The sequence below is a fragment of the Reyranella sp. genome (genome assembly GCF_044224635.1).
Lineage (GTDB): Bacteria > Pseudomonadota > Alphaproteobacteria > Reyranellales > Reyranellaceae > Reyranella.
The window spans coordinates 57672-114547 of the sequence record NZ_JBGAKA010000007.1 but is presented as its reverse complement, the minus strand read 5'-3'; the positions used below and the strand labels follow the sequence as shown (position 1 = coordinate 114547).

Genomic DNA, 56876 nt, shown 5'->3' with positions numbered 1-56876 from the left:
CCAACCTGCAGCCGGCACAAGGCTCCGCGGCGCTGCAGGCGCTGAGCGGCCAACCCTATGCAGATTTCGGCACGGTGAATATCCGGGCGAGCCAGCTCTTCATGAACGCGGTGGGGCGACAGATGGCGGTGAACCGCGGCACCGACACAGCCGGTTCGCCGAGCGTGGCGCTTGCCGAAGCCTGCGGCGAGACCTGCGATGCCAGCACGGTTGCGCTTCCCCGACTCTCCGCCTGGCTGAGCGGTATTGGCAGCACCGGCAGCGTGCTGGGCGATGCCAATGCCGCTGGCCTCACCTACACGCTGGGCGGCGCGGCATTCGGCATCGACTACCGCCTCGACCCGCGCTTCTTCGTCGGCATTTCCGGCGGCTATGCCGGCGGCACGCAGTGGGTCAACGGCTTCGCCGGCAACGGCTACACTGATTCGTTGAGCGTCGCGCTCTACGGATCCTTCACGCAGGGCGGATTCTACGCCGATGCGCTGGCGGGCTACGCCAACGCCAGCAACCGCATGCAGCGTTACCTGGCGATCCCCGGCCTGCCGGCCGGGATCGCCAGTGGCAACACCAATGCCAGCCAGTTCCTCGGTCAGGTCGAGACCGGCTACCGCTTCGCGCTCGACCGGCCGTCGAAGACCTCGATCAGCCCGTTCGCTCGCCTGCAGATCGGCTCAAGCACACAAGCCGCCTTCAGCGAGAGCGGCAGCAGCCCGTTCAATCTCTCGGTCGCTCAGCAGACCACCACGTCAGTGCGCACGACTCTCGGCGCCGACTTCGCCGCGAGCTTCGATCTTGGCGGCAGCCGGCCACTCGACATCGGCCTGCGGCTGGGCTGGATGCACGAGTTCGCCGACACGGCGCGGCCGATGACGGCGGCCTTCGCCGCCAACCCCGGTCCACAATTCACCGTGTGGGGCGCCACACCGACGCGCGACAGCGCGCTGATCGGCTTCTCCGCCGCCACCAATATCGCCGATCGCACCTCGCTGTTCGTCAGCTACGACGGCGAGCTGGGCGGAGGCACCGACAACCACCAGATCCGAGCCGGCTTCAGGATAACCTGGTGATGTACACGACGGAGCGTGCAATCAAGTGCACACGCTCGTGGCTGCAAACCGAAGCCAAGTCGGCCAACGGCAAACGACTTCCGGCGCGATCAGTCTACCGTGAAAGTCATGATTGCTCGTCCAAGCCTTCCTGGACCGCGGGCATCTTGCCCCCTCACAATCATGAGCGGGCAAGATGCCCGCGGTCCAGATGAGCATGAGTGCAATCGATTGCACGGTCTGGCGGCGGCACTCTGCAACCAGCACGGTGCGCGCCAGGCGACTTCAGGGCCCGTCTCGCTCGCGTGCCATCCATGACCGTCCGTCGGTCGCACCGCTCTCGTCTTGCCTTCCGGATCACCGGCGGGTTTTCGCGCGCGTGGCTGTCGCCTTGCCTGCTGCGGTGCTTTTCGGTCCCTGCTCCGTGCACGACGATCCCTGAACCGTGTTCGAGGGTCCCTGATCCGGTGATTCAAATTCCCTGTTCCGATTCCCTGCTCGGGACCGCTGGACAGTCGCAAAAGCCTTGTTCTGCGGGCTTTCTCACGCTTCTCGTCGGTTCTGATATTGGGAAATCGCTGTGCATTCTTGAACGCGGACGGGTGCGCGTCGGCACGACCCCGACCGCAAGACCGCTGCGCCGACCGCAACGGACCCTGCCGAGCGGTCGCTTGCGGTCGGCCAAGCCCTTGATTCAAAAGGCTCCGGCCGCACCGAACGCACCGAACGCAAAAAAGCAGGGTCGTTCTATCGGCTCCGACGGCTGCGGGGCCAGGCCGTGAAGGTGCTACATTCCCTGCCGGTAGTTCGGCGCCTCGCGCATGATCTCGACGTCGTGGACGTGACTCTCGCGCAGGCCCGAGCCGGTGATGCGCAGGAGCTGGCAGTTGGTCTGCATCTCCTTGATGGTAGCGTTGCCGGTGTAACCCATCGCCGCGCGCAGGCCGCCGACCAGCTGGTGGATGATGTTGCCCACGGGCCCCTTGTACGGGACGCGGCCCTCGATGCCCTCGGGCACCAGCTTCAGCGTGTTGGCGACTTCCTGCTGGAAGTAGCGGTCGGCCGAGCCGCGCGCCATGGCGCCGATCGAGCCCATGCCGCGGTAAGACTTGTAGGAGCGGCCCTGGTAGAGCAGCACCTCGCCGGGCGCCTCGTCGGTGCCGGCGAGCAGCGAGCCGATCATGGCGCAGTCGGCGCCGGCGGCGATCGCCTTGGCGAGATCGCCCGAGTACTTGATGCCGCCGTCGCCGATCGCCGGGATGCCGGCGGCGTGGCACGCCTCGGCGGCCTCGGAGATGGCGGTGAATTGCGGCACGCCGACGCCCGCCACCATGCGGGTGGTGCAGATCGAGCCGGGACCGATGCCGATCTTGACGGCGTCGGCGCCGGCGTCGATCAGCGCCTGCGCGCCCTCGCGAGTCGCCACGTTGCCGGCCATCACCTGGGCGTAGTTGCTGAGCTTCTTGACCCGCTTCACCGCCTCGATGACGCCCCTGGAGTGGCCGTGCGCGGTGTCGACGACGATGACGTCGACATCGGCCTCGATCAGCAGCTGGGCACGCCGCATGTCGGCCTCGCCGACGCCGGTCGCGGCAGCAGCGCGCAGGCGGCCCTTCTCGTCCTTGCTGGCGCCGGGGAATTTGTTGGCCTTCTCGATGTCCTTCACCGTGATCAGGCCGATGCAGCGGTATTCGGCGTCGACCACCAGCAGCTTCTCGATTCTGTACTGGTGCAGGAGCTTCTTGGCCTCGTCGGTGCTGACGCCCTCGCGCACCGTGATCAGCCGCTCCTTGGTCATCAACGTGCTCACCGGCATGCTGGTGTCGGTGGCGAACCGGACGTCGCGGTTGGTGAGGATGCCGACCAGCTTGCCGTTGCCCTCGACCACCGGGATGCCGGAGATCTGGTTGGTCGACATCAGCGCCAGCGCATCAGCCAGCGTCTGCCCGGGCTGGATGGTCAGCGGGTTGACCACCATGCCGGATTCGAACTTCTTGACCTTGCGGACCTCGTTGGCCTGCGCCTCGGGATCGAGGTTCTTGTGGATGACGCCGATGCCGCCGGCCTGCGCCATGGCAATCGCCATTGCCGCCTCGGTGACGGTATCCATCGCCGCCGACATCAGGGGGATGCGGAGATCGATGGTACGGGTCAGCCGGGTTCGGGTGTCGGTCTGCCCTGGGAGCACGGACGAGGCGGCCGGCTTCAGGAGGACGTCATCGAAGGTGAGCGCTTCCTGAAACTGCATATGCCAACCTCCAGACTGGAGATAAATAAAAAGCGGCCCCACCTCTCGGAGAGGGCCGCCGGGTTGGCGAGCCTTTATACACACTGGCGCGGCCGAGCCAAGCGTCGCAATCACACGACAGGAAATGTCCCTCGACGCGCTCGGAGCAACAATATTGCTGTCATGGCGAGCGCAGGGAAGGACCTTTCCTGTCTCTTCCTCATTCTTCTCTTCTCCTGGCGAGGGCCTAGCGAGGGAGAGGAAGATGAAAATGGGTCAGGCCGGCCCGCCCCTAAACCCCGTCGCCACGACATACATCTCCGCCGAGTCGGCACGGCTGGCCTGCGGCTTGACATGCCGCACCTTGGCGAAGTCGCGCTTGAGCTGGTCGAGCAAGGTGCGCTCCGTCCCGCCCTGCAGGACCTTGGCGACGAAGGTGCCGCCGGGCTTCAGGACCTGGCGGGCGAAGTCGTGCGCGGTCTCGGCGAGCGCCATGATGCGCAGGTGATCGACCTGGGTGTCGCCGGTCGCCGCGGCCGCCATGTCGCTCAACACGGCATCGGCCGGCCCGCCGAGCAGCTCGGTCAGCACCGCCGGCGCGTCGTCGTCATAGAAATCCTTGGCCAGCACGGTGGCACCGGCGATCGGCTCGACCGGCGTGAGGTCGATGCCGACCACCACGCCACCACCCTTGCCCGGCTTCGCCCGCTCGACCGCGACCTGGGTCCAGCCGCCCGGCGCGGCGCCGAGATCGACGATGCGGCCGCCGGGCTTGAGAAAGCGGAACCGGTCGTCGAGCTGCAGGAGCTTGAAGGCGGCGCGCGCGCGGTAGCCGCGCTTCTTCGCCTCGGCGACGTAGGGGTCGTTGAGCTGGCGCTGCAGCCAGCGCTGCGAGGAGACGGTGCGGCCGCGCGCGGTCTTGACCCGCACCGTGGCTTGCCGCCCGGTCGGTACGCTCGATCCCGACCGGTTGCCTCCCTTGCCCTTCGCCATGGTGCTTCAGTGCCCCGGGTGACGGAACGGGTCGGCCTCGCGATCGGCTCGGCGCATCAGCTCCATCAGCACGCCCTCGCGCAGGCCGCGGTCGGCGACGCGCACCATCGGCGCCGGCCACTGGCGGCATACCGCTTCGAGAATGGCGCCGCCAGCCAGGGCGAGGTCGGCCCGGTCGTTGCCGATGCACGGCACCTCGGTGAGCTCGGCGACCGACTTGACGGAGAGCTGGTCGCAGATACGCAGGATCGAATCGTGGCCGATGCACGAGCCGTCGACCAGCACGCGGTTGTAGCGCTTGAGGCCGAGATGATGGGCGCTAACCGTCGTCACCGTGCCCGAGGCACCGATCATCTGGACCTCGCCGCGGGCGATCGCGCCGCCGATCTGGTGCTTGCGGCAGAACGGCCGCAGGTCGGCACGGATGCGCTCCATCATGTCGTCGTAGCAGGCGCGCGTCGGCGGCTGCTCGCGCGGCAGGCCTTTTACGCACGACTCCGTGAGCGTCACGACGCCCCACGGCACCGAGGTCATGTCGAGGATCTCGGTGGCGACGCCGCCCAGCCGGTCGTCGCGGCGGGAGACGCGGACCCAGCTCACCTCGGTCGAGCCGCCGCCGATGTCGATCAGCAGGCCGAACGGGATCTCGGCGTCGAGCAGGTTCTCGCAGCTCGCCAGCGCCAGCCGCGCCTCCTCGGCGGGGTCGATGACCTCGAAGCAGAGGCCGGTGCGCTCCTTCACGACGGCGAGGAAATCCTCGCCGTTGCAGGCGCGGCGGCAGGCTTCGGTGGCGATGTGACGGGCCATGGTGACACGATTGCGCTCGATCTTGCCGGCGCAGACGGACAGCGCATGCAGCGTGCGCTCGATCGCATCGCCGCACAGCGCGCCGCTCAGCGCCACCCCTTCGCCCAGCCGGACCGGCCGGGAATAGGCATCGATGACCTGATAGCCGTCGACCGACGCCCGCGCCACCAGAAGCCGGCAGTTGTTGGTGCCGAGATCGATGGCGGCAAAAGTGTGCGCGAACCGACCGCTGTGCCAGCCTCCCTTGATGGGTTCCCCGGCCATTCGCTTACTCTTTTCCTTCGCCGAATGGTAACCGAGGTTACGATCCGCGGCGAGCCCTTCGCTGGACGACAATCCCACTTGCGACCTGTGCATGGATCAGCGGCAGCCAGTGCAAGAACCGGCGACAGCCGGGCCGCGAACCGGCAATGGCGAATTGGCGGGAACGCGGTCCACGGACGCCAGCCCAGGGGACAGCGCCGCCGGGGCAGGTTGGCTGGGGGACCAGGATTCGAACCTAGACTAACCGGGTCAGAGCCGGTTGTTCTACCGTTAAACTATCCCCCAAGCGGGCAGGCGGCAGCATTTAGCGGTGCCGCCGCGGCTTGGCAAGCGACCTCTCGCCATACCGCCCGTCGAGCCGAGCGGGACGCAGGGATGCAAGGACGCAGCCGGCGGACGTCGACAACGATGTCGACGAGCCGCTCAACTCGGGAAATGAGATGCTCATTCCCTGACGTTTCGTCACCCCTGCAGCCATTCCAAATGATCCCACACCAGGAATGCGCAGACTACGAGGCACGCCACGCCCAGCCCCACGGTGAGGACATTGCGCCGGCGGCGCACGATCAGCAGCACCCCCATGAAGCCCGTGAAGACGATGGCCGCGATCACCCTCTCACCTGTGCGCCAGTCGAGCGGACCCAGGATGAAAGCACGGTGCTGAGGCAACCGAGCAACCTATATCGCGTCGGCAGCGACCAGGCGGTCGGCCGTCGCGAGGCCGACCAGGATCGTCGACGCATCGCTGGTGACGGCGTCGACCAGCGCCCTCGCCTCGGCCAGGTCGTCGGCCGCCGTCCAGCTGGTGTTCAGCTCCCTCTGACCGTCGACGTAGTGGATCGACACGGCGACCTTCGACATCAGCGTCGTGATGTCCTTGCCTGTCGCCGTGTCCTGGGCGCCGCTCATGATGTCGACCAGCACCGAGCCGACGAACTTGCCGGACTGCAGGGCGGCCTTGATCTGCCCGGTCCAGTAGGCAAGCCCGCCCGTATCTGAGGCGCGGTTGAACAGGTTGTCGTAGACGCTGGTGAGAAAGGACGAGATCTGCGCGTCGGTCGCGCCGGACGGACTGGCAAGGAAGGGATAGAGCGCCTTAGCCTCGCTGCTGATGCCGAACGAGCTCGCGATGTTGGTGAACAGGGCAGCCGGACCCTGCGTCGCCTTGTTGGCGTTGAACTGGTTGACCCAGAAATCGAAGCCGCCATCGTCGGCGCCGCGTCCGAAGAAGGCGAGGTAGGTCGCCGCGATCTGCTCGCCCGCCGTCAGCCCGACGAGGTCGAGCGTCGTCGACGTGGGCCCGGCGTTGACAGGGACGACGTAGATCTTGACATGGGCGGTCGTGGACGTGCCGTCCGGCAGGAGGATGCCGTATTGGACGTCGTCGATGCCCTTGAAGTTGCCGGACGCGTAGTTGAACGTCCCGTCCGCTCCGGAGGCGACGAAGCGGCCGGAGGAGAAGCTGTCGATGTTGACCAACGATCCCGGCGGCGTTTCGTCGTTCGACAGCAGGCCGATCGGTTGGGTAGCCGGGACTTGACCGCCGGCCAGGACCACGTAGGCATCGTCGGTCGTGATCACGCCCCTGGTATTGATCAGCCGGAAGAACACTTCCTCGGTGCCCGTCCCGGACCACACCTGCACGATGTGCCCGTCGCCCAGGGTCGCCACATCCTGCGAGCCGATGAGCGACTGAGCGATCTGGTTGCCAGCGGTCGTCGCGTTGATCCTGAACTCGCTACCGAGCGCGTTACCGACCGCGTCGTAGCGCCGGCCGTACACGCCCCAGCCGCTGCCGTCCTGCCCCAGCGATGACCACGTCACCAGGTAGCCACCGTCGTTCAAGGCCGCGACGGAGGGATAAGTCTGGTCGCCGCTCGTCGTGTTGTTGGCCCTGAACGTTGACCCGACAAGGACATTTCCGCTGTAGACCTGCCCAAAAACTCCCGTATCGCTGCCGTCCTCGCCGTTTGACGACCACACGACAACGTAGTTGCCATCTTTCAGCGTCGCGACGGACGAATAGTCCTGATCGCCGGCAGTATTGGGGTTGGCGAAATCTACACCCGATGCAATCCCATTCGGTTCATACTCACTGACACCAATGTCCAACGCAGTAGTCGCGTTGGGCGTCGTAAACGTAACGGCGAAGCCGCCATCTGTCAGCGCTGCGATAGATGGGTAGAGTTGGTCACCGGGCCGGGAGTCAAAAACCGGAAATTCGCCGCCTACAGCAACACCCGTGGAGCCGTAACGCTGGCCGAAAATGTCGTAGCCTGCACCGGGCGATGCCCACATGATGACGAAGCCGCCATTGGTCAGTCCGACGGCAGAGGCGAAGATCTGATCGCCGGTCTGGTGCGAGGCATTGACCAGGAACTCAGGAGCGGTCGCCACACCCGAGGCGTTGTAGCGACGTGCATAGATATCGAAGGCCCCATTCTGGTCGCTCTGCCAGGTGACGAGGAAGCCGCCGTCGGCGAGTGCCGTCACCGAGGAGAGCGCCTGCGAGCCGGTGAAGGTGCTGTTTACCGTGAATTCCGCGCCCTGCCGGACGCCCGACGAATCGTAGCGCTGGCCGTAGATCTCGTTGCCGGCGACGCCGCTGGTGGTTGCCGATGTCCAGGTCACGACGAAGCCGCCGCCGGCCAGGGCAGCGACGGCCGGATAGGTCTGCGTGCCGTTGATCGTCGAATTGACCCTGACGTCCAAACCAATGGGAAACGCCGCGACGGTCATGCATGGCCTCCTGGAATCGAGCCTTGAAGAACGCGGCCGATCCGGCGGAGCAACAGCGACGAAGGACTATATGACCGGCGACTGCAGACAGGCAATCTCGACACCGACGAACTCATCGCGACTGCAGATCAGCGATCGCACGGCCGATGAGCTCACGGACGCCCCCTTCAGGGAGGGTCGATGGACCTCGACTGGAAACCACGCCCCAGATCGATCACGCCGCGCCGAGCTCCCATGGCGCACGGCAAGCAACCGTCGCGTCATCGTTACGTTGTCGCTGCACAACCGCACGAAGGAGACAAAGATCATGCTGCGCACGACGATGACCCTCGCTGTCCTTGCCGCGCTGGCGACGGCGACAGCGGCGTGTGGCGACCGGCCAGTCGACCGTGCGCTGACGGGTGGCGCGATCGGCGCCGGCGGCGGTGCGCTGGTCGGCGCGGCGGCCGGCAACCCGGTGGCGGGCGCGGTGGTGGGCGGCCTCGGCGGCGCCGCCATCGGTGCCGCGACGGCGCCCTCCAACCGCTGGTAGGACGCATTCGAGGTAGGGAGGCGAGCCGACGAGGCTCAAGATTGCTTCGTCGACCGGACGGGGACGGCGCGGACAACCGCGCCGTTCACCTCGATATCGACGGTCGGTGGGCGATGGTCGGGTCCCCACTTTCGGCCTTCGACGACATCCACCGGGCCCATGGGAAAATTGAGTCGCTTGACCACCGCGCCCGGCACATCCTTGCCGTCGACGTCGATGACGTACGGCCGGCCCTTGGCAAACTTCGCGAAATATTTCGCCATCTCGAACGCTCCGCTCCCTGCAGACGGGGACGGACTAGCCGAGCTACGCTGCCCTGCCAAACGAAAAACCGCCCGGACGGGCGGTCCCCCAACCCGCCCCGGGTGTGCTGAAGCGGGGGATGATGTTCCCGGGGCGGGGCCGGCGTTTGGGGGCGCGCCGGTGAGTATTCAAATGCGGTGGACCGGATAAGGTTCCGTGGGGATTGCGCGGGCCGGGATGCCCGCTACGCTCGACGCGATTTGTTGGTCGATTTCCTCCGGCCGATCTCCTCCAACCTCGGGGACGAGAGCGCGTCATGACCAAGTGGCACTACAGCAAGGGTCTGCACGATCTCGGCAACGGCTGCTTCGCCTGGCTGCAGCCCGACGGCGGCTGGGGCTGGAGCAATGCCGGGCTGGTCACCGACGGGCTCGAGAGCCTCTTGATCGATACCCTGTTCGATCTTTCCTTGACGGCCGAAATGCTGGCCGGCATGCGCGCCGCCAGCCGCCAAGGCGGCCGGCCGGCTGGTCAACACCCATTCCAACGGCGACCACCCGTTCGGCAACCAGTTGCTGGCCGGCGCCGAGATCATCGGCTCGCGCGCCTGTGCCGAGGAGATGAAGGAGCGGCCGGCCGAGGAACTCGCGGCCCTGCAGCGCAACTGGCAGCAGTTCGGGCCGGGCGGCGCCTTTCTGCACGAGGTGATGGGCAGCTCAAGGCCAAGGCGGCAGCACATGGGGCACGCGCACGGGCACACGCGCACGGGCATTCGTATGGCCACGCGCATTGAAGCTGCGGCAGCAGGGGGCCGCTCCGCCCTCAGGAACCTCAGCGCCGGGAGCGCGCCACTTTCGGGGCGCTCTTCCTCGTCGATCACACATCCGATGAGCGCCATGGGAGTGGCGCCGCCGCAGCGATGATCCCTCTGCCCCCGCAAACACTGGCACAGCGCTGCGGAAGAGCATGAGGGGTATGCTCGCCTGGACCGTAAGGCAGCCGGCCGATGGCGTTGTCGTCGCGCCGGACGAACGCCTGCCGTGGCCGCAGACGCTGCTGCTCGGCGTCCAGCACGTGCTGGCGATGTTCGGCGGCACGGTGCTGGGGCCCCTTCTGATGGGTTTCGATCCCAACGTCGCCATCCTGATGAGCGGCGTCGGCACCTTGATCTTCTTTGTCGCTGTCGGCGGCAAGGTGCCGAGCTATCTCAGTTCCTCCTTCTCCTTCATCGCTGCCGTCGCGGCCGCGACTGGCTATGTCGGCCACGGGCCCAATGCCTCGATCGACGTGGCGCTGGGCGGCATCATCGTGTGCGGCGCGGTCTATGCGCTGATCGGCTTCATCGTCATGGCAACCGGCACCGGCTGGGTCGAGCGCCTGATGCCACCGGTGGTGACCGGATCGATCGTGGCGACGATCGGGCTCAACCTCGCGCCGGTGCCGGTCAAGACCATGGCCTCGACGAGCTTCGACGCCTGGGTACAGGCCATGACGTTCCTGTCGATCGGCCTCATCGCCGTGTTCACGTCGGGAATGCTGCAGCGGCTCCTGATCCTGGTGGGCCTCATCGTCGCCAGCCTCGTCTATGCCGTGCTGACCAACGGTCTGGGCTGGGGGCCACCGATCGATGCCAACCTGATCGGCAACGCGGCCTGGTTCGGCGTGCCCCACCTCACGGCGCCCAGGTTCGAGGGGCGGGCGATCTTTCTCATCCTGCCGGTGGCGGCGATCCTGGTCGCCGAGAATCTCGGCCACCTGAAGGCGGTCGGCGCGATGACCGGACGCCGCATGGACGCCTTTATCGGCCGGGCCTTCGTCGGCGACGGCCTCGCCACCGTAGCGTCGGCCGCGGTCGGCGGCACCGGCGTCACCACCTACGCCGAGAATATCGGCGTCATGGCAGCCACACGGGTCTACTCGACCGTGCTGTTCGTGGTGGCGGCGCTATTCGCCATCCTGCTCGGCTTCTCGCCCAAGTTCGGCGCTCTGATCCACACCATCCCGCTGCCGGTGATGGGCGGTGTCAGCATCGTCATCTTCGGCCTGATCGCCATCGCCGGCGTGCGCATCTGGGTCGATAACCGCATCGATTTCACCGACAGCCGCAACATGATGGTCGCCGGCATCACCCTGATGCTCGGCGCCGGCGACTTCACGCTGTCGTTCGGCAGCAGCTTCTCGATGGCCGGCATCGGCACGGCCACCTTCGGCGCCCTGCTGCTATACGGGCTGCTGAACCTGCGGAGGCGATAGGCAGTCTCGCCCGACCCTATGCCGTCATCCTGAGGAGCCGCGTAGCGTGGCGTCTCGAAGGACGGGCAACAGAGGCTGTCGTTGGCGCCATCCTTCGGAGACGGCCGCTGCGCGGCTTCCTCAGGATGAGGTTGGTGTTTGTCACTCGATCGGCTTGAAGCCGGTCGACTTGATGAGCGGGCCCCAGTATTCGGTCTCTGCTTTGATCATCTTGGCGAGTTCGGCCGGCGTGGTCGGCGTCGGCACCATGCCGGACTTGGCGAAGATCTCGGCGACGTCCTTGGCGACCAGGGCCTTGCCGATCGCCTGCGCGGCGTGCTCGACGAGCGTCGGCGGAGTCGCGGGCGGCATGAACATGCCGAACCATTCGGTCACGACGATGTCCTTGACGCCCTGCTCGGCGAAGGTCGGCACCTTGGGATAGAACGGCGACGCGCTGGTCCCGCTGGTCGCCAGCACGCGCGCGCGATTGTCCTGGCTGAACGCCAGGAAGGCGCCGTCGGGTAGCAGCAGCGAGGCGATCTGGCCGGCCGCCATGTCGGCCAGCGCCGGCGCGCCGCCGCGGTACGGCACCGCCTGGATCGGCGCGTTGAGCGCCTTGGCCAGCAGGATGGTGAGAAAGTGCGGCAGCGAGCCCTCGCCCGGATTGCCGCAATTGGCCTTGCCCGGATTGGCCCGCGCCCAGTCGGCGAACTGCGCCAGGTTGGTGATGCTCTCCGGCACCATCGGCCCGACTGCGAAGCCGTGCACGAACGTGCTCGCCACGGTGACCGGCGTGATGTCGGCCGGGTTGTACGACAGCTGGCGATAGACGTGCGGGTAGACCGTCATCGTCGAAGCCGGCGTCACCAGCATGGTGCGGCCGTCGGGCGGCGAGCCCTTGAGCACGTCGATGGCGATGCGCCCCGCCGCACCGGGCCGGTTGTCGACGATCACGGCGCGCGCATAACCCGGCACCAGCTTGTCCGACAACTGACGCGCAACCACATCGGCCGTGCCGCCGGGCGGGAACCCGACCAGGATCTTCACGTTGTCTAAGGCGTCCTGCGCCTCGACGGCAGCGGTCGGCGCAAGCGTGGCTGCGCCAGCTCCGGCAAGGCGCAAGGCATGGCGCCGGGTAAATCTCATTATGTGTTTCCTTCCCAAAGTGTCCCTGCGCGGTCTCTCGCCGCTCGCCGCGATACTGCGCAACGCACGCCGTCATGGCAAATCCCGGTAGCCCAATCCAATGGCCCGTTCCGGGAAGGTGTCTCCTGGATTCCGACAACGAGACTTCCCCACCGCCGAGGCGTATACTGTCGGCGTGGTGGTTCGCAGCTCCTCGTGACCGGCGACCGCTTGGGGCGTCGTGGCACGTCGGGCCTGCGACCTTGGAACAACGGTTCGCAAGGAGGCAAGCATGGCCACGCATGACCACATCCGCAATCCCGTCGAATGGAGCTGGGACCAGCTGAAGCAGGCTGGTCACGCCATGGGCTCGGCGGCGCAATCGATGGAGGGCACCTGGGAGGCGCGCGATACCGCGCCGCCCGTCGTGCGCCGGATCGGCCTCGCCGACCTGCGCGACTCGCTGGTCCAGGGGGCGCGCGATTTCGAGGCGTGCCGGACCGACGTCATTTTCCTCTGCCTCATCTATCCGGTCGCCGGCCTGATCATGGCGCGGATCGCCTTCGACTACGGCCTGCTGCCGCTGATCTTCCCGCTGGTCTCCGGCTTCGCGCTGATCGCGCCGTTGTTCGGCGTCGGTCTCTACGAGATCAGCCGCCGCCGCGAGCGCGGCATCGAGACAGGCTGGACCGACGTATTCGGCGTGCTGCGCTCGCCGGCGCTGGGCTCGATCGCCGTGCTGGGCTCCCTGCTGCTCGCCCTGTTCGCGCTCTGGCTGTTTGCGGCGAACCTGCTCTACACGGTGACGCTCGGCCCCGACGCGCCGGTCTCAGCCCTGGCATTCGCCCGCGACGCCGTCACCACGCCGCAAGGCTGGACGATGATCGCCGTCGGCGTCGGCCTCGGCTTCCTGTTCGCGCTGGGGGTGCTGGTGATCAGCGTGGTGTCGTTCCCGCTGCTGCTCGACCGCGATATCGGCGTCGCCACCGCGATCCAGACGTCGGTCCGCGCCGTCGTGCAGAACCCGCTGCCGATGGCGGTATGGGGGCTGATCATCGCCGCCGGCCTGGTGATCGGCACAATCCCGCTGCTCGTCGGGCTCGCCATCGTGCTGCCGATCCTGGGCCACGCCACGTGGCACCTCTATCGCAAGGTGGTGACGCGCTGACCCTTCATCCGCCTCCCCAGCTGGGGAGGTGTCCGCGTCATCGCGGACGGAGGGGTCATGGGCAACACACGCGCACATTGAAATGAACAGACGCTTCGACTGAGGCTCTTGACCCCTCCGCCCCCTTCGGGGCACCTCCCCGCGCTTCGCGCAGGGAGGGGAGAAAATGTGTAGTGCGACAGAGCTCTGCTGGGGAGGAGGATGATCGTCAGCCCTCGTCCTCGAACTCGACCAGCTCGGCGCCCTCGGCGACCTGCTCGCCGACAGCGTAGCGCAGGGCCTTGACCTTGCCGTCCATCGGCGCGGCGAGCGTGTGCTCCATCTTCATCGCCTCGAGTACGAGGAGGGGCTGGCCCTTGCTCACGCTGTCGCCGACCTTGACGCGCAGGTCGATGATCTTGCCGGGCAGGGGCGCGCGCACGGCGGCCTCGCCCGAGGCAGCGGCCTCGTACTGCGTCACGTCGAGCGGATCGACGAGGCGCAGCCGCCGGCTGGCGCCGTCGGCAAACACCGTATAGTCGACGCCGTCGCTGGTCTGGCGGCGCACCACGGAGGCGGTGAACGTGTCGTCGCCCAGGCGGATGGCGAGACGGTCTTCCTCCAGCCGCCGCACCTCGGCGTCGAGCGCCCCATGCGGCAGCTCGAGCCGCACGCCGCCGGCCCGCTGGCGCCGGGCGATCACCGCAGCCTCGCGCTCGCCGTCCTTCCAGCGCACCTCGTCGTGGCCTTCGTCGAGCAGCCGAAAGGCGTTCTGCCGGGTCCACGGCGACCACGGATCGCCGGACGCCCGCGCGGCGACAGCTGTGGCCTCCTGCCATTCGACCAGGCGCGCCAGGGTCGCGACGGCAAGCGCGCGGTCGTCGGCGGGCTGGAGCTTCGCGAACAGCGAGTCGCGATGGCGCTCGATAAAACCCGTGTCGACCTCGCCGCCGACGAAAGCCGGATGCGCGCACAGCGCCTTGAGGAGCGCCGCGTTGGTGGTCACCCCGACCACCTCGGTCTCGCCCATCAGGGCCGCCATGCGGCGCAACGCCGAGGCACGGTCGCGATCGTGCACGATCACCTTGGCGATCATCGGATCGTAGAACGGCGTGACCGTATCGCCCTGGCGCACGCCGGTGTCGACGCGCACGTGCGGCCCCTCCTCCGGCAGCCGGAGATGGACCAGGGTGCCGGTCGACGGCAGGAAGTTGCGCGCCGGATCCTCGGCGTAGAGGCGGACCTCGACGGCATGGCCGTCGATCCGGAGCTGGCCCTGGGTGAGCGGCATTGCGCCGCCCGCCGCAACGATCAGCTGCCATTCGACCAGGTCCTGGCCGGTGATGGCCTCGGTGACCGGATGCTCGACCTGCAGCCGGGTGTTCATCTCCATGAAGTAGAAGGTGCCGTCCTGGTTGGCGATGAACTCGACGGTGCCGGCGCCCTGGTAGCCGATCGCCTTGGCTGCCGCGACGGCCGCCTCGCCCATCGCCTTGCGGCGCGCCGGGTCCATGGCCGGCGCCGGCGCCTCCTCGATCACCTTCTGATGGCGCCGCTGGATCGAGCAGTCGCGCTCGAACAGGTAGACGCAGTTGCCGTGGCTGTCGGCGAAGACCTGGATCTCGATATGGCGCGGTCGCGTCAGGTATTTCTCGACCAGCACGTGGTCGTCGGCGAACGACGCCTTGGCCTCGCGCTTGGCGCCCGCCAGCGCATCGGCGAACTTCGCCGGGTTCTCGACCACGCGCATGCCCTTGCCGCCGCCGCCGGCCGACGCCTTGATCAGCACCGGATAGCCGATCCGATCCGCCTCGCGCGCCAGAAGGTCGGCCGACTGGTCGTCGCCGTGATAGCCCGGCACCAGCGGCACCCGGGCCTTCTCCATGATCTTCTTGGCCTCGCTCTTGGAGCCCATGGCATGGATCGCTGCGGGCGGCGGGCCGATGAACACGATGCCCGCCTTGCCGCAGGCCTCGGCGAAGCCGGGATTCTCCGACAGGAAGCCGTATCCCGGATGGATCGCCTCGGCGCCGGTGCGGCGGGCAGCCTCGATCAGGCGGTCGCCCACCAGGTAGCTGTCGCGCGCCGGCGACGGGCCGATATGGACCGCCTCGTCCGCCATCGCGACGTGGCGCGCGCTGCGGTCGGCATCGGAATAGACGGCCACCGTCTTGATGCCCAGGCGCCGCGCCGTCTTGATGACCCGGCAGGCGATCTCGCCGCGATTGGCGATCAGAATCTTGGAGAACATCAGACCGCCCACCTCGGCTTGCGCTTGTCCAGGAACGCCTTCATGCCTTCGATCGCCTCGTCCGTCGTGCATTGAACTGCGACGTGCTCGCCCAGGAAACCGGCCGCCTCCGCATCGTGCGGCACGGCATCGACGGCGGTGATCAGGCTTTTCACCAGGGTCTGCACTGAGGGCGCGCTGAGCTTGAGCTCGCCGGCCAGCGTGGCAATGGCATGGTCGAGCTCGTCTGCCGCGACGACCTGGTCGACGAGGCCCAGCCGCAGCGCCGTCGCCGAGTCGAACAGGCCGCCATGCATCAGCAGCTGGCGCGCCACCCGCGGGCCGACCGCCTGGATCAGCACCGGGATCGCGATCCCCGCCAGCAGGCCGTTGCGCGCCGACGTCAGCCCGAAACGAGCAGAGGACGCGGCGATGGCGAAGTCGCAGGCCAGCATCAGGCCGACGCCGCCGCCCACCGCCACGCCGTGCACACGCGCGATCGACGGCTTGGGGAAATCGTAGACCGCCTGCACGGCGCCCATCATCAAATCGGCGCCGACCCGGCGGGTGATCGCGTCGAGCCCGGGCCAGGTCAGCACCCAGTTGAAGTCGCCGCCGGCCGAGAAGGATCTGCCTTCCGCGGCCAGCACCATGACGCGCACGCCGTCATCGGCAGCGAAGGCTTCGACTGCCTCGATGATCGACCGCGCGGTATCGCCGTCGAAGGCGTTCATCTCCTTCGGCCGGTTCAGGGTCAGGGTCGCAATACCCGCCGCGACCGCCGTCTTCACGAGAGCTGTCATCGTCCGATCACATCCGGAAGACGCCGAACTTGGTCGCGCCGATCGGCTGGTTCATCGCCGCCGATAGGCCCAACGCCAACGCCATGCGCGTGTCGACCGGATCGAGGATGCCGTCATCCCAGATGCGCGCCGTGGCGTAGTACGGATGCCCCTCGCGATCATAGGCCTCGCGGATCGGCTGCTTGAACGCCTCCTCGTCCTCCTTCGACCAGGTGCCGCCGCGCCCCTCGATGTTGTCGCGGCGCACCGTGGCGAGCACGCTCGCCGCCTGCTCGCCGCCCATCACCGAGATGCGCGCACTCGGCCACATCCACAGGAAGCGCGGGCCATAGGCGCGGCCGCACATGCCGTAGTTGCCGGCGCCGTAGCTGCCGCCGACGATCACGGTGAATTTGGGCACGTTCACCGTCGACACCGCGGTCACCATCTTGGCACCGTCGCGGGCGATGCCGCCGGCCTCGTACTTGCGCCCGACCATGAAGCCCGTGATATTCTGCAGGAACAGCAGAGGAATGCCGCGCTGGCCGCACAGCTCGATGAAGTGCGCAGCCTTGAGCGCCGATTCGTTGAACAGGATGCCGTTGTTGGCAACCACGCCGACCGGATAGCCCCAGATGCGGGCGAAGCCGGTGACGATCGTCGTGCCGTAGAGATGCTTGAACTCGTCGAGCTCGCTGCCGTCGACCAGGCGAGCGATCACCTCGCGCATGTCGAAGGGGATGCGATTGTCGGAGGGCACCACGCCGTAGAGCTCCTCGGCGGCGTATTTCGGCTCGCGCGGCTTGAGCAGCGACGCCGAGGGCTGCTTTTTCCAGTTCAAGTTGGCGACGATGCGTCGTGCCATGCCGAGCGCGTGGCTGTCGTTCTGGGCGTAGTGATCGGCGACGCCGGAGGTACGGGCATGGACGTCGGCGCCGCCCAGATCCTCGGCGCTGACGATCTCGCCGATCGCGGCTTTCACCAGCGGCGGCCCGGCGAGGAAGATGGTGCCCTGCTTGCGCACGATGATGGTCTCGTCGCTCATCGCCGGCACATAGGCGCCGCCTGCCGTGCATGACCCCATCACGACGGCGATCTGTGGGATGCCCTGCGCCGACATATTGGCCTGGTTGTAGAAGATGCGGCCGAAATGGGTCTTGTCGGGGAACACTTCCGGCCATTGCGGCAGGTTGGCACCACCGGAATCGACGAGGTAGATGCAGGGCAGCCGGTTCTCCATCGCCACGTCCTGGGCTCGGAGATGCTTCTTGACCGTCATCGGATAGTAGGTGCCGCCCTTCACCGTGGCGTCGTTGCACACGATCACGCATTCGACGCCGCTCACCCGGCCGACCCCGGTGATCACGCCCGAGCCGGGGGCCTCGTTGTCGTACATGTCGAGGGCCGCCAGCGGCGACAGCTCGAGGAACGGCGATCCCGGATCGAGCAGCGCCCGTACCCGCTCCCGCGGCAGCAGCTTGCCACGCGCAACATGCCGCTTGCGCGATTCTTCACCGCCCCCCAGCCGAACTTCAGAAGTGCGGCGGCGCAAATCCTCGACCAGGCCACGCATGGTCTCGGCGTTGCGCTTGAAGGTGTCGGAACGGGTATCGACAGCTGAGGAAAGGATGGTCATGCCGGGCCAAACTGCCCGGCCGCGCGGGGACGTGCAAGGTACTCTTCTCCCCCTCCCCACGAAGTGGGGAGGTGTCGGCGTCTTACGGCGACAGAGGGGTCATGGGCACCACCGCTGACGCTCTTGACCCCTCCGTCCGCGATTACGCGGACACCTCCCCAGCTTCGCTAAGCGAAGCTGGGGAGGAGGGAATTCACGGCAGCCGCGAGAGTGTCCGCCAGCCGACGTTCTGGCTGATGAAGCCGCGCTGGTTGGCGAGGGCCGCGGCGAAGTCCGCATCGCGGTCGGCCTGCTCCTTCAGCACGATGTCGGACTTGGCACGGAACGCCTTCATCAACTCGGGCGACCATTGCCGAATGACGACCCCCGATTCGCGCAGCTTGTCGATCGCCAGCGCCTGCATGTGCGGCGAGCGGCTGAGCATCCAGGCGATGTTGGCGCGGCAGGCAGTCTCGATCTGCACGCGCAAGGTGGCCGGCATCGCCTCCCACTTGTCCTTGCGCATCAGGAAATCGAGCAGCGCCGACGGCTGCTGCCAGCCGGGCATGTAATAGGGCAAGCCGAGCTTGTCGAAGCCGAGCGCGGCATCGATCGCCGGCGTCGACATCTCGCCGCCGTCCACCGTTCCCTGCTGCAGCTTGTAGAAGAACTCGCCGGGCGGCAGGGGCACCACGGTCGCGCCGAGCCGGGTCATCACCTCGCCGGAGAAGCGCCCATAGCGCAGCCGCAGACCCTTGAGATCGGCCACGGCGTTGACATCGCCGCGGAACCAGCCGCCGCCCTTGGCGCCCTGGATGCCGCAGGGAATGCCGGCGACGCCGAGCTTGTCGTAGGCGTCGCGATGGATGCGGCTGCCATCCCCCTCGAGCATCCACGACGTCATGTCCTCCGGCCCGGGACCGAACGGAACGGTCCCGAACACGCCGAACACGGGCGCCTTGCTGGCGGCATAGCCCGACCAGGTAAACGCCGCCTCGAGGTCGCCATTGATGATGGCATCGAGCATGTCGGCGGTCGGGGCAATTCGCCCGGGCTCGACGATCTTGATCGCGAGCCCCCCGCCCGACATCTGCTTCACGGTCCGGGCGAAAACCCGTACGGCCTCGCCGGACCCCGGCAGGGCCGGATTGAAGGCGGTCTGCATGGGCAGCAGTCGCTTGGCAATCGGGGCGGCATCGACGTTCTTCTCAAGGGGCTTGTCCTTGTCCCCCGCCACGGCAACCTGCATCGTCAGCAGAATCGCTGCGGCAACGCCGACAACGGCACAGAATTTACGGCGCACGACCGACCATCCGTCGCCCGGCTCCCCCAAGCCCCAAAGCCGCTTGTGCGGCCCTATTCAGTCCGGGTGAGTTTTGCACGGCCCCGGCGCGGGAACAAGGGAAAGGCGGACGCTACAATGTTGCCAATCCCCGGCCGATCAGGATGCGCTGAACGTCGCTGGTTCCCTCGTAGATCTGGCAAACCCGAGCATCACGCCAGATCTTCTCCACCAGGTAGTCCGACACGTAGCCGTAGCCGCCGTGGACCTGAATTGCAGCCGAGCACACCTCCTCGGCCATCTCCGACGCATATAGCTTGGCCATTGCGGCCTCCGTGAGGCAGGGACGGCCGGCATCGCGCAAAGTTGCCGCATGCAGCACCATCTGGCGGGCCACGGCGATCCGGGTGGCCATGTCGGCCAGCCGGAATTGCACGGCCTGATGGTTGACGATCTTGGTCCCGAACGCCTCGCGGTCGTTGGCATAGGTCCGCGCAGCCTCGAAGGCGGCCCGTGCCATACCTACAGCCTGGGCGGCGATTCCGATCCGGCCGGCCTCCAGATTCGCTAGCGCGATGCGATAGCCCTCCCCCTCACTGCCCAGCAGGGCATCGGCCCCGACTTCACACCCCTCGAAGGCGATCTGGCAGGTGTCGGACGATTTCTGACCGAGCTTCTTCTCGACCGAGGCGACGCGATATCCCGGCGTCCGGGTCGGCACGATGAAGCAGGAGATGCCGCGCTTCGGGACGGCAGGATCGCTGACGGCGAACACCAGGGCGACGTCGGCCGTCCGGCCTGACGTGATGAATTGCTTGACGCCGTTCAACACCCAGCCATTGCCGCGGCGTTCCGCCCGGGTCTTGAGGTTGGAGGCATCCGACCCGGCATGCGGCTCGGTGAGGCAGAAGGCGCCCAGCATCTCACCCCTGGCCAGGGGCTTCAGCCACCGCTCCTTTTGCTCGGGCGAGCCGTAGGCCAGCAACGCGGCGCAGTCCGGCGAATTGTTGACGCTCATCACCGTCGACAGGCCGCCGTCGGCAGCGGCGATCTCCTCGAGCGCCAGCACGTACGACACCATGTCGGCGCCGGCGCCGCCCCACTCGACGGGCACGCACATGCCGAGAAAACCCAGCTGGCCCATCTCGGTCAGCAGCGCACGCGGGATCTCGCCGGCCGCCTCCCAGTCACGGACATGCGGCGCCACCTTGTCCTGCGCGAAGGCGCGCGCGGTGTCGCGGATCAGGGTCTGTTCTTCACTGAGCAGCATGGGCGGGAGGTCTGGTTGAAGTCATCGTTTCGAGATCATGTTCTTCCGGACCGTGGATCATCCTCCTCCCCAGCGCTGCTGGGGAGGTGTCGCCGTCTTACGGCGACGGAGGGGTCATGAGCACCACCATTGACGCTCATGACCCCTCCGTCCGCGAAGACGCGGACACCTCCCCAGCGAAGCTGGGGAGGAGGATGACGCAAACGAGCAACACTACCGCCGGCTCAGCAGCCGCGCGCGCTGGCGCTGCCAGTCGCGATCCTTGATCGCCTGGCGCTTGTCGTGCGCCTGCTTGCCGGTGACCAGGGCGATCTCGATCTTGGCGCGGCCGCGCGGATTGAAATAGACCTGCAGCGGCACGACGGTGCGGCCTTCGCGCTGGATGGCGCCGATCAGCTTGTTGATCTGCTGCCTGTGCAGCAGCAGCTTGCGCGGCCGCCGCGGCTCGTGATTGAAGCGGTTGCCGGCGGCATATTCGGGAATGTGCGCGTTGACCAGCCACGCCTCGCCGCCCTGCTCCGTGATGTAGGATTCGGCAATCGTCGAGCGCCCGCCGCGCAGCGACTTGACCTCGGTGCCGGTCAGCGCCAACCCGGCCTCGAAGGTCTCGTCGATGAAGTAGTTGTGCCGCGCCTTGCGGTTCTGGGCCACCACGTTGCGGCCCAGGTCCGGTCCCTTCGCCAAGAATACGCCCCTGTTGAATTCGCGTGCTTGAACCGGCCTAGTTGAGCAGCCCGGCATGCACCATGGCGTCGCGCACCTGCTTCTTGGTGGCGTCGGTGCATTGCACCAACGGCAGACGCAGCTCGGCGCTCGCCTGGCCCAGCAGCTCGGCGCCGTACTTGACCGGCGCCGGGCTGGTTTCGATGAACAGCGCCTTGTGCAGCGGCATCAGGCGGTCCTGGATCTCGAACACCTTGTCGAGATCGCGCTTCTTCCACGCATCGTGCATGTCGCCGCACAGGCGCGGCGCGACATTGGCGGTCACCGAGATGCAGCCGTCGCCGCCCTGGGCCAGGAAACCGACCGCGCTCGCGTCCTCGCCGGAGAGCTGCAGGAAGCCCTTCTTGGCCCGAAGCCTGGTGAGGGTCGGGCGCGCCATATCGTAGCTCGCGTCCTTGATGCCGATGATGTTGCGGACCTGCGAGAGGCGCACGACCGTATCGACCTGCATGTCGCCGCCGGTGCGCGGCGGCACGTTGTAGAGCAGGATCGGAATGTCGACCGCCTCGGCCACTGCCTTGAAGTGCTGGAACAGGCCTTCCTGGGTCGGTTTGTTGTAGTACGGCACGACCAGCATGGCGGCATCGGCGCCAGCCTTCTTGGCATGCCGGGTGAGCTCGATCGCTTCCTCGGTCGAGTTCGAGCCGGTACCGGCAATGACCGGCACACCGGTGCCCTTGGCGGTCGCAATGCAGATGTCGATCACCCGCTTGTGCTCCTCGGTGCTCAGCGTGGGCGATTCACCGGTCGTGCCACACGGCACGAGGCCATCGGTGCCCTCCTTGATCTGCCAAGCGACGAACTTCTCGAAGCCTTTTTCGTCCACGGCACCCTTGCTGAACGGGGTGATGAGCGCGACGAGCGACCCGGTGAACATGGCTTCCCCTCCGAATTCTTGTAGAAAGAGTCACTTTAGGCCTCGCTCCCCGAGCCTGCAAGACAGCTTCCCCCAAGGCTTGCCATTGTGATGCCGTATCTCTCTGACTACGATTCCTAGTGTGAGAATATTTCGACACCCCCTCATCTTGGCAGCTGCCGTCCTGGCCGCCGCGCCAACGCTCGCCCAGCAGGGTGCGCCGGATGCCGGCGTGCGCCGCGGACCAGGCGACAAGCCGGCACAAACCAGCCCGGCCCCAACCGACACCGGCGCTCCGGTCGCGACCCCCGGACCCGGCACCGCGGCGCCGGCAATCGGCCCCTACAAACCGTTGACCGACGCGGAGGCGGCCTCCTTCGCAGCCGCCCTCAAGGCGATCGACCAGGGTCGCTACGGCGATGCCCGGGCGATGGTGGCCAATTTCGGCAATTCGCTGCTGGCGCGCTACGTCGACTGGAGCATCCTGCGCGCCGCGCCCAGGACCGAGGCCACCTTCCCGGCGACTTGGCGCTTCCTGCGCGAGAACCCCAACTGGCCGGAGCCCGAGGTGCTGCGCCGCCAGGCCGAGGACAGAATCGGCCCCGAGCACTCGCCGGGCGAGGTCGTGCGGTACTTCACGGCCTTCCCCCCGCTCACCAGCAGCGGCCATATGCGCCGGCTCGAAGCGGCGCAGAAGGCGAGCCCGGGCGATGTGCCGCGTTTCGCCAGCGACAGCTGGCAGACGGCGACCTTCCGCAGCGCCGACGAAAACGAGTTCCTCAATCGCTACAGCCAGTTCCTCAAGGGACCCGACTACGTCGCCCGGTTCGATCGCATCCTGCGCAGCGGCCGCGACCAGGTGGCGCGCGATCTGGTGCCCAAGCTGCCGCCCGACTATCAGCCGGTGGCCGAAGCGCGGCTCGCCATGGCAACGAAGGCGGCCGACGCGTCCAGGCGCGTCCTGGCCTTGCCTGCAGCGCGCTTCAACGATCCGGCGGTCGCCCTGGAGCGCCTGCAATGGCTGCGCCGGACCGGCAATCCCGATGCGGCCAAGCCGCTGCTGATGGCGCCAACCGTTCCTCAAACGGACGCGTGGTGGAACGAGCGCAACCAGGTCGCGCGCGAGCTGCTGGCGACAGGCCGCGCCGGCGACGCCTACGCGCTCACGGTGCCGCACGGCTTCACGAAGGGCGTCGCCTTCGCCGAGGCCGAGTTCCTGGCCGGCTGGATCGCCTTGCGTCATCTCAAGCGCCCGGCCGATGCGCTGAAGCATTTCCAGACTCTGTACGACGGCGTCAGCACCGACCGCTCACGCAGCCGCGGCGCCTATTGGCTGGGCCGCGCGCACGAGGCAGCAAATCGCAGCAAGGAAGCCAACGACTGGTACGGCCGCGCCGCTTCCTTCGGCCAGACCTTCTACGGCCAGTTGGCGGCGCGCAAGCTGCCGGCCGGTTCGGCCCGGCTGCCGAGCGATCCGGTGGCAACGCCGGCCGAGGACCAGGCGTTCGCCGGCCGCGAGCTCGTCGTGGTGGCCCGCCATCTCGGACAGGCCGGCGACCACGATCGGGCGCGCCCCTTCCTGCTGCGCCTCGCACGCATGATCACGGCGCCGGGCGAGACCGCGCTGCTGTCGCAACTCGCGCTCGCGCTCAAGCGACCCGACGTTGCGCTGACCATCGCGGCGCGCGGCAACGAGAACGGCGTGGTGCTGTTCGATGCCGCGTTCCCGGTGGTCGATCTCGGCCAGACCGGCTCGATCGAGCGGGCACTGGCGCTGGCGCTGACGAAGCAGGAAAGTGCCTTCAACGCGGCCGCCGTCTCGTCGTCGGGTGCGCTCGGGCTGATGCAGCTTCTGCCCAGCACGGCGCGCGATGTCGCCGGCAAGTTGAAGATTCCGTTCATCCAGGAAAACCTCACGCGCGATCCGGCGTACAACGTGCAGCTCGGCACTCAGTACCTCGCCGACATGCTGAAGCGCTTCGGCGGCTCCTACGAGCTCGCGCTGGCTTCCTACAATGCCGGCCCTAATCGCGTCGCGCGTTGGCTGGAAACGATGGGCGACCCGCGCAACGGCAAGATCGACATGGTCGACTGGATCGAATCGATCCCGTTCCGCGAGACTCGCAACTACGTTCAGTACATCATGGAAGCCGTGGTGGTGTATCGCGATCGGCTGAACGGCTCGGTGCGGACCGTCCCGCCGGCTACAGGTCGCTCCTGAGCTCCTGTAGCAAAGACGTGCCGCAGTTGTGACGACAACTCCGTCATCCCGAGCGCAGCGAGGGATCTTTGTTGCAGCATCAAAGATCCCTCGCTGCGCTCGGGATGACAGCGATTTTGTATACGCACTGCAACTTGGGACTACGTTACCCCGCCGCGTCCCTTCTTCCACGCGTCGAAGTCGGCGCGCGAAGCGTCCGTCGGCGGATAGAGGCCGATCACGCTGCGGCCGCGAGCGACCTCTTCGGAGGCGAAGGTCTCGTATTCGGTCTGCTCCCAGGCCTGCTGGGCGATCTGGTTGGCGAGGCGGGCGGGGATGATGACGATGCCGTCGGCATCGCCCACGACGACGTCGCCGGGATAGACCGCGATGTCGGCGCAGCCGATCGGCACCTGCGCTTCGGCCGCCTGCAGGTAGCCGAAGCTCGGCGGCGGCACGGCTTGGCGTTGATAGGCTGGGAAGTCGAGCGCGACGATGTCGGGCGTGTCGCGGAACCCGCCGTCGGTCACGATGCCGGCGCAGCCGCGTGCCTTCAGGCGGCCGATCAGCAGATCGCCGCACGAACAGCCGCGCAGTTCGTTCCGCGTGTCCATCACCAGCACATGGCCGGCCGGGCATTCCTCGAAGGCACGCTGGTGCAGGTTGGCGGGCGTGCCGTAGCTCGCGGCGTCGCTGGTATCCTCGCGCATCGGCACAAAGCGCAGCGTGTAGGCTTCGCCCACCATGCGGGGCTGCGTCCTGGCCAGCGGTGCGATGCCAACCGGGCAGACGCGCGTGATGCCAGCGCGATAGAGGCAGGTCGTCAGAGTCGATACCGAAACCAGGCGCAGGCGCTCGCGGTTCTTGGCCGTCAGGACGCTCATAGCGGGATCGCGATCAGCGTATCGACCTGAGAAGAATCGAGCACCACGGTGCGCGAGCGGAACAGGCAGCCGCCGTTGGCGGCAACGATCTCGTCGACGTAGCGGCCGGCGGCGAACAAGGTCATACGGCCGTCGAGCATGGTGCGCACGCAGGCGAAGCTCGTCTCCTGCTTCAGCATCCCGCCCTCGCGCGCGATCGTGCGCGAATCCGACAGGATGTGGCGATAGTAGTGCGGCTCGAAGATATTGGCCTTCTCGATCGCTTCCACCCGGTCGTAGAGCATCGCCTGATTGTCACACAGCATGATCGAGAGCGGCATCCCTGCCTCCTCGTTCTGCCGCGTGGTGATGCGGTAGAGGCAGGGATCGGTGAAGAACCTCGGCCAGTCGCCGAGCGCTCCGTCGTCGATCGTGTAGGCGTAGTCGACCAGCAGACGACGCGCCTCGCTTTCGCTCACCATGCCTAGAGACCCATCAACGCGCGATAGCCGGTCCAGAATCCGCGCACGCTGCCTTCGGAGGCGCGCGATCCGGGAATCGGTTCGATGCCGTGGCCACCCATCTCGACGACCGCCGCCTTGTCGAGATCGCCGGCGATGCCGCGCTGCACCAAGCCACCGATCATCCCGTCTTCCATGGCGATAAGGCCGGCCGGGCCCATCATGTTGGACTGCTTGAGCCGGCCGTTCAGCTTGCGCTGGTCGTCGTCCTGGTAGCCGAAGGCAATCCAGCGCAGCTCCGATTCGTGCGTGCCTTTCGGCACGATCGTGCGCACCGCCAGGCAGTTGCGCAGCTGCTGGAGCACGAAGTTGGGGAAGATGGTCTGGATGGTCATCGACACACCATCGCCGAAGTCGTCCCAGGTGTCGGTCATCGACGTGTCGCGCAGCCCTTGGCCGTAGGCGGTGAGTTCGCCCGAGCGCAGTTCCTTGCTCTTGTAGACCGCATCGCCCTGGTCGGTGCTCATCTTGGAGTAGCTGATGTGCGACCAGCCGCGCGCGCCCATGACGATGCCGCCCTCCATGGTCAGGCGGTCCTGCTTCATGACGCCGTTGAAGGCGTGCAGGATCGAGGCGTGGTAGGGGTCCTTGACGTTCTCGATGTAGAGCTTCCAGTTGGACGGCAGTTTCTGGCTGTACTGTCCCAGAATGCGGATCGGCTTGCCGCACACCCGCTTGATGTTGGCGATCAGGTCGGCGCCGACATAGTCCTCGAAGGATGGGGTTTCGTCGTTGAGCGTGCCGAAGATCAGGCCGTTGATCGTATGCACGCGCAACCGCGCAAGCCCGTTCTCCTCTTTCTTGAACGTCGCGGCCATGCCGCCCTTGCCGGCGACGCCGCGTTCGAAGGCGGCCGAGATCATCTGGCCGTTCAGCCCGAAGCACCAGTTGTGATAGATGCAGAGGAAGCGGCTCACCTTGCCCGAGGGCGTGTAGGCGAGCGGCGTTCCTTTGTGCGAGCAGCGATTGACCAGCGCGTTCACCTTCCCGCTCGCCTCGCGCACAACGATGACCGGCGTGTCGCCGACCTGCGCCAGCACGTAGCAGCCGGTGTCGGGGATCTGCGCTTCGAGACCGAGGAAGTGCCAGATCGGTCCCTTGAAGATCGCACGTTGCTCGCGTTCGTAGACCTCGGGCGTCGAATAGACCGCGAAAGGAATGCGGCGGACGCCCTCCTCGGGCCAACGAACGTCTTGCATGATGAATGACCCTGTCGGCTACTGCTTGGGCACGAACTCGTTCGTATAGACCTCGCTCGCCTTCACGTCAGTCTTGAACTCGAAAGCCTGCTTCATGAACTTGAGCGTTGTTTCCCAATCCTCGGCGGCCATGTAGCCAAACGGTTTGCCCGCGGTGCTCTTCGTGTGAAGGTACGCTGGCGTCCGCTTGAGCTGCTCGAGCAGCAATTCCTTGTCGGCACCGGGACGTGCCGCGGCCAGTGCCTCGACGGCCGGTTCCGGATTCTTCAGGGCCTCGTCGAAACCCTTGGCAGTGGCGGCGAGAAAGCCTTTGAGAAGGGGCCCCTTCTCTGCTGCCGTCTTCTTGTGCACGAAGATGCCGCCGCCCAGCATGTTGACGCCATAGTCGGCATACCTGATTGGCGGCTCGATCGGCTTCTGGCGGGCGACGCGCAAAGCATCGGTGAATTCCCAGCCGATCATGAAGTCGATCTTGCCGGTCAGCAGCGAGGTGTGCACCACGGCGTGGCTTAGCTGGACCTTCTTCACCCTGGACTCGTCGATGCCAGCCGCCGCGGCGAAAGCCGGGAACAGCTTCGTCGAGTAGTCGTCCGGATTGTATCCCCAGGTCTTGCCCTCGACGTCCTTTGGCTTGGTGATGCCCGAGCCCTTCAGCGAGATGATGCCGTCGGGCATGGTCTCGATCATGCCGCCGATGGCAATCAACTGGCGCCCTTGCGACACGCCGAGCGACATGGTGGCGAGACTCGCGATGCCGATCGTATCGGCGCCCTCCGAGATCGCGGTCAGGGTCGACAGGCTGCCCTTGCCGTCGAAGATCTGCAGGTCGATGCCCTGCTCCTTGTAGTAGCCCTTGGCGAGCGCGAGGAAGTACGGGGCGTGGTAGCCCGACGGCGTCCAATCGAGCCTCAGCGTCGCCGCTTGTGTCTGGGCCATCGCCCGGCCTGACAATCCCACCCCGGCCGCAAGCCCGGCCCCGATCAGCATCCGTCTCCTGATTGCAGTCATTTCCAAAGCCTCCTGTTCAATTTTGCCCGCACCGACCGGCCCCATCCGATCTTGGCGTCATTTGGCATGGATTTGGAATGCAATTGGCATACCATGCCTTGGATTGCGTCGAGAGTCATCCGGAGAGCGAAAAATCGTGATTTTGAGGGTTAACGGAGCGCCGCAAGACCTGGACCTTCCCGTCGGGGCAACCTTGCTGTCCGCATTGCGGTCCGGCCTCGGCCTGAAGGGGGCAAAGGAAGCCTGCGGCCGCGGCGAATGCGGGGCCTGCACCGTCCTGGTCGACGGCGTGCCCGTGATGGCTTGTCTGACCCTGGCCGTGCGGGTGCGCGGCGAAGTGACAACGGTCGAAGGTCTGACCGAGGAGTTCCGTGACCTGCGCGAGGCGTTCGCCGACCTGGGCGGCTTCCAGTGCGGCTTCTGCACCTCGGGCCAGCTCGTGCGGGCGGCAGCGTTGCTGCGCGCCGGCCTTCCGGCGACCCGTACCGAGGCGGAGCCGCTCATCCGCTACGAAATGTCGGGCAATATCTGCCGCTGCACCGGCTACAACGGCATCATCGATGCGATCTGGGCTACGTCGGAGAAGCGGCGCACGGCACGGGAGGCGGCATGAGCCTCGCCGTGCTCGGTCGCAGCGTGCGCCCGCTCGATTGGGAGAAGATCACCTCGGGGCGCTTCGGCTATATCGGCGACGTCGCGCTAGAAGGCCTGCTGATCGGCCACATCCTGCGCTCGCCGCATGCCCATGCCCGCCTCATCTCGGTCGACACCAACCGGGCGCGCGGCATGCCGGGTGTCCACGCTGTCGTGACGGCAAACGATTTTCCCACCGGCGCACACTACGTGCACGACGGCGCGCGCGATCGCACGCCCTTCGCCGTCGACGTCGTACGCTTCGTCGGCCAGGAGGTTGCCGCCGTTGCCGCCGAGACCGTCGAGCAGGCGGAGGCAGCCCTCGCCTGCATCGACGTCGTCTACCAGCCGCTGCCGGCCGCCTTCACCATCGACAAGGCGCTGGAGCACGATGCCCCGACCTTGCACGAGCGACCGACAAGACTGCCCAATGTCGCCCTTGTGATGGAACGGCACTGGGGTGACATGGCGACGGCGCGCGCAGCCTCGCCGGCAGAGGTTCGCGGCCGCTACTGGTTTCCGCCGCAGACACATGTCTGCATGGAAACCAACGCCACGGTCGCCCACTGGCGGGATGGCAAGTTGCACCTGTGGACCGGCACGCAGGCTCCCTATTTCGTCGCCCGCGAAATGGCGGGCTTGCTGCAGCTCGACCAAAGCGACGTGATCCTGCACGAGATCGGGATCGGCGGCGCCTTCGGCAGCAAGTCGCGCATCGGCGAGCACGAGGCGATTACCGCCGTGCTGGCGCGCGAGGCCCGCCGTCCGGTTCGCATCGCGCTCACGCGAGGCGAGGAATTCGCCGTGACCAAGACGCGCCACGGCTGGCGCGTCGATCTCGCCCTGCATGCCGACCAGGCCGGCCTGGTGCGCGGCATCGAGAGCACGATCGAGGTCGACAACGGCGCCTATGTTCACTCGGGTTGGAGCGTGATGTCGTCCGGGCCGAAGGCGCTCGGAACGCTCTATCGCGCCGAGGCGGTGTCGGTCGACGCTCGGCTCATCGATACCTGCAAGCAGCCCGGTGGCCAGTTCCGCGGCTACGGCACGACGCAGGCAGTGTATGCCCTCGAATCGCTGATGGACGACCTGGCCGAGAAGCTCGGCATCGATCCGATAGACCTTCGACTGCGCAACGCCAACCTGCCGGCGACGCAAACGATCCAGGGCGCGCGCATCCAGACCGCGCGGCTCGCGGAATGCCTCGATGCCGTGCGAAAAGCGCTGGACTGGGACGCCAAGAAGCAGCAGCGCCGGCCCGGCCGCGGCTTGGGCGTCGCCTGCGGCTTCCATTCGTCGGGCACCTATGCCTTTCCCGGCTCCAATCGCAACGACAGCGTTATCGATCTCGATACCGACGGCAACGCACTCATCCGCTTCGGCGGCGCCGACACCGGAACCGGGCAGCGCACGATCCTGACGCAGATCGTTGCCCACAATCTCGGCCTGCCGCTCGAGCGCGTACGCATCATCTCGATCGAGAGCGACCAGACGCCCTACGACCTCGGGGCCTGGGGCACGCGCGGCACCTATTATTCGGGACACGCCGTCCTCAAGGCGTGCGAGGCGATCGTCGAGCGGCTGACCAGCGTCGCCACGCGCGTGCTGGGCAATCAGCCGATCCGCTTCGAGGATGGCCATGCCCTCGCCGACTCGGGTCGCTTACCGATCGGCGAGCTGGTCGCAATGCACCCCGAGACAGCCAACGGCGTGCTCAGCACCGAAGTCTCCTATGTCGACGAGACGGCGCAGCTGCTCGACGAGAATGGACAGGGCAATTTCTCCGCCACGTACTCGTTTGCCGCCCATGCGGCCGAGGTCGAGGTCGACCTCAAGACAGGCAAGCTGCGCATCGTCGACTACGCCGCCGCACACGACATCGGCACCGCGCTCAATCCGGTGATGGTGCACGGCCAGATCGCCGGCGGCGTCCAGATGGGTGGGGGCGCGGCGTTCGGCGAGGAAATGATCCACGAACGGGGCCGCGCGGTAAATCCCGCCCTGATCAATTACGCCATGATGCGCGCCGCCGACCTGCCACGCATTCGCACGATGCTGATCGAGGGTGGTGATCCCAAGGGGCCGCACGGCGCCAAGGGTATCGGCGAGCTCTGCAACACGCCGCCCTCGCCTGCCATCGCCAACGCCGTCTACGATGCAACCGGCGTGCGCATTGCCGAGTTGCCGATCACGCCGGACAAGATCGTGACGGCGCTCGAGATGAAGGCGGGCCGTAGACGCGATCATCGGCTGTGGCGGCGGCCGACACGCTGGTGGATCGCTTTCGTCCGCTGGCTCTATCCACTCGGTCTTCTCAAGCTGCTGCACGACAGGCAGCTGCGCCATGCCATGCCGACAACGTCGCAACCGATCAGGCGCGTCGACACGCCAACGACCGTCGCGGCCGCCGTTGCCTCACTGCAGAGCGGTGGTGTGCCGCTGGCCGGCGGCACCGACGTTCTGCCGGGTCGCCAGCAGGGCGTCGTCCACGGCACCCACTTCGCTTCGCTGATCGAGATTGCCGAGATGCAGGACGTGCGCGTCGAGCCGGACGGGACGGTGGCAATCGGCGCGGCAACGACCCTGGCGGCGCTGGCCAAGGCCTTGCCGATACTCGCGCCCACCATCGCCACCATCGCTTCGACCCAGATCCGCGCCATGGCGACGGTCGGCGGCAACCTGCTGCAGGGCAAGCGTTGCTGGTTTTATCGCAACGGCTTCAATTGCTACAAGCGCGCCGGGCTGGCGGCGCCCTGCTATGCCATCGCCGGCGACCATCGCTTTCATCATGCCGTCATCGGCGGCCATCGCTGTCAGGCGGTGACGCCTTCCGACCTCGCTGCGGCTCTCATCGCCCTCGATGCCGAGGTGACGGTCGCCGGTCGCTTCGGCCGCCGCACCCTGACCTTGGCGGCGCTCTATTGCGGACCGGGAGAGACCCAACTGGGTCCGGAAGAGGTGTTGGTGGAAGTGCGGATCCCCGCCACCGCCGCACGCCGCCGGCTCGGCTTCGAGAAGCTCGCCTTGTGGGAGGGCGATTTTGCCATTGCCTCTTGTGCGCTGTCCTATCGCGACGATGGCGATGGATCGTGGCGGGACCTGCGCATCGTGCTGGGAGGGCTTGCCCCGGTGCCATGGCGGGCAACCGCAGCCGAACGCGCGATCGAGGGCAAACGACCGACCGCTGACGCTCTCGGGCAGCTGGTGAACGCTGAGCTCGACCGCGCAGCGCACCCCTTGAAGCGCAACGGCTGGAAGCTTGCGGCCGCGGTCGGTCTGACGGAAAACGCGACGCAACGCCTTCTGGGGAGAATGGCATGAGCAACGCCGAGGCCTTCGCGCTCGACGACGACACCGGCCCCAGCTTGAGCAGCCTCGCTTACGAGAAGCTGCTCGGCCTGATGCTGTCCGGTGAATTGCCCGGCGGAACGCCGCTGCAGGAGCGCAGGCTGGCGCAGCGGCTCGGGGTCTCGCGTACCCCCATGCGCGAGGCGCTGACACGCCTGGAGAGCAAGGGCCTGGTCGAACGCAAGCTGAGCCGCTACCTGATCGTCCGCCAGCTCAGCATGCGCGAGTTCATCGAGGTCCTGAACGTGCGCAAGCTCCTGGAGAGCGAGGCGGCCGGCCTTGCCGCCCCGCGAGTTCCGCTGACCGAGATCGCCGCCGCGCGCAAGCTCATCACCGACTTGCAATCCGCGACCGAGGTCACCGTCGCCATGGATTGGGAAGCCGACGAGGCGATCCACAGCCTGATCGCCCGCCATTCCGGCAACGCGATCCTGGCCGAGACAGCACGGGAATTGCGGCAGCGGACGCACATGTTCGAGACCCGCCGCGTGCCCAATCGGCTGCACGACAGTTGTGCGGAGCATCTGGCCCTGTTGCAGGCGCTCGAGGAGCGCAACCCCCAGCGCGCCCGGCAGCTGATCGAAGGGCATCTCGAAAACGTGAAGAGGCATACCATCGATAAGTTGACGAGCGCATAGGGACCAGCTCGCCATGTTCATCACGATCGAAAAAGTCTCCAAGACCTACGAGACGCGCAACGGCCCCATCCGCGCGCTCGACACGGTCGATCTGGAGATCCGCGAGAACGAGTTCGTCTCGATCGTCGGCCCGAGCGGCTGCGGCAAGAGCACGTTGATGATGCTGCTGGCCGGCCTGGTGCCGCGTTCGACGGGCAGCATCACGATCGGGGGCAAGCGGGTCGAGGCGCCCTACACCGATATCGGCATCGTCTTCCAGCAGGACGTCCTGCTGGAATGGCGCAGCATCCTGCAAAACGTGATGATCCAGGCCGAGCTGCGACGGCTCGATCGCAAGAAGCTCGAAGCGCGCGCCCGGCATCTCGTCGAGCTGGTCGGCCTCAAAGGGTTTGAAGGCATGTACCCGCACGAGCTGTCCGGCGGGATGCGCCAGCGCGCCTCGATCTGCCGCGCATTGCTGCACAGTCCGCCGTTGCTGCTGATGGACGAGCCGTTCGGCGCGCTCGATGCCCTGACCCGCGATCAGCTGAATATCGACCTGCTGCGCTTCTGGCAGCAGAGCCCGACGACCGTCCTGTTCATCACTCATTCGGTGAGCGAGGCGGTGTTCCTGAGCGATCGCGTCGTCATCATGTCGCCGCGGCCCGGTCGCATCGAGGAGATCGTCGACATCGAGCTGCCGCGACCGCGCCGCATCGCCATGCGCGAGACGCCGCGCTTCCTCGACTACAGCCGTCGTATCGGCCGCGTCTTCGAATCGATCGGCATCCTGCGCGAGGAATGACGTTGATGAAATCGCTGCGCCGCTTCGAGGCGCCCTGGGCACTGATCAGCGGCTTCGCCTTTTTCCTCGCCTGGCAGGTCGCCGTCGAGGCCTTCGAGGTCCCCGCCTACCTGCTGCCCACGCCGACCGCCATCGTGCTCGACATGGTCAAGCATTGGCGGCTGCTCAGCGAGCATGCGCTGATCACGCTGTGGGAGATCGGGCTGGGCTTCGTCGTGTCGATCCTCATCGCCATGCCGCTCGCGGTGATGTTCACCTACTCGCGGATTTTCGAGAAGCTCTTCTATCCCCTGATCGTCGGCACGCAGACCATCCCCAAGGTCGCCGTGGCACCATTGTTCCTGGTGTGGTTCGGCTTCGGTCTCACGCCGAAGGTCATCATCGTGACCCTGATGACGTTCTTTCCGATCGTCATCAATGCGGTAGTTGGCCTGAAGTCGCTCAACTTCCAGACAGTGTACCTTGCGCAGTCGATGGGCGCCGGCCCGTGGCAGGTGTTCTGGCATTTCCGGCTGCCCAATGCCCTGCCCAGCATCTTCGCCGGCCTGAAGGTCGCGTGCGTCCTTGCCGTGATCGGCGCCATCGTCGCCGAGTTCGTCGGCGCCGACAGTGGCCTCGGCTACCTGATCGTCGTCGCCGCAACCGACCAGAACGTGACTCGCCAGTTCGCAGCCATCGCCTACCTGTCGGTCATCGGCATCCTGTTCTTCTGGGCCGTGGGCTACCTCGAGAGGCTGCTGCTGCCCTGGCACGCCTCGGTCCGGCGCGATGAGGAAGGATAGGGGTCACTGCTGGGAGGAAGGTGAGCTAGCCTATGCGCTTCAGCACGGCTTCCGGCAGCGGGCCCTTGTTCACCGCAGCGATCGCCGCCTCCAGATGATCGAGGGTCGAGTAGCCGACCAGCATGGTCGACACCGCGGGGTGGGCGATCACGAAGCGTTCGGCGAGCTCGGTGAGGTCGCCCGAGCCGCTTTCGCGGACCAGCGGATCGAGCTCCTTGGCGCGCGCGACATCGGCGCTAAAGCTCGGGGCAGAGCCGATCGGGTCGACCGACTGCATGGCCAGCGGATGGCGATCAATGGTGCCCGACAAGGCGCCGCCGGCCAGCGCGCGGATGATGATCGTGCCCATGTCGGCCGCCTTCACCTTGTCGAACAGGCGGCCATAATCCTGCCCCGGCGCACCCTGGGGCAGGGCGCTGCCGGCGCTGGGGTTAAGGGCGTTGTAGACGACCTGGATGGTGTCGAAGAGCTTCGAATCGATGGCGCGATGCAGCGCCGTCGTCTCGCCGACGCCGCTGAAACCGATGAAGCGTGTCTTGCCGTCCTTCCGAAGCTTCTCGAGCGCCGGCGCGACCTCGTTGAGCGCGAGGTCGATCGAGAGCTTGTCGCCGCCGTCCGTGGCAACCAGAGGATTGTGCAGCTGGAACAGGTCGACATGGTCGCGTCCCATGCGGCGCAGGCTGTCCTCCATGCCCTGGACAATGCCCTTGCCGATATCGGCGCGATGCTCGGTGCCGAGCCTGACCTTGGTGCCGACCACGACATCGGCCTTGAGCGCCTTCAGCACGCGGCCGAGATTGCGCTCGGATTCGCCGTTGCCGTAGAGCGCCGCGGTGTCGAAATAGTTGATGCCAGCCTCTATGGCGCGCGCCGCGGCGCGCTCCTGATCTTCCGGCCGTCCCTTGGTGAACAGCCCGCCGACGGCGCCGGCGCCGTAGCCCAGCACCGAGACATTCAGGCCCGTGCGGCCCAACCTGCGCTTTTCCATGTCAACCCTCGCCTTCGATCCTCACCTTGTGGCTTTCATTGTCGACCACGACATGGTTGTCGTAATAGGTCACGGTCGGCTTGGCGCCGAACGCGGCTTCCATGCGTTTCTCCCAATCCGGCGTGTACCAGGCGCGCGCCGCAGCTTCGGATTCCCAGAGGTACACACCGCCGCCACCGGCGTCGCCGTTCAGATAGTACTTGCGCACCAGGCCCTTGGCGCCGAGCGCGGTGTAGGTCGGCGCCGACTTGCGCGCCGCCGCGACGGCGTCCGTGCGGGCGCGCTTGGTCATCGGGATTTGAACGATGGCAATGAACATGCTTGTTAGCCTACGGTCATCGCCCGCCTCGAGCAAATCTGGCGGGAGCAAACCCATCGGGAGCAATTCATGAGCGGAGCCCTCGCCGGAATCGAGCTCTGCGTGTTCGATGCCTACGGCACGCTGTTCGATTTCAACTCGGCGGTTGCCCGTCATCGTACCGTCATCGGTCCAAGCGCCGATACCTTGTCCGACCTGTGGCGCAGCAAGCAGATCCAGTACACTTGGCTGCGCAACGGCATGGGTGCTTACGCTGAATTCTGGCAAGTGACAGGCGAGGCGCTCGACCACTGCCTCGCCGTGCATGGCATCACCGACCCGAGCGTGCGTCAGACGCTGATGGGAGCCTACCTGGCGCTCGACCCGTTCCCCGAGGTGCAGGCAATGCTCGAGAGCCTGCGGCGCGCCGGCAAGCGGCTCGCCATCCTGTCCAACGGCAATCCCGCGATGCTGGCACCGATGGTGGCCGCTTGCGGCCTTGCCGATCGTTTCGAGGCGGTGCTGAGCGTCGACGAGGTGAGCGTGTTCAAGCCGGACCCCAAGGTCTATCGCCTCGTCGAGGCGCGCTGCGGTGTGAAGCCCGATCGCGTCTGCTTCCTGTCGTCCAATTGCTGGGATGCGCACGGCGCGGCGCATTTCGGCTTCCAGACCGTGTGGGTCAATCGCGCCCGTGCGCCAGACGACGGCCTGCCCGGAAGGCTTTCCGGCCAGATCGAGGATCTCTCCTTTCTTCCTGCCCTGCTCGGTGTTTCCTGATGATCTCGTCCCAGTCTGCCGCAACGCCAACCCTGGCCGACGTGCAAGCGGCCGCTCGCCGCCTCGACGGCATCGCCCTGCGCACGCCGCTCCTCGAGAACGCGCGCGTCAATGCTCTGTTGGGCGGGCGCCTGTTCCTCAAGGCCGAATGCCTGCAGCGTACCGGCTCGTTCAAGCTGCGCGGCGCCTACAATTTCCTGAGCCAGATGAGCGCAGAGGAGCGCGCCAGGGGCGCCGTCGGCTGGTCGTCCGGCAACCATGCCCAGGGGCTCGCCGAAGCCGCGCGCCTCATGAAGATGAAGGCCACCATCGTCATGCCGGCCGATGCGCCGGCGCTCAAGGTCGCCAACACGCGCGCCTCCGGCGCCGAAATCGTGCTCTATGACCGCGTGAAGGACAGTCGCGAGACGATCGGCACCGACATCGCCCGCAAGACCGGCGCCACCATCGTGCCGCCCTACGATCATCCGTGGATCCTGACCGGCCAGGGCACGGCGGGCCTCGAGATCGTCGAGCAGGCACGCGACGCCGGCGTGACGCTCGATGCCGTGGCGGCCCCGTGCTCGGGCGGCGGGCTGTCGACGGGGATCGCGCTCGCGGTCAAGGGACTGAGCCCCACGACCAGCGTCCATGCCGGCGAGCCGGCCGGCTTCGACGACCTGGCGCGCTCGCTGGCGGCGGGAGCCAGGCAGACCAACGCCAGGCTCTCGGGCTCGATCTGCGATGCATTGCTGGCGCCGACCCCGGGTGACGTCACCTTCCCGTTGGCGCAACGGCTGCTTGGCCCCGGCCTGGTCGTCAGCGACGACGAGGTGCTCGACGCCATGGAGCTTGCCTTCCGCGAGTTCAAGCTGGTGCTCGAGCCGGGCGGCGCGGTTGCCCTGGCGGCGGCGCTCACCAGCAAGCTGCCGGTGAAGGGACGCGCCATCGCTGTCGTCTGCTCAGGCGGCAATGTCGACCATACGACCTTCGTGCGGGCGCTCGGTCGGCGCGCCGCATGAAGCTCACACGCCGCGGGCGTCGCGAATGGCGGATCGTGCTGTGGATCGGCATGGCCAGCGCCGTGATCAGCGGCTATTTCGGCCTCGCCATTGCGCCGGACGACGAGCACCCCGTGCGCGCGATCCTGCTGGGTGTGCTGACCTCGCTGCTGATTGCCACGCCGATCAGCATCGTCGAGGCGCGGCGCGCGCGTGGCGGCCCTCTGCGTCGGCTGCGCCGTCTGCCGCTCGCGCTCTACTTCGCGATCAAGGTCGTCTTCTATCTCCTCGTGATCGTCTTCGGCCTGCTCATGTCGCGCTGGATCGCGGCGTGGACTGCAGATCGAGAGATCAGCCTCGACGCGGTCTTCGGCAGCTCGCTGGTCTTTGCCGTGGCAATGTCCCTGGTTGGCAACCTGATCGTCGAGATAGGTGGGCTGTTGGGTTTCGCCACGCTCGAGAACCTACTGACCGGGCGCTACGTCCAGCCGCGGCGCGAGCAGCGCGTGTTCCTGCTGATCGATATGCGCAATTCGACCGGCCTGGCCGAGCGGCTCGGACCGATCCGCTTCCACGAGCTGTTGAACTGGTTCCTCCGCGATATCTCCGACGCTGCGTTGGAGTGCGACGCCGAGATCCACAAGTATGTCGGCGACGAGGCGATCCTGACCTGGCCGGTCGATCGTGCGCTGGCCGACGGCGCCTGTCTTGCCTGCCCGTTCATCGTCCGGGATATCATCGCGGGCAACCGTGAGCAGTACCGGGCGCGCTTCGGCGTCGTGCCGACGTTTCGCGCCGCCCTGCACTGCGGCGAGATCGTCGCCGGCGAAATAGGCGACGTGCGTCGCGAGATCGCCTATGTCGGCGACACCCTGAATACGACAGCGCGGCTGCTCGACGCGACCAAGGCCATGGGCCGAGACGTCCTGGTGTCGGCCGATCTGTTGCAGCAGACTCGTTTGCCGGCCGATTTGCGTGCCGAGCCCTTGCCGACACTCGAGGTGCGTGGCCGCAGCGCGCCACTCGGCATTGCCGCGCTGCGGAGATCAGCGCCGGGCGGTGAAGCGCTCGATCAGGCTGCCCAGGACGCCCTTCGGCAGGAAGATGATGAACAGCACCAGCAGCACACCGTAGACTAGATTATCCCAGCCGACGGCCTTGGTGCCGAAGCCGATGCGCAGGCCTTCGGCCAGCGCAATGGTGATGATGGCGCCGACGGTCGGCCCCAAAGCGACATAGATGCCGCCGACCACGACGGCGAATACCATCTGCAAGGACACTGCGATGCCGCTCACCGTGTCGGGCGAGATGAACATCTGGTACTGGCAGTAGAGCGCGCCGGCCAGCGCGGTCATGAGAGCGCTGATGACGGTGATGCGAAGCTTCTCGAAGGTGACGTTGACGCCGGCCGCGGCGGCGGCGTCCTCGTCCTCCGAGATCGCCTCCAGCGCGTAGCGTGCCATGCTGCGGTCGACCAGGTGCCAGATCACCAGGCCGGCCGCCCAGACACCGAGCGCGATCAGGTACCAGGTCGTCTTGTCGTCGAATTGCAGGGCCAGGATGTGGTTACCCTTGGTGCGCTCGGGGGTGTAGCCGAGCGACCCGCCGGTGTAGTCGCGTGTCGCCGTGATGACCTGCAGCACGATGCCCGACAGGGCAAGCGTCACCAGCACGAAGTAATGGCCGGTGATGCGGAAGCGAAAGCACGGATAGGCGACGACCAGCGCCAGCGCGCCGGCGCAGACGAGCGCGATCGGGATGCCGATCCACGGCGTGACACCGAGATGGTTCCACATCAGCGCCGTGACATAGGCGCCGATGCCCATGAAGCCGCCATGCCCCAGCGAGACCAGACCGAAGCGCCCCATCATCGACCACGACGTGTAGGCGAACGACCAGATCAGGATCAGGATGATGATGTGCAGCGGATAGGGGTCGCGATAGACGAACGGCAGCGCAATCAGCGCCAGGCCGAGAACCGCGTAGACGATCGTGCGCTGGTTCACGGGACCCTCTTCACTGGCGCCTCGCCAGCAGGCCGGCCGGGCGGATGAACATCATCAGGATGAAGAAGGCGAAGGCCAGCACGTAGCCCCATTCGAGATCGGAGAACAGGCCGCCCAGGGAGATGATCTGGGCGAACAGGAAGGAGGCGGCGAAGCCGCCGACGAAATTGCCCAGCCCACCCAGCACGCAGATCAGGAAGGTGATCGGGCCGAACGACAGGCCGACGAAGGGATGGACGTCGTACTGCAGCACCAGCAGGCAGGCCGCGAGGCCGGCCAGGGCGCCGCCCAGCGCCGAGGTGATGAGATAGATGCGCCGCGTGTCGACGCCCATCAGGGCCATGATCTGGCGGTCCTGGGCGATGGCGCGGATGGCGGTGCCGACATAGGTCCGCTTCATGAAGAGGTAGACCACGATCATGCCGATGGCGGCGGCGCCGAAGGCGAGGAGGCGCGAGTAGCTGAAGTGCATCTCGCCGAACGCCAGCACCGGCAGGCGGATGCCGAGGTTGCGGAAGTCGATGCCGAACGCCACGGTGGCGAAGCTCTGCAGGACGAACAGCACGCCGCCGGTGGCAAGCAGCTGGTTGATCGGCGGCCCCGACAGCAACGGCTCGATCACCAGAAAATGCAGCAGCGCGCCCAGGACCGCCACAAGCGCGATCGCCACGGGTGCCGCAAGGTAATACGACACGCCGTAGTACTGGACGAGCCAGTACATGCCGTACATGCCGATCATCACCAGCTCGGCGTAGCAGATCCAGGTGACGTCGATGACGCCGAAGATGAGGTTGAGACCGAGCGCCAGCAGCGCCAGCAAGCCGCCCAGCAGGATGCCGTTGATCATCGCCTCGATGAGGTAGATGTCGAAGAGCTCGAGGAATGAGTCCATTAGTCAAACACCAAGATAGGCCTGCTTGATGGTGTCGCTTGCCATCATCTCGGCGGCGGTTCCCGTGGCGCGGATGGTGCCGGCCTCGAGCAGGTAGGCGCGGTCAACGACGCGCAGCACCTGCTGGACGTTCTGCTCGACGATCAGCACCGTCAGCCCGCCCGCGCGGATGCGCTTGACCAGCTCGAACACCTGCTGCACGACTACAGGTGCCAGACCAGCCGAGGGCTCGTCGAGCAGCAGCAGCTTGGGATCGCTCATCAGGGCGCGACCGATCGCGCACATCTGCTGCTCGCCGCCCGACATCGTGCCGGCGAGCTGACTGCGCCGCTCCTTGAGGCGGGGGAACAAAGTGAACACCACCTCGAGGCGCTCGGCGAACTTGCGCCGTGCTTCGGGGATGAACGCCCCCATCTTGAGATTGTCCTCGACGGTCAGCCGCGGAAACAGCCGCCGGTTCTCGGGAACATGGGCGATGCCGAGGCTGACGATGCGATGGGCCGCGGTCGCGACCACGTCGGTCCCTTCCATGGCGATGCTGCCCCGGGTCGGCCGGATCAGGCCCGAGATAACCCGCATCAGGGTGGTCTTGCCGGCGCCGTTGGGGCCGATCACGCCGACCGCCTCGCCCGCCCTGACGTCGAGGCTGACACCGAACAGCGCCTGGAAGCTGCCGTAGCCGGCATCGACCTTGTCGAGCGCGAGCATGGTTGTGTCGGCCATGTCAGCGCCGCCGCTCGGCCGCGGCCGCTTCCTGGGTCGCCTGGGCGTCGGTGCCGAGATAAACCTCGATCACCCGCGGATCGTTGGACACTGCGCTCGGCAAGCCCTCGCTGATCTTCTCGCCGTGATCGAGCACCATGACGCGGTCGACCACGCGCATCAGCACGCCCATGATGTGCTCGACCCAGATGATGGTGATGCCGAGCTCGTCGCGGATCTTGCGCAGCATGTCGGCCGCCTGGTCCATCTCGGCCTCGTCCAGCCCCCCCAGGCTCTCGTCCGCCAGCAGCAGCTTGGGGCTCGTGGCGAGTGCCTTGGCAAGCTCGAGCTTCTTCAGGCCTGCGGCTCCCAGACCATCGACCGGCGCGGCGCGATCCGTCGGCAGGCCGACCATCGCAAGCGCGCGCGCGGCCGCTTCGTCGGCCTTTGCGCGACTGTGGCTGCCCTGCCCGTAAAAGCCTGCCAGCGCCACGTTCTCGAAGATCGTGAGGCGGCGGAACGGGCGCGGAATCTGGAAAGTACGCCCGATACCGCGATTGATGATGCGATGCGGCGCGAGGCCGGAGATTTGCCGCCCTTCGAAGGTGATCGAACCGGCCGTCGGCGGAAACGTGCCCGACAGCATGTTGAAGATCGTGCTCTTGCCCGATCCATTGGGGCCAATCAGTCCGAGAATCTCGCCCTGATCGACCTTGAAGGACACGTTGCTGACGGCCGTAAAGCCGCCGAAACGCTTGACCAACCCTTCGACGACGAGCACCGCGGCGACTTTCCTGGCCGTTCGCCTACTTGTTGCTGTAGGTCGTGCCCGCCGGCAGCGGCAGCACGGCCTCGCGCTGCGCCTGGCTCTTCGGCCATACCACGTACGACTTGTCGTCGACGTACTGGATGATCACCGGGAAGCCGCGGTCGTTCTGGCCGGCCATCGGCTGGCCCTCGCCCTCGAACTTGACGCCGAAGCCCAGCATCGTGCCGCCTTCGGGAAGGTCGGTGTCGAGGGCTGCCTTGCGCAACGCCTCCGAATCGATGCCGCCGTACTTTTTGATGGCGCGCGGCAGCACGTCGGTCAGGAACAGATAGGTGTTGGACGCAGCCATGCCGACATGGGCCGAGCGGATGGCAACGCCGGGCTTCACCTTGTCGAACTCCTCGCCGACATACTTGATCTCGGGCGGCAGCTTGGGGTCGAGCGAGCTCTGATTGGTGAGCCAGATCGAGATCGGATCGGTGTTGAAGAAGTAGTTGACGTCAGTGCCGAGGCCTTCCTTCAGCTTCTCGTACACGCCGTAGCCCGCGCCATGGCCGACCAGGGCCTGGAACTTCAACCCCTGCTCGCGCGCCTGACGCAGCAGCAAGGTGATGTCCGGGTTGTAGCCGGTATGGAAGACCACGTCCGGCCGGGCCCGCTTGAGCTTGGTCACCAGCGCCGACAGGTCGGGCGCGGTGGCCGAATAGCCTTCCTTGAGCACGACGTTGAAGCCCGCCTTCTTGGCGCCGGCCTCGTTGCCCTTGGAGACATCGACGCCGTAGGCGCCGTCCTCGTGGATGATGGCAACGCGCAGATCCTTGGGCTCCTTGCCGAGCTTTGCCTTGGCGTTCTGGTTGATGAAATCCATCGTCATCAGGCCGAACTGCTGGCCGCTCGGCTGGGCGCGGAAGACGTACTTGAGATTACGGTTCTCGAGCACGGCGGAAGAGATGCAGGTGGTGATCCACATGAACTTCTTCAGCTGCTCGACGCGGGCGGCCACCGGCACGCACTGCGCCGACGAATAGAAGCCCAGCAGCATGTCGACCTTCTCCTGCTCGACCAGGCGTACCGCCTCGTTGATGGCGACGTCGGGCTTGCTTTGGGCGTCGGCGTAGACCGCCTCGATCTTGTAACCCTCGACGCCGGTCTTGGCGAACTGGTCGAGCACGATCTTGGCGCCGATGTACTGCAGCTCCGAGCCGCCGCCGGCCAACGGGCCGGTGAGGTCGTAGACGACGCCGATCTTGAGCTTCTTCTCCTGGGCTTGGGCCGAAACCGCCAAGCCCAGGGCCGCAGCGACAGCGACCACGCCGCCCACCAGACGGGTGAACCTTCCCTTGGACATCAACTCCTCCCTTGAGTGCACCAGACGCTGAAGCGTCTTTTGTTGTCCGCCATCACACGGGCGCCACAGCCGGATGTCAAGGGTTGCGCCTCAGCTCCGCCCCTCGCCCGGCGTCAGAATATCGAACATCATGCGGATCTGTTGATCGAGCATGCCGAACAGCATCGCTAGCCGCGAGGGATCGCCCTCGATCTTCAGCGCACCGGACATCAGCGCCTCGGGCGGCGCCAGGCGCTGCAGGATGATGGAATCGAGCGTCTGCCGCGTGGTCGTGATCGATGTTGCGGCCGCGGCAGACCACTCGTTCATGCGGTGCGTCAGGGTCGAATGCTTGAGCGTCAGCACGAGCTTCTCGGCCCGGTCGGTGAAGTGCCAGTTGAGCGTCATCGATTGGCCGGCCGCCTTGGCCGGGTCGAGCCGGATGGCGAGGAGATCGAAGAAGACGTCGGTGCTGAGACCGGCGAGGATGTCGGCGCCCATCGCCGGTCCGCGCGCCGGCACCTGGAACACGCCGTGGCGCAGCTCCTGGGCGCCGTAGAGGAAGGCATTGCGCCACGTCGCCGATTCGGCCTGATAGCCCATCTGCTCCAGCGCGTCGGCGCACAGCGTGCGCGCCTCGATGTTGTCGGGCTCGGCATAGACCACCTCCTTCATGACCTGCGCCACCCAGCGATACTCGCCCTCGGCGAAGTCGGCCCTTGCGCGCGCGATCACCGCGGCCGCTCCGCCCATGTATTCGACGAACTTTCGGGCGGCCGGCGCCGGCGGCAGCGGATGGAGGTTGCACGGATTGGCGTCGTACCAGCTGAGATAGCGCTGGTAGACCGCCTTCACGTTATGGTTGACCGAGCCGTAATAGCCGCGCGCAGACCAGCGTTCGGCGAGGCCCGGCGGCAGGTCGATCGCCTCGGCGATCTCGGCCGGCCGCCAGCCCTTGTTCATCAACCGCAATGTCTGGTCGTGAATGTGCTTGTAGAGATCGCGCTGCGCCTCGAGGTGGTCGAGGATCGCCTCCCTGCCCCAGGTCGGCCAATGGTGCTGACCGATCAGGATGTCGGTGTCGGCGCCGTAGAGGGCGATGGCGTCGCCGATGTACTTCGCCCAGATCCGCGGATCGCGCGCCACGGCGCCGCGCAGCGGGATGAAATTGTGCAGCAGCGGGCAGGCGTTCTCCGCCATGTTGAGCACCCGAAGCTCGGGATAGAACATGTGCATCTCGGCCGGCGCCTCGGTCTCCGGCGCGAGCTGGAAGACGATGCGGATGCCGTCGATCGCATGCTCCTCGACCGGCCGGACGATGCTGAGCGTGGGCGCGATCAGCCCGACCGTGCCGCGGGCCACTCCCTTGCCCAGGCCGGCATCGACCTGTCCGCGCGGGCCGCGCGGCAGCATGGAGCCGAACTGGAACTGCGCCCGCCGCGCCATCGGCATGCCGGCGAGCACGTTCTCGCCCGACACCGCCTCCATGAAGCCATCGGGCGCAATGACCTGGACCTTGCCTGCCTTGACGTCGGCGTCGTCGACGACTCCGCGCACGCCGCCGTAATGATCGACGTGGCTGTGCGTATAGATCACGGCCACGACCGGCTTGTCCGCACAGTGCACCCGGTAGTGCGCCAGCGCGGCCCGCGCGACCTCGGCAGTCGTCAGCGGATCGATGACGATCAGGCCGCTGTCGCCTTCGATCACCGTCATGTTGGAGATGTCGAAGCCGCGCAGCTGGTAGAGGCGGTCGGTGACCTTGAACAGGCCGTTGGCGAGGTTCAGCCGCGCCAGGCGCCACAGGCTGGGATTGACCGTGGCCGGTGCCAGCTCACCATCGATGAAGGCGTATTCGCCGAGGTTCCACAGGACGGTGCCGCTGCCCGTGCGCACCAGGCCCTCGGGCACCGGCGCGATCAGGCCGCGCCGGGCCGCCTCGAAATCCGCCGTCTCGCCGAACGGCAGCCGGGCGGCCATCGCCGCATTGGCGGCCCGCGTCGCGGGCTCGGCGTCGCGCGCAACGTCGAGATGCGATGCCGGAACCGGAACGGCCGAAGCGGTTGCCATTTCTCTCTTCCCCCAATTCGCGCTTCCACCACGCGGCGCGACGGCGCACTTTGCGGGCCAGCCATGGCCAAGCGCAAGCTCTCCCTGCCCGCCATCCGGCGAACGGTCGCCGCCTTGCCCGGCGTCGAGGAGGGCACGTCCTACGGCACGCCGGCGTGGCGCTGCCGCGGCAAGCTGCTGGCCCGCCTGCACCAGGATGGCACGTCGATCGTGCTCAAAGTCGGCAACGCCACACGCGATCACCTGCTGCAGGCCGATCCCGAGACGTTCTTCGTCACGGATCAGGAAGCCGCTCAGGATTGAGCGGCGCCCGGCCTGTCGTTAAAATGGCGGGCGCAAGCGGAGCGTCCCGGATCGCAGAGGCCGGATCAGAGAGAGACGCCGCTCAGCGGTGCGTAGCACGGGAGGGTATTCGATGCGCTACATGACGATTGCTGGAGTGCTCGGAATGCTTGCCACCCAAGCTCAGGCAGAGAGCAAGACATACCGCACGGTGCTAATCCCGGAGAAGTCGGTGCAGGCCTGCTCCGGATGGGGCCAAACCTACACGGTGGACATTTCTAACGGCGTGCTGACACTTGGCGTCAATTATGCCCGGAGGCTGTTTTCCGAGCCTGTCACAAGCGACGGCAAGATTACTACAAGCTACAAGGACCCCTCTGGGGGAATTTTGAAGTTCATCGGCCATGGCGCTGGTGAGTACGAACTCATCGCCCCACTCACCCCCTGCTATTATCGATTTGTGCCCAGGGAGGGATAGCCGCCTTGGAACAGCTAGCGTGAGACGTACGACCGGCTAAGTCCGGCACACCCCGCCGCCAAACTGTACCACTGCACGAAAGGTCCCTCGCTACGCTCGGGCAACCATTTTACCTCATACTGAGGAGCCGCACGGAGCGTGGCGTCTCGAAGCATGGGCAACACAGATCGTCCTTGGTGCCCATCCTTCGAGACGCGCCCTTCGGGCGCTCCTCAGGATGAGGTCTTTACTGTTCAACCGAGGCAAGAGGCTTTGCCTGCACTCCCTACCCCTCGACCTTGATGTCGTTGTCCTTCACCACCTTGGTCCAGCGCGCGGTCTCGAACTTGAGCTTCTCAAGATACACTTCGGGTGTGCTGCCGGTGGTGAAGAAGCCGAGGTCGGCGAACTTGCGCTTTACCTCGGCGTCGCTGATCACTTGATGAACCAGGCCGTTCAGGCGATCGACGATCGGGCGCGGCACGCCGGCCGGCGCGACGACGCCGTAGAACACCGCGCTCACCATGTCGGGCATGCCGAGCTCGACCACCGTCGGCACGTCGGGGCAGACCGTCGACCGTTCGGCCGAGGCGACTACCAGGCCCTTCATGCGGCCGGCCTTGACGTGGTTGCCGGTCGGCAACACGACGTCACAGAGCATCGGCACGTGGCCCGCGAGCACGTCGCGGATCGCGTCGGCCGCGCCCTTGTAGGCGACGACTTCCATGTTGAGCCTGTTGCGGGTCTTGAACAGCTCCATCCACAAATGCGGCTGGTTGCCGATGCCCGACGTCGCGAAGCGCACCCTTTGCGGCTGCTTGTTCACCCACTCGGCGAACTCGGCGTAGGTCCGTACCGGCAGGTCGTTGTTGAGAGCGATGATGTCGGGGATGTCGGCCAGGGTCGAGATCGGCTGGAAGTCCTTGAGCGGATCGTAGGGCTGCTTGAGGCCGAGTGCTGCGTTGGTCGCCAGCGTGGTCGTCCCGAGCAACAGCGTCTGGCCGTCGGGCCTGGACTTGGCCACCAGCTCCATGCCGATGATGGTGTTGCCGCCGCCGCGGTTCTCGACAATCACCTGCTGCCCAAGCAGCGCCGTCAGCTTCTCGGCAACGATGCGGCCGGCGGTGTCGGTGGCACCACCTGGAATATAGGGCACCACGATCTTGACCGGACCGTTCGGCCAGGCCTGCGCGCGCGCCGCGGATGCGCCGACGATGGTCCAACCGGCAGCCGCCGCAAGCGCACTACGTCTCTTCAGCATCGTTCCCTCGCCTCTCTTCACCAGACTATTGTCTTGACATGGATTCAGAGGATAGCGCACTTCTCGACGTCATGACGAACCTCCGGTTGGACATTCGACGCCGCCGCCGCGCCAATGGAAAAGCGCGAATGCGATGACGCATGCTGCGTCCGACCGCAAGCCGCGCCCCCGAGCGCGGCTTTTTTGTTTTCTGCGCCTGAACCGAGAGTGAGTCATGAACCGCGACACTTCCAAGGTCTCCCCCTTTGCCCCCCAACAGCTTGCCGACATGCCGCCGCTCGAGGGCGTTCGCTTCGCCGCCTGCGAAGCCGGCATTCGCTACAAGAACCGCGACGATCTGATGGTCGCCGTGCTCGAGCCGGGTACCGTCGCTGCGGGCGTGCTGACGCGATCCAAGACGTGCTCGGCGCCTGTGCTGTGGTGCCCGGAGAGCCTGCAGTGACGCAGGACTAATTCCTGATCAACGCCGACTATCGAAGCTGATCGACGCGCACGACCGGAGCTGAGTCCGGCTATCCCCGCTCCCCAGGGCACTTGCATATGGAAAAATTCCCGTCAGCCCGACCGGAGCCGCGCGTAGCGCGGCGTAGTGGAGGAACCTTTCTTGTTGCAGCTTCAGCAAGAAGGGTCCCTCGACTGCGCCACCCTTCGGGGGCTCCGCTCGGGACGACGGAATCTTTGTCCATATGCGAATCCTTCGCGCTGCACCCGCCGCGCCTACTCGGCCGGCTTGAGCGCCGCCTGGCTCATGTCGCGCTCGCCGGGCAGCATCGAGATCGCGCAGAAGCCCAGGAACGCGACGCCGGCCAGCACCATCAGCAGGACGGGAAAGCCCGCCGCCTTCACCGTCGGACCGATCAGGGCGACGACGATCGAGCTGACACCGAAGCCGATCGCCAGCCGCGCCCCGGTCACCCGGCTGCGCATGCGATCGTCGATGTACTTCACGATCATGGCGTCGGTGAACGGGATGGCGCCGAACACCAGCAGCATGAAGCCGATGGCGGTGATGAACAGGCCCCAATCCTCAACCTGCGAGGCGATCAGGAACAACGGCACCTGCAGGAACAGGATGGGCAGGTAGACCGACTTCAGCGGGAAGCGGTCGATCAGCTTGCCGACCACGAGCTGGGCCAGCGAGGCCAGCGAGAAGATCACGAACAGCATGATGGCGAGCTCGGCTGGATCCTCGACCGCGCCCTTGACGCGCTCGCGCAGCAGCTCGCCGTTCCCGTTGGTGGTGAAGTTGAAGATGATGCTGCCGGTCACCGCGGTGAAGGTCATGATGGCGAATATGCGCGCCAGCACCGAGGGCGGCAGGTCGTTCATCTTGGGCTTGCGCTTGGCCGGGGCCTCCTCCTCGCGTGGCACCAGGATGACGAAAGCGACGGCGCACACCAGGCAGATCACGCCCGGCAGGATGAAGGCCATCTGCCAGCCGAAGCGCTGGGCGATGTAGACCGACAGGCCGGCGGCGATGGCGATGCCCATGTTGCCCGCCAATCCGTTGACGCCGATCGTGAAGCCGGGGTTGCGCGCTTTTTGCACCAGCATCGGGATGCCGACCGGATGGTAGATCGAGGCGAACGCCCCCATCAGCGTCAGCGCCACGCCGATCTGCCACTTGTTGGTGCACAGCGCGATGATCAGAGACGACACGCCCATGCCGACGAAGAAGATGACCATCATGATCCAGCGACCCCAATGGTCGCCCAGCCGGCCACTCACGATCGAGCCGGCGCCGAACATGAACAGCGCGCCGTAGTTGAACGGCGTTAGCTCCGTCCATTCGACGCCCCAGACCCCGGCGATGACGCCCCAGCTGTAGGCGAAGACCACCAGGATCCAATGATCCATGGCATGGCCGATGTTGAGCAGGATCGCGGTGGGACTGGAGTGATTCATGCGACGCGCACCCGGATTCCAAGGACCTAGTCTTGTGCCGGGAGCGCGCCACTCCGTGGCGCTCATATTCTCCTCCCCAACGTCGTTGGGGACGAACGTAAGAACGCCACTGGGTGGCGCGGTCCCGGCGGAAGGCATCACCATATTTGGCTGCGAGCCTGTCTGTCTTGCGCTAAACTGACAACATATGTCTCAGAACGGACAAAGATCGACCAATCCGGCCGACTATCAGCAGGTGCCGCGCGCCGTTGCGGCGATGCCCAAGGACTTTGCCGCCGACTTCGTCATCGAACCGCACATCCACGCGCGCGCGCAGCTGATCTACGCCACCGCCGGCACGATGCGGGTCTCGACCGGCGAGGCCATGTGGATGGTACCGCCGCAGCGTGCCGTATGGATGCCAGCAGGCATCGAGCACGGTATCGAGATGCTCGACCGGGTGACCATGCGCACGCTGTACCTGCGCGATGATGTCGCTGCGGGCATGCCCTCAGCCTGTCGCGTGCTACCGGTGTCGCCCCTTCTGCGCGAGCTGATCGTGCGGGCGACGGAGTTGCCCCTGCAGTACGACGAGAGCGGACCGGCCGGGCACGTGGTCGCGTTGATCGTGGCAGAGTTGCACGGCGTGCAGGCCCTGAAGCTCGACCTGCCGATGCCGACCGACCGCCGCCTCAGGAGCCTGTGCAACGCCCTGCTGGCCGAGCCCGGCGATCGCCGCGGGCTCGAGGCGTGGGCGGCAACCGTCAATGCCAGCGCGCGGACCGTGGCCCGGCTGTTTCGCCGCGAAACCGGTTTCAGCTTTGCAGCGTGGCGCCAACAGGCGCGTTTACTGGAGGCGATGGGGCGGCTGGGCAGCGGCCATCCGGTTACCCGGGTGGCGATGGATCTGGGCTATGACAGCGTCAGCGCCTTCAGCGCCATGTTCCGCCGCGCCGCCGGCGCCTCGCCCAGCGACTACTGGCCGCGATCATGACAAAGCCCTTAGAGTCGTGGGGATTTATCCCGTAACTGCAACCAGTTAGGTCACAGAGTTCTTGACGTCCCCAATGCAAATCTTCTGAATGCGCGACCCTTTTGCGTTATCCTGAACTGTCATTCATCGGGCCGCTACCGGCGCCTGGAGTTCCTGTTGAAGCCGACCGACATCAAGACCCCGGACTATTTCCACAAGGTGGTCGATTGCCAGTGGGCCTGTCCCGCTCATACCCCCGTCCCCGAGTACATCCGGCTGATCGCCCACGGGCGCTACTCCGACGCCTACATGATCAACTGGAAGTCCAACGTCTTCCCGGGGATCCTGGGGCGGACGTGCGACCGTCCGTGCGAGCCGGCATGCCGGCGCAGCCGCGTCGAGGACGAGACTCTCGTCAAGGGCAAGAAGGAGCCGGTGGCGATCTGCCGGCTGAAACGCGTCGCCGCCGATTACAAGGACGACGACATCGCGGTCCGCATGCCCAAGGCGCCGACGAAGAACGGAAAGCGCATTGCCTGCATCGGCGGCGGTCCGGCCTCGCTCACGGTGGCGCGCGACCTCGCCGTGCTGGGCTACGAGATCGTGATCTACGACCAGGATCCAAAGCTCGGCGGCTTCATCCGCACCCAGATCCCACATTTCCGCCTGCCCGAGTCGGTGATCGACGAGGAAGTCGGCTTCATCACCGACATCGGCAACATCGAGTTTCGCCATCAGCGCATCGACTCGATGAAGGCCGTGCTGGCCGAGAAGTACGACGCCTTATTCGTGGGCTGCGGCGCGCCGCGCGGCCGCGAGCTCGACGTGCCGGGACGCCAGGAAGCGGCTGCCAACATCCATATCGGCATCGACTGGCTGTCCTCGGTCTCGTTCGGCCACACGACCTCGGTCGGCAAGCGCGTCATCGTGCTGGGCGGCGGCAACACCGCCATGGATTGCTGCCGCACCGCGCGCCGCCTCGGCGGCGAGGACGTCAAGGTGATCGTCCGCTCCGGCTTCGAGGAGATGAAGGCCTCGCCATGGGAGAAGGAAGATGCGATGGGCGAGGACATCCCCATCCTGAACTTCCTCGTCCCCAAGGAAGTGACCCACGAGGGCGGCAAGATCACCGGCGTGCTGTTCGAGAAGGTGCGCGCCGAGTACGACGCCAAGGGCCGCCGCAGCCTGGTGCCGTCGGGCGAGCCCGACCAGCATTTCGCATGCGACGACGTCCTGGTGGCGATCGGCCAGGAGAACGCCTTCCCGTGGATCGAGAAGGATGCCGGCATCGAGTTCGACAAGTGGGGCCTGCCCAAGCTCAACGAGGCGACCTTCCAGAGCACGCAGCCCAAGGTGTTCTTCGGCGGCGACGCCGCGTTCGGCCCCAAGAACATCATCTGGGCGGCCGCGCATGGCCACGATGCCGCGATCTCCATCCACAAGATGCTGATCGGCGAGAACATCGAGGAGCGCCCGGCGCCGGGCGTCAACATCGTCAGCCAGAAGATGGGCATCCACGAGTGGAGCTACGACAACGACCCCACGGTCGATAAGCGCTTCAAGGTTCCGCATCGCGCCAAGGTCGAGGCGCTGAAGGACATCATGGCGGAAGTCGAGCTCGGTTTCGATCCCAAGCTCGCCTACAAGGAAGCGCAGCGCTGCCTCAACTGCGACGTCCAGACGGTGTTCACCGGCTCGCTGTGCATCGAGTGCGACGCCTGCGTCGACATCTGCCCGATGGATTGCATCACCTTCACCGACAATGGCGAGGAGAAAGACGTGCGGCTGCGCCTCAACGCGCCGGCCGTCAATGTCGGGCAGGACCTCTATATCGGCAACGACCTCAAGACCGGCCGCATCATGGTCAAGGACGAGGACGTCTGCCTGCATTGCGGGCTGTGCGCCGAGCGCTGCCCGACCGGCGCGTGGGACATGCGCAAGTACTACATGGAAATGACACACGCGGAGCACGCATGCCGCAAGCACTGAATCCCTTCCTCCCCAGCTGCGCTGGGGAGGTGTCGGCGTCTTACGCCGACGGAGGGGCCATGAGCGTCCTCACTGACGCCTTTGACCCCTCCGCCCGCTACGCGGGCACCTCCCGTTCGCGGAGTCCGCGAAGGGGAGAAAACACATGAGCAAGTCCTCCATCGCCGCGATCAACGATTTCGTCGTCAAGTTCGCCAACGTCAACGGCTCCGGCTCGGCCAGCGCCAACGAGCTGTTCGCGCGCTCGATTCTGCGCATGGGCGTGCCCGTCAGCCCGCGCAACATCTTCCCGTCCAACATCCAGGGCCTGCCGACCTGGTACGAGGTGCGGGTCACCGAACGCGGCTGGCTCGGCCGGCGCGGCGGTGTCGACCTGATGGTCGCCATGAACCCGCAGACCTGGGCGCAGGACGTCAAGGAGATCGCGCCGGGCGGCTACCTGTTCTACGACAGCACCAAGCCGATGCCGGCATCGATGTTCCGCGAGGACATCAACATCATCGGCGTGCCGCTGACGGCGATCACCAACGCGACGTACACCGACGCCCGCCAGCGCCAGCTGTTCAAGAACATCATTTATGTCGGCGCGCTGTCGGTGCTGCTCAACATCGATGACAACGAGATCAAGCGGCTGTTCGGCGAGCAGTTCAAGGGCAAGGAGAAGCTGCTCGATTCCAACGTCAAGGCGCTCAATCTCGGCCGCGACTGGGTGACCCAGCATATCGATCCCGACAGCGTGAAGCTCAAGGTCCGCAAGGCCGACAATGTCGGCGACAAGATCTTCGTCGAGGGCAACAACGCCGCCGCCTTGGGGGCCGTCTATGGCGGCGCCACGGTGTGCGCCTGGTACCCGATCACGCCCTCCTCCTCACTCGCCGAGGCCTTCCAGGCCCATTGCAAGCGGCTGCGCCACGACAAGGAGACCGGCAAGGCCAAGTACGCCATCGTCCAGGCCGAGGACGAGCTCGCCTCGATTGGCATGGTGATCGGCGCGGCCTGGAACGGCGCGCGCGCCTTCACCAGCACGTCGGGCCCGGGCATCTCCCTGATGACCGAGTTCATCGGCCTCGCCTCGTTTGCCGAGGTGCCGGCGGTGATCGTGAACGTGCAGCGCGGCGGGCCGTCGACCGGCATGCCGACGCGCACGCAGCAATCCGACCTGCTGAGCTGCGCCTACGCCTCCAACGGCGACACCAAGCACGTCCTGCTGTTCCCCGAGGACCCCAAGGAGTGCTTCGACTTCACCGCCGACGCGCTCGATCTCGCCGACCGGCTGCAGACCCCGGTGTTCGTCATGACCGATCTCGATATCGGCATGAACCATCGCCTGTGCGCGCCCTTCCAGTGGGACGAGACGCGCTCGCTCGACCGCGGCAAGGTGATGACCGCCGAGGAGCTCGAGGCCGGCAAGAATTTTGGCCGCTATCTCGACGTCGACGGCGACGGCATCCCCTATCGCACCTACCCCGGCACGCATCCGACCAAGGGCTCGTACTTCACGCGCGGCACGACCAAGGACGAGTATGCGCGCTATTCCGAGGAAGGCCCGGTCTATGTGCGCAACATGGAGCGGCTGCAAAAGAAGTTCGACACGGCGCGCAAGATCGCGCCGCAACCCTTGCGCTACTCCTCGCCCAAATCGACGCGCTACGGCGTGATCTATTTCGGCTCGACCAGCCCGGCGATGGCCGAGGCGCTCGACCATCTCGAGGAGGGCGGCGATCACGTCAACGCGTTGCGCGTGCGCGCCTTCCCGTTCGCCCAGTCGGTCGAGGATTTCATCCACGAGCACGACAAGGTGTTCGTGGTCGAGCAGAACCGTGACGGCCAGCTGCGCTCCATGATCATGAACGAGTTCACGCTCGACGCGCGCAAGCTGGTTCCCGTCCTGCACTATGACGGCACGCCGATCACGGCGCGCTTCATCGCGGCCGACATCGCCAAGAAGCTCGGCCAGCTCAAGGTTGTTCCGTTCGAGAAGGCGGCGTCATGACCTATATCGCCAAGCCCAAGCTGCACCATCCCTCGCTGGTCAAGAACAAGGCCGGCTACACGCGGCGCGACTACGAGGGCGCCGTGTCGACCCTGTGCGCCGGCTGCGGGCACGATTCGATCAGCGCCGCCATCATCCAGGCCTGCTATGAGCTCGACATCCTGCCGCACCAGGTGGCGAAGCTCAGCGGCATCGGCTGCTCGTCCAAGGCGCCGACCTACTTCGTCGGCGCCAGCCACGGCTTCAACACCGTGCACGGGCGCATGCCGTCGGTGATGACCGGCGCCAACCTGGCCAACCGCGACCTGATCTACATGGGCGTGTCGGGCGACGGTGATTCGGCGTCGATCGGGCTGGGCCAGTTCGCCCACATCATGCGCCGCGGCGTCAACATGACCTACATCGTCATGAACAACGGCGTCTACGGCCTGACCAAGGGCCAGTTCTCGGCGACCGCCGACAAGGGCTCGATCAGCAAGAAGGGCGTCGCCAATTCCGACGAATCGATCGACCTGGTCTCGCTCGCCATCCTGATGGGCGCCAGCTTCGTCGGCCGCTCGTTCTCGGGCGACAAGCACCAGCTGGTGCCGCTGATCAAGGCCGCCATGGCGCACGGCGGCGCGGCCTTCCTCGACGTCATCAGCCCGTGCGTGGCCTTCAACAACCACGCCGGCTCGACCAAGAGCTACGAATACGTACGCGAGCACAACGAAGCGCTGAACCGCCTCGACTTCATCGAGGGCCGCGAGGAGATCACCACGCAGTACGATCCCGGCACGGTGACCACGGTGCAGCAGCACGACGGCTCGTTCCTGCGTCTGCGCAAGCTCGGCGAGGACTACGACCCGTCCGACAAGATCGCCGCCATGAAGCGCGTCCAGGAAGGGCTGGCGGCGGGCGAGGTTGTGACCGGCCTGCTCTACGTCGACCCGACCCCGCGTGATCTGCACCACCATCTGAACACGGTGCCCCAGCCGCTCAACACGCTGCAAACGGCCGACCTCTGCCCCGGCCCAGCCGCGCTCGAGCGCATCAACGCCAGCCTGCGCTGAGACTCATGCACCTCCCCAGCGAAGCTGGGGAGGAGATTGAGGGTGCGCATCCCTCTCTTTGACAGCGAGAATCGCTCCCCCTACAAGCGGCCGAGGGGTCAGGCCGCGGGTGGCGGCGTGCGGGGGCAAGGATGGATGACGGGCGAAAGCCGGGATCGCCGGTAGCGAGCCTGATCGAGCGCTTCAAGGCGCACCAGGCGACCATCGGCGTGATCGGCCTCGGCTATGTCGGCCTGCCGCTCGGTTGCACGATGGGCCGCAAGCGCTTCAACGTCCTGGGCTTCGACATCGACCCGGCCAAGGTCGAGCAGATCAATACCGGCAGGTCCTACCTCAGCCATATCGACGCCCAAGAGATCGCCGGGTTGCGCGGCTCCGGCCATCTCACTGCGACAACCGATTTCCGCCGTCTCGCCGAGTGCGACGCCATCATCCTGTGCGTGCCGACGCCGCTCACCCGGCAGCGCGAACCGGACCTCACCTTCGTGATCAGGACGGCCGAATCGATCCTGTCCCATTTGCGGCGGGGCCAGCTCGTGGTCCTCGAATCGACGACCTATCCGGGCACCACGCGCGATGTCATGCGGCCGATCCTCGAGCGCGGTGGCCTGAAGTCGGGCCGCGATTTCTTCCTCGCCTACTCGCCGGAGCGCGAAGACCCAGGCAACGCCAGCTTCTCGACCGCGACCATTCCCAAGGTGGTCGGCGGCGACGGCCCGGAGGCGCTGAGCCTTGCCTCGGCGCTCTATGGCGAGGTCGTGACGCACACCGTCCCGGTCTCCTCGCTGGAGGCCGCCGAGGCGGTCAAGCTTACCGAGAACATCTTCCGATCCGTCAACATCGCCCTGGTGAACGAGCTCAAGGTCGTGTTCGAGGCGATGGATATCGACGTCTGGGAAGTGATCGAAGCGGCCAAGAGCAAGCCGTTCGGTTACATGCCGTTCTATCCCGGTCCGGGCCTCGGCGGTCACTGCATCCCCATCGACCCCTTCTATCTCACCTGGAAGGCGCGCGAATTCGACGTCGCGACCCGCTTCGTCGAGCTGGCGGGCGAGATCAACACGGCGATGCCGATGCGCGTCGTCGCACGCGCCCTCGAGGCGCTGAACGAGCGCGCCGGCCGCGCGGCCAAGGGCTCCCGCATGCTGATCCTGGGCGTCGCGTACAAGAAGAACGTCGACGACACGCGCGAGAGTCCTGCCTTCAGGATCATGGAGCTCCTGGAGAAGCGCGGCGCCGAGGTCGAGTTCCACGATCCCATGGTCGCCGAGATCCCGATGACGCGCGAGCACCCCGAGTTCGCCGGCCGGCGCTCCGTGCCGCTGACCAAGGACGTCGTGGCGGGTTTCGATGCGGCGATCATCTGCACCGATCACGATGCCGTCGACTATGCGAACCTCGTCGCCTGGTCGCGCCTGGTCATCGACACCCGCAACGTCTGCGCCCGCATGGGCGCCACGGCCGGGCATGTCGTCAAGGCCTAGCCGCGCGGAACGCTGACCATGCGCTGCCTGGTGACCGGCACTGCAGGCTTCGTCGGGTTCCACCTCGCCCGTCGGTTGCTCGACGCGGGCCACCAGGTCACCGGCATCGACGGTCTGACGCCGTACTACGATCCCAAGCTCAAGCAGGCCCGCCACGCCGAGCTCGCCCGCTTCGGCTCCTTCCATCCCCACATCTGCATGCTCGAGGAGGCCGGGCGGCTCGGGGCCGTCTACGAGCAGGCGGCCGCCGACGTCGTGCTTCACCTCGCCGCCCAGGCCGGCGTGCGCTACAGCCTCGACAACCCGCGCGCCTACATCGACTCGAACATCGTCGGCAGCTTCAACCTGCTCGAGCTCTGCCGCCGCTCGCCGCCGCGCCATCTGCTGATCGCCTCGACGAGCTCGGTGTACGGCGACAGCACCGACTTTCCGCTTGCCGAGACCGGCCCGTCCGACCATCCGCTCAGCCTCTACGCCGCCTCGAAGAAGGCGGTCGAGGCGATCGCCCATTCCTATGCCCATGTATGGGACATCCCGACCACCCTGTTCCGCTTCTTCACGGTCTATGGTCCGTGGGGCCGGCCGGACATGGCCCACTTC

At 66.4% G+C, this 56876-nt stretch carries 51 protein-coding genes and 1 tRNA gene (2 of these 52 cut by a window edge); 23 read left to right on the top strand and 29 right to left on the bottom strand.

Annotation, left to right across the window (positions count from 1 at the left end; translation table 11 throughout):
• Nucleotides 1-1067: the 3' portion of an autotransporter domain-containing protein gene (locus ACILR9_RS09090; protein ID WP_395709589.1), read on the top strand. Its footprint begins 2404 nt before the window's first position; only the last 1067 of its 3471 coding nucleotides appear in the window; its start codon lies beyond the left edge, outside the window; it ends in the stop codon at nucleotides 1065-1067.
• A 766-nt stretch (nucleotides 1068-1833) separates the two neighbouring features.
• Here ACILR9_RS09090 and guaB read toward each other — a convergent pair.
• The 6 genes from guaB to ACILR9_RS09060 all read right to left on the bottom strand — a co-directional run bounded on the left by guaB (nucleotide 1834) and on the right by ACILR9_RS09060 (nucleotide 8076).
• A complete protein-coding gene (gene guaB, locus ACILR9_RS09085) occupies nucleotides 1834-3294 on the bottom strand; it encodes an IMP dehydrogenase (protein ID WP_395709588.1) in 1461 nt (486 codons plus the stop codon).
• Nucleotides 3295-3549: 255 nt separating this feature from the next.
• Complete coding sequence (locus tag ACILR9_RS09080; RefSeq protein ID WP_395709587.1) at nucleotides 3550-4266, bottom strand: RlmE family RNA methyltransferase; 717 nt, start codon at nucleotides 4264-4266, stop codon at nucleotides 3550-3552.
• 6 nt (nucleotides 4267-4272) lie between these two features.
• A complete protein-coding gene (locus ACILR9_RS09075; protein WP_395709586.1) occupies nucleotides 4273-5337 on the bottom strand; it encodes a Ppx/GppA phosphatase family protein in 1065 nt (354 codons plus the stop codon).
• Between the two features lie 211 nt (nucleotides 5338-5548).
• A tRNA-Gln gene (locus ACILR9_RS09070) sits at nucleotides 5549-5622 on the bottom strand.
• A gap of 177 nt (nucleotides 5623-5799) precedes the next feature.
• Nucleotides 5800-5949 carry a hypothetical protein gene (locus ACILR9_RS09065; protein WP_395709585.1) on the bottom strand — a complete coding sequence of 50 codons (150 nt, stop codon included), beginning with the start codon at nucleotides 5947-5949 and terminating at the stop codon, nucleotides 5800-5802.
• A gap of 66 nt (nucleotides 5950-6015) precedes the next feature.
• Nucleotides 6016-8076, bottom strand: a complete 2061-nt coding sequence (locus ACILR9_RS09060) for a DUF4214 domain-containing protein (RefSeq protein WP_395709584.1) — start codon at nucleotides 8074-8076, stop codon at nucleotides 6016-6018.
• A gap of 307 nt (nucleotides 8077-8383) precedes the next feature.
• Here ACILR9_RS09060 and ACILR9_RS09055 point away from each other — a divergent pair, with 307 nt between their 5' ends.
• Nucleotides 8384-8608, top strand: coding sequence for a hypothetical protein (locus tag ACILR9_RS09055; protein ID WP_395709583.1), 225 nt, complete (start codon nucleotides 8384-8386; stop codon nucleotides 8606-8608).
• 35 nt (nucleotides 8609-8643) lie between these two features.
• Here ACILR9_RS09055 and ACILR9_RS09050 read toward each other — a convergent pair whose 3' ends face one another.
• Nucleotides 8644-8871 carry a hypothetical protein gene (locus ACILR9_RS09050; RefSeq protein WP_395709582.1) on the bottom strand — a complete coding sequence of 76 codons (228 nt, stop codon included), beginning with the start codon at nucleotides 8869-8871 and terminating at the stop codon, nucleotides 8644-8646.
• A gap of 296 nt (nucleotides 8872-9167) precedes the next feature.
• Here ACILR9_RS09050 and ACILR9_RS09045 point away from each other — a divergent pair, with 296 nt between their 5' ends.
• The gene (locus ACILR9_RS09045; RefSeq protein WP_395709581.1) at nucleotides 9168-9644 is read left to right on the top strand and encodes a hypothetical protein; all 477 of its coding nucleotides are present in this window, start codon (nucleotides 9168-9170) and stop codon (nucleotides 9642-9644) included.
• 182 nt (nucleotides 9645-9826) lie between these two features.
• The gene (locus ACILR9_RS09040) at nucleotides 9827-11104 is read left to right on the top strand and encodes a solute carrier family 23 protein (RefSeq protein WP_395709580.1); all 1278 of its coding nucleotides are present in this window, start codon (nucleotides 9827-9829) and stop codon (nucleotides 11102-11104) included.
• 141 nt (nucleotides 11105-11245) lie between these two features.
• Here the strand turns inward: ACILR9_RS09040 and ACILR9_RS09035 are convergent, their stop codons facing one another.
• Complete coding sequence (locus tag ACILR9_RS09035) at nucleotides 11246-12232, bottom strand: tripartite tricarboxylate transporter substrate-binding protein (protein WP_395709579.1); 987 nt, start codon at nucleotides 12230-12232, stop codon at nucleotides 11246-11248.
• 343 nt (nucleotides 12233-12575) lie between these two features.
• Here ACILR9_RS09035 and ACILR9_RS09030 point away from each other — a divergent pair, with 343 nt between their 5' ends.
• A complete protein-coding gene (locus ACILR9_RS09030; RefSeq protein WP_395709687.1) occupies nucleotides 12576-13379 on the top strand; it encodes a DUF2189 domain-containing protein in 804 nt (267 codons plus the stop codon).
• A gap of 208 nt (nucleotides 13380-13587) precedes the next feature.
• On the opposite strand, the gene ACILR9_RS09025 is transcribed toward ACILR9_RS09030, so the two are convergent.
• The 7 genes from ACILR9_RS09025 to dapA all read right to left on the bottom strand — a co-directional run bounded on the left by ACILR9_RS09025 (nucleotide 13588) and on the right by dapA (nucleotide 22137).
• Nucleotides 13588-15609: an acetyl/propionyl/methylcrotonyl-CoA carboxylase subunit alpha gene (locus ACILR9_RS09025; RefSeq protein WP_395709578.1), complete on the bottom strand. Its 2022-nt coding sequence runs from the start codon at nucleotides 15607-15609 to the stop codon at nucleotides 13588-13590.
• Complete coding sequence (locus ACILR9_RS09020; RefSeq protein WP_395709577.1) at nucleotides 15609-16391, bottom strand: enoyl-CoA hydratase-related protein; 783 nt, start codon at nucleotides 16389-16391, stop codon at nucleotides 15609-15611. Before ACILR9_RS09020 ends, ACILR9_RS09025 begins: the two co-directional genes overlap by 1 nt.
• Nucleotides 16392-16398: 7 nt before the next feature.
• A complete protein-coding gene (locus tag ACILR9_RS09015) occupies nucleotides 16399-18006 on the bottom strand; it encodes a carboxyl transferase domain-containing protein (protein ID WP_395709576.1) in 1608 nt (535 codons plus the stop codon).
• Nucleotides 18007-18199: 193 nt separating this feature from the next.
• Entirely contained in the window at nucleotides 18200-19288 is a 1089-nt protein-coding gene (locus ACILR9_RS09010; protein WP_395709575.1) for a TRAP transporter substrate-binding protein, read from the bottom strand.
• Between the two features lie 112 nt (nucleotides 19289-19400).
• Nucleotides 19401-20537, bottom strand: a complete 1137-nt coding sequence (locus ACILR9_RS09005) for an acyl-CoA dehydrogenase family protein (RefSeq protein ID WP_395709574.1) — start codon at nucleotides 20535-20537, stop codon at nucleotides 19401-19403.
• Between the two features lie 213 nt (nucleotides 20538-20750).
• A complete protein-coding gene (gene smpB, locus ACILR9_RS09000) occupies nucleotides 20751-21221 on the bottom strand; it encodes an SsrA-binding protein SmpB (RefSeq protein WP_395709573.1) in 471 nt (156 codons plus the stop codon).
• A gap of 37 nt (nucleotides 21222-21258) precedes the next feature.
• Nucleotides 21259-22137, bottom strand: coding sequence for a 4-hydroxy-tetrahydrodipicolinate synthase (gene dapA / locus ACILR9_RS08995; RefSeq protein ID WP_395709572.1), 879 nt, complete (start codon nucleotides 22135-22137; stop codon nucleotides 21259-21261).
• 148 nt (nucleotides 22138-22285) lie between these two features.
• On the opposite strand from dapA, the gene ACILR9_RS08990 reads away from it, so the two are divergent.
• The gene (locus ACILR9_RS08990; RefSeq protein ID WP_395709571.1) at nucleotides 22286-24337 is read left to right on the top strand and encodes a transglycosylase SLT domain-containing protein; all 2052 of its coding nucleotides are present in this window, start codon (nucleotides 22286-22288) and stop codon (nucleotides 24335-24337) included.
• A gap of 140 nt (nucleotides 24338-24477) precedes the next feature.
• Here the strand turns inward: ACILR9_RS08990 and ACILR9_RS08985 are convergent, their stop codons facing one another.
• From ACILR9_RS08985 to ACILR9_RS08970, 4 genes are read right to left on the bottom strand one after another with little or no spacing between them, the layout of a single operon-like run.
• Entirely contained in the window at nucleotides 24478-25200 is a 723-nt protein-coding gene (locus tag ACILR9_RS08985; protein ID WP_395709570.1) for a ribonuclease activity regulator RraA, read from the bottom strand.
• The gene (locus ACILR9_RS08980) at nucleotides 25197-25661 is read right to left on the bottom strand and encodes an aromatic-ring-hydroxylating dioxygenase subunit beta (RefSeq protein WP_395709569.1); all 465 of its coding nucleotides are present in this window, start codon (nucleotides 25659-25661) and stop codon (nucleotides 25197-25199) included. Before ACILR9_RS08980 ends, ACILR9_RS08985 begins: the two co-directional genes overlap by 4 nt.
• Nucleotides 25662-25663: 2 nt before the next feature.
• A complete protein-coding gene (locus ACILR9_RS08975; RefSeq protein WP_395709568.1) occupies nucleotides 25664-26899 on the bottom strand; it encodes a Rieske 2Fe-2S domain-containing protein in 1236 nt (411 codons plus the stop codon).
• 18 nt (nucleotides 26900-26917) lie between these two features.
• Entirely contained in the window at nucleotides 26918-27907 is a 990-nt protein-coding gene (locus ACILR9_RS08970; RefSeq protein ID WP_395709567.1) for an ABC transporter substrate-binding protein, read from the bottom strand.
• Nucleotides 27908-28043: 136 nt separating this feature from the next.
• On the opposite strand from ACILR9_RS08970, the gene ACILR9_RS08965 reads away from it, so the two are divergent.
• Genes ACILR9_RS08965 through ACILR9_RS08945 form a run of 5 tightly spaced genes read left to right on the top strand, consistent with a single transcriptional unit; the run spans nucleotide 28044 to nucleotide 34092 of the window.
• Nucleotides 28044-28520: a (2Fe-2S)-binding protein gene (locus ACILR9_RS08965; RefSeq protein ID WP_395709566.1), complete on the top strand. Its 477-nt coding sequence runs from the start codon at nucleotides 28044-28046 to the stop codon at nucleotides 28518-28520.
• Nucleotides 28517-31861 (top strand): molybdopterin cofactor-binding domain-containing protein, encoded by a 3345-nt coding sequence (locus ACILR9_RS08960; RefSeq protein WP_395709565.1) that lies wholly within the window; start codon nucleotides 28517-28519, stop codon nucleotides 31859-31861. The genes ACILR9_RS08965 and ACILR9_RS08960 overlap by 4 nt, the downstream gene beginning before the upstream one ends.
• Entirely contained in the window at nucleotides 31858-32526 is a 669-nt protein-coding gene (locus tag ACILR9_RS08955) for a GntR family transcriptional regulator (protein ID WP_395709564.1), read from the top strand. Before ACILR9_RS08960 ends, ACILR9_RS08955 begins: the two co-directional genes overlap by 4 nt.
• 13 nt (nucleotides 32527-32539) lie before the next feature.
• Nucleotides 32540-33310, top strand: coding sequence for an ABC transporter ATP-binding protein (locus ACILR9_RS08950; RefSeq protein ID WP_395709563.1), 771 nt, complete (start codon nucleotides 32540-32542; stop codon nucleotides 33308-33310).
• A 5-nt stretch (nucleotides 33311-33315) separates the two neighbouring features.
• Entirely contained in the window at nucleotides 33316-34092 is a 777-nt protein-coding gene (locus ACILR9_RS08945) for an ABC transporter permease (RefSeq protein ID WP_395709562.1), read from the top strand.
• 25 nt (nucleotides 34093-34117) lie between these two features.
• Here the strand turns inward: ACILR9_RS08945 and ACILR9_RS08940 are convergent, their stop codons facing one another.
• Together ACILR9_RS08940 and ACILR9_RS08935 are read right to left on the bottom strand one after the other, a co-directional pair.
• Entirely contained in the window at nucleotides 34118-35080 is a 963-nt protein-coding gene (locus ACILR9_RS08940; RefSeq protein ID WP_395709561.1) for an aldo/keto reductase, read from the bottom strand.
• A 1-nt stretch (nucleotide 35081) separates the two neighbouring features.
• Nucleotides 35082-35399: a monooxygenase gene (locus ACILR9_RS08935; RefSeq protein ID WP_395709560.1), complete on the bottom strand. Its 318-nt coding sequence runs from the start codon at nucleotides 35397-35399 to the stop codon at nucleotides 35082-35084.
• A gap of 69 nt (nucleotides 35400-35468) precedes the next feature.
• Between ACILR9_RS08935 and ACILR9_RS08930 the strand changes: the two genes are divergently transcribed.
• The 3 genes from ACILR9_RS08930 to ACILR9_RS08920 are packed head-to-tail and all read left to right on the top strand — an operon-like array spanning nucleotide 35469 to nucleotide 38274.
• Nucleotides 35469-36155, top strand: a complete 687-nt coding sequence (locus tag ACILR9_RS08930; protein WP_395709559.1) for a haloacid dehalogenase type II — start codon at nucleotides 35469-35471, stop codon at nucleotides 36153-36155.
• Nucleotides 36155-37156: a threonine/serine dehydratase gene (locus ACILR9_RS08925; protein WP_395709558.1), complete on the top strand. Its 1002-nt coding sequence runs from the start codon at nucleotides 36155-36157 to the stop codon at nucleotides 37154-37156. The genes ACILR9_RS08930 and ACILR9_RS08925 overlap by 1 nt, the downstream gene beginning before the upstream one ends.
• Entirely contained in the window at nucleotides 37153-38274 is a 1122-nt protein-coding gene (locus ACILR9_RS08920) for an adenylate/guanylate cyclase domain-containing protein (protein WP_395709557.1), read from the top strand. Before ACILR9_RS08925 ends, ACILR9_RS08920 begins: the two co-directional genes overlap by 4 nt.
• Here ACILR9_RS08920 and ACILR9_RS08915 read toward each other — a convergent pair.
• From ACILR9_RS08915 to ACILR9_RS08890, 6 genes are all read right to left on the bottom strand, one after another.
• Nucleotides 38182-39141, bottom strand: a complete 960-nt coding sequence (locus ACILR9_RS08915; RefSeq protein ID WP_395709556.1) for a branched-chain amino acid ABC transporter permease — start codon at nucleotides 39139-39141, stop codon at nucleotides 38182-38184. The genes ACILR9_RS08920 and ACILR9_RS08915 overlap by 93 nt on opposite strands.
• 10 nt (nucleotides 39142-39151) lie before the next feature.
• Nucleotides 39152-40033: a branched-chain amino acid ABC transporter permease gene (locus ACILR9_RS08910; RefSeq protein WP_395709555.1), complete on the bottom strand. Its 882-nt coding sequence runs from the start codon at nucleotides 40031-40033 to the stop codon at nucleotides 39152-39154.
• A gap of 3 nt (nucleotides 40034-40036) precedes the next feature.
• Complete coding sequence (locus ACILR9_RS08905; RefSeq protein ID WP_395709686.1) at nucleotides 40037-40741, bottom strand: ABC transporter ATP-binding protein; 705 nt, start codon at nucleotides 40739-40741, stop codon at nucleotides 40037-40039.
• A gap of 16 nt (nucleotides 40742-40757) precedes the next feature.
• Nucleotides 40758-41516 (bottom strand): ABC transporter ATP-binding protein, encoded by a 759-nt coding sequence (locus ACILR9_RS08900; protein ID WP_395709554.1) that lies wholly within the window; start codon nucleotides 41514-41516, stop codon nucleotides 40758-40760.
• Nucleotides 41517-41541: 25 nt separating this feature from the next.
• A complete protein-coding gene (locus tag ACILR9_RS08895; RefSeq protein WP_395709553.1) occupies nucleotides 41542-42852 on the bottom strand; it encodes an ABC transporter substrate-binding protein in 1311 nt (436 codons plus the stop codon).
• A 90-nt stretch (nucleotides 42853-42942) separates the two neighbouring features.
• Nucleotides 42943-44901, bottom strand: a complete 1959-nt coding sequence (locus ACILR9_RS08890) for an alkyl/aryl-sulfatase (protein ID WP_395709552.1) — start codon at nucleotides 44899-44901, stop codon at nucleotides 42943-42945.
• Between the two features lie 63 nt (nucleotides 44902-44964).
• On the opposite strand from ACILR9_RS08890, the gene ACILR9_RS08885 reads away from it, so the two are divergent.
• Nucleotides 44965-45204, top strand: a complete 240-nt coding sequence (locus ACILR9_RS08885; RefSeq protein WP_395709551.1) for an MmcQ/YjbR family DNA-binding protein — start codon at nucleotides 44965-44967, stop codon at nucleotides 45202-45204.
• A 112-nt stretch (nucleotides 45205-45316) separates the two neighbouring features.
• Complete coding sequence (locus tag ACILR9_RS08880; protein WP_395709550.1) at nucleotides 45317-45661, top strand: hypothetical protein; 345 nt, start codon at nucleotides 45317-45319, stop codon at nucleotides 45659-45661.
• 265 nt (nucleotides 45662-45926) lie between these two features.
• Here the strand turns inward: ACILR9_RS08880 and ACILR9_RS08875 are convergent, their stop codons facing one another.
• On the bottom strand, nucleotides 45927-46901 hold the full coding sequence (locus tag ACILR9_RS08875) for a Bug family tripartite tricarboxylate transporter substrate binding protein (RefSeq protein WP_395709549.1): 975 nt from the start codon (nucleotides 46899-46901) through the stop codon (nucleotides 45927-45929).
• Between the two features lie 214 nt (nucleotides 46902-47115).
• Between ACILR9_RS08875 and ACILR9_RS08870 the strand changes: the two genes are divergently transcribed.
• A complete protein-coding gene (locus ACILR9_RS08870; RefSeq protein WP_395709548.1) occupies nucleotides 47116-47343 on the top strand; it encodes a hypothetical protein in 228 nt (75 codons plus the stop codon).
• A 275-nt stretch (nucleotides 47344-47618) separates the two neighbouring features.
• Here ACILR9_RS08870 and ACILR9_RS08865 read toward each other — a convergent pair whose 3' ends face one another.
• Nucleotides 47619-48806, bottom strand: coding sequence for an MFS transporter (locus tag ACILR9_RS08865; protein ID WP_395709547.1), 1188 nt, complete (start codon nucleotides 48804-48806; stop codon nucleotides 47619-47621).
• Nucleotides 48807-48993: 187 nt separating this feature from the next.
• Between ACILR9_RS08865 and ACILR9_RS08860 the strand changes: the two genes are divergently transcribed.
• The 6 genes from ACILR9_RS08860 to ACILR9_RS08835 form a co-directional block, all read left to right on the top strand.
• Nucleotides 48994-49779, top strand: a complete 786-nt coding sequence (locus tag ACILR9_RS08860) for an AraC family transcriptional regulator (RefSeq protein WP_395709546.1) — start codon at nucleotides 48994-48996, stop codon at nucleotides 49777-49779.
• 156 nt (nucleotides 49780-49935) lie between these two features.
• A complete protein-coding gene (locus tag ACILR9_RS08855) occupies nucleotides 49936-51747 on the top strand; it encodes an FAD-dependent oxidoreductase (protein ID WP_395709545.1) in 1812 nt (603 codons plus the stop codon).
• 145 nt (nucleotides 51748-51892) lie between these two features.
• The gene (locus ACILR9_RS08850; RefSeq protein ID WP_395709544.1) at nucleotides 51893-53740 is read left to right on the top strand and encodes a 2-oxoacid:acceptor oxidoreductase subunit alpha; all 1848 of its coding nucleotides are present in this window, start codon (nucleotides 51893-51895) and stop codon (nucleotides 53738-53740) included.
• A complete protein-coding gene (locus tag ACILR9_RS08845) occupies nucleotides 53737-54792 on the top strand; it encodes a 2-oxoacid:ferredoxin oxidoreductase subunit beta (protein ID WP_395709543.1) in 1056 nt (351 codons plus the stop codon). Before ACILR9_RS08850 ends, ACILR9_RS08845 begins: the two co-directional genes overlap by 4 nt.
• 131 nt (nucleotides 54793-54923) lie before the next feature.
• Nucleotides 54924-56276 (top strand): nucleotide sugar dehydrogenase, encoded by a 1353-nt coding sequence (locus ACILR9_RS08840; RefSeq protein ID WP_395709542.1) that lies wholly within the window; start codon nucleotides 54924-54926, stop codon nucleotides 56274-56276.
• Between the two features lie 18 nt (nucleotides 56277-56294).
• A protein-coding gene (locus ACILR9_RS08835) for an NAD-dependent epimerase/dehydratase family protein (protein ID WP_395709541.1) crosses the window boundary here: on the top strand, nucleotides 56295-56876 show its 5' portion. It continues 423 nt past the right edge of the window; 582 of the gene's 1005 nt are visible here — the first part of the coding sequence; its start codon is at nucleotides 56295-56297; the stop codon falls past the right edge of the window.

Coding starts and splice junctions, on each gene's coding strand:
- ACILR9_RS08945 (WP_395709562.1), top strand. CDS start 33,316: ATGAAATCGCTGCGCCGCTTCGAGGCGCCCTGGGCACTGATCAGCGGC.
- ACILR9_RS09060 (WP_395709584.1), bottom strand. CDS start 8,076: ATGACCGTCGCGGCGTTTCCCATTGGTTTGGACGTCAGGGTCAATTCG.
- ACILR9_RS08940 (WP_395709561.1), bottom strand. CDS start 35,080: ATGGAAAAGCGCAGGTTGGGCCGCACGGGCCTGAATGTCTCGGTGCTG.
- ACILR9_RS08925 (WP_395709558.1), top strand. CDS start 36,155: ATGATCTCGTCCCAGTCTGCCGCAACGCCAACCCTGGCCGACGTGCAA.
- ACILR9_RS08860 (WP_395709546.1), top strand. CDS start 48,994: ATGTCTCAGAACGGACAAAGATCGACCAATCCGGCCGACTATCAGCAG.
- ACILR9_RS08885 (WP_395709551.1), top strand. CDS start 44,965: ATGGCCAAGCGCAAGCTCTCCCTGCCCGCCATCCGGCGAACGGTCGCC.
- ACILR9_RS09080 (WP_395709587.1), bottom strand. CDS start 4,266: ATGGCGAAGGGCAAGGGAGGCAACCGGTCGGGATCGAGCGTACCGACC.
- ACILR9_RS08865 (WP_395709547.1), bottom strand. CDS start 48,806: ATGAATCACTCCAGTCCCACCGCGATCCTGCTCAACATCGGCCATGCC.
- ACILR9_RS09040 (WP_395709580.1), top strand. CDS start 9,827: ATGCTCGCCTGGACCGTAAGGCAGCCGGCCGATGGCGTTGTCGTCGCG.
- ACILR9_RS08975 (WP_395709568.1), bottom strand. CDS start 26,899: ATGCAAGACGTTCGTTGGCCCGAGGAGGGCGTCCGCCGCATTCCTTTC.
- ACILR9_RS09015 (WP_395709576.1), bottom strand. CDS start 18,006: ATGACCATCCTTTCCTCAGCTGTCGATACCCGTTCCGACACCTTCAAG.
- ACILR9_RS09045 (WP_395709581.1), top strand. CDS start 9,168: ATGACCAAGTGGCACTACAGCAAGGGTCTGCACGATCTCGGCAACGGC.
- guaB (WP_395709588.1), bottom strand. CDS start 3,294: ATGCAGTTTCAGGAAGCGCTCACCTTCGATGACGTCCTCCTGAAGCCG.
- ACILR9_RS08950 (WP_395709563.1), top strand. CDS start 32,540: ATGTTCATCACGATCGAAAAAGTCTCCAAGACCTACGAGACGCGCAAC.
- ACILR9_RS09030 (WP_395709687.1), top strand. CDS start 12,576: ATGGGCTCGGCGGCGCAATCGATGGAGGGCACCTGGGAGGCGCGCGAT.
- ACILR9_RS08920 (WP_395709557.1), top strand. CDS start 37,153: ATGAAGCTCACACGCCGCGGGCGTCGCGAATGGCGGATCGTGCTGTGG.
- ACILR9_RS08840 (WP_395709542.1), top strand. CDS start 54,924: ATGGATGACGGGCGAAAGCCGGGATCGCCGGTAGCGAGCCTGATCGAG.
- ACILR9_RS08850 (WP_395709544.1), top strand. CDS start 51,893: ATGAGCAAGTCCTCCATCGCCGCGATCAACGATTTCGTCGTCAAGTTC.
- ACILR9_RS08890 (WP_395709552.1), bottom strand. CDS start 44,901: ATGGCAACCGCTTCGGCCGTTCCGGTTCCGGCATCGCATCTCGACGTT.
- ACILR9_RS08875 (WP_395709549.1), bottom strand. CDS start 46,901: ATGCTGAAGAGACGTAGTGCGCTTGCGGCGGCTGCCGGTTGGACCATC.
- ACILR9_RS08960 (WP_395709565.1), top strand. CDS start 28,517: ATGAGCCTCGCCGTGCTCGGTCGCAGCGTGCGCCCGCTCGATTGGGAG.
- ACILR9_RS08910 (WP_395709555.1), bottom strand. CDS start 40,033: ATGGACTCATTCCTCGAGCTCTTCGACATCTACCTCATCGAGGCGATG.
- ACILR9_RS09050 (WP_395709582.1), bottom strand. CDS start 8,871: ATGGCGAAATATTTCGCGAAGTTTGCCAAGGGCCGGCCGTACGTCATC.
- ACILR9_RS08870 (WP_395709548.1), top strand. CDS start 47,116: ATGAACCGCGACACTTCCAAGGTCTCCCCCTTTGCCCCCCAACAGCTT.
- ACILR9_RS09055 (WP_395709583.1), top strand. CDS start 8,384: ATGCTGCGCACGACGATGACCCTCGCTGTCCTTGCCGCGCTGGCGACG.
- ACILR9_RS08905 (WP_395709686.1), bottom strand. CDS start 40,741: ATGCTCGCGCTCGACAAGGTCGATGCCGGCTACGGCAGCTTCCAGGCG.
- ACILR9_RS09020 (WP_395709577.1), bottom strand. CDS start 16,391: ATGACAGCTCTCGTGAAGACGGCGGTCGCGGCGGGTATTGCGACCCTG.
- ACILR9_RS09005 (WP_395709574.1), bottom strand. CDS start 20,537: ATGCTGCTCAGTGAAGAACAGACCCTGATCCGCGACACCGCGCGCGCC.
- ACILR9_RS08845 (WP_395709543.1), top strand. CDS start 53,737: ATGACCTATATCGCCAAGCCCAAGCTGCACCATCCCTCGCTGGTCAAG.
- ACILR9_RS09035 (WP_395709579.1), bottom strand. CDS start 12,232: ATGAGATTTACCCGGCGCCATGCCTTGCGCCTTGCCGGAGCTGGCGCA.
- ACILR9_RS08955 (WP_395709564.1), top strand. CDS start 31,858: ATGAGCAACGCCGAGGCCTTCGCGCTCGACGACGACACCGGCCCCAGC.
- dapA (WP_395709572.1), bottom strand. CDS start 22,137: ATGTTCACCGGGTCGCTCGTCGCGCTCATCACCCCGTTCAGCAAGGGT.
- ACILR9_RS08985 (WP_395709570.1), bottom strand. CDS start 25,200: ATGAGCGTCCTGACGGCCAAGAACCGCGAGCGCCTGCGCCTGGTTTCG.
- ACILR9_RS08970 (WP_395709567.1), bottom strand. CDS start 27,907: ATGACTGCAATCAGGAGACGGATGCTGATCGGGGCCGGGCTTGCGGCC.
- ACILR9_RS09025 (WP_395709578.1), bottom strand. CDS start 15,609: ATGTTCTCCAAGATTCTGATCGCCAATCGCGGCGAGATCGCCTGCCGG.
- ACILR9_RS09075 (WP_395709586.1), bottom strand. CDS start 5,337: ATGGCCGGGGAACCCATCAAGGGAGGCTGGCACAGCGGTCGGTTCGCG.
- ACILR9_RS08895 (WP_395709553.1), bottom strand. CDS start 42,852: ATGTCCAAGGGAAGGTTCACCCGTCTGGTGGGCGGCGTGGTCGCTGTC.
- ACILR9_RS08980 (WP_395709569.1), bottom strand. CDS start 25,661: ATGGTGAGCGAAAGCGAGGCGCGTCGTCTGCTGGTCGACTACGCCTAC.
- ACILR9_RS08930 (WP_395709559.1), top strand. CDS start 35,469: ATGAGCGGAGCCCTCGCCGGAATCGAGCTCTGCGTGTTCGATGCCTAC.
- ACILR9_RS08880 (WP_395709550.1), top strand. CDS start 45,317: ATGCGCTACATGACGATTGCTGGAGTGCTCGGAATGCTTGCCACCCAA.
- ACILR9_RS08935 (WP_395709560.1), bottom strand. CDS start 35,399: ATGTTCATTGCCATCGTTCAAATCCCGATGACCAAGCGCGCCCGCACG.